Annotated in this window: 47 protein-coding genes, 1 tRNA gene and 3 pseudogenes (1 of these 51 running past the window's edge); 27 read left to right on the forward strand and 24 right to left on the reverse strand. The window is 63.2% G+C overall.

Translation table 11 applies throughout. From position 1 onward, the window contains the following. The 4 genes in view from DL899_RS03605 to DL899_RS03620 are tightly spaced (at most 1 nt apart) and all read left to right on the forward strand, a layout consistent with a single transcriptional unit that may run on beyond the window. Positions 1-214 carry the final stretch of an MFS transporter gene (locus tag DL899_RS03605; protein WP_111732476.1) on the forward strand. The gene continues 983 nt to the left of window position 1, outside the view, so only the last 214 of its 1197 coding nucleotides appear in the window; its start codon lies beyond the left edge, outside the window; it ends in the stop codon at positions 212-214. Beyond that, positions 211-1017: an HpcH/HpaI aldolase/citrate lyase family protein gene (locus tag DL899_RS03610; RefSeq protein WP_111732478.1), complete on the forward strand. Its 807-nt coding sequence runs from the start codon at positions 211-213 to the stop codon at positions 1015-1017. Before DL899_RS03605 ends, DL899_RS03610 begins: the two co-directional genes overlap by 4 nt. A 1-nt stretch (position 1018) precedes the next feature. Continuing rightward, entirely contained in the window at positions 1019-1393 is a 375-nt protein-coding gene (locus tag DL899_RS03615) for a MerR family transcriptional regulator (RefSeq protein ID WP_111732480.1), read from the forward strand. After that, on the forward strand, positions 1386-2084 hold the full coding sequence (locus DL899_RS03620) for a class I SAM-dependent methyltransferase (RefSeq protein ID WP_111732482.1): 699 nt from the start codon (positions 1386-1388) through the stop codon (positions 2082-2084). Before DL899_RS03615 ends, DL899_RS03620 begins: the two co-directional genes overlap by 8 nt. Positions 2085-2095: 11 nt before the next feature. Here DL899_RS03620 and DL899_RS03625 read toward each other — a convergent pair whose 3' ends face one another. From DL899_RS03625 to DL899_RS03635, 3 genes are read right to left on the reverse strand one after another with little or no spacing between them, the layout of a single operon-like run. Next, positions 2096-3304, reverse strand: a complete 1209-nt coding sequence (locus tag DL899_RS03625) for an ABC transporter permease (RefSeq protein WP_111732484.1) — start codon at positions 3302-3304, stop codon at positions 2096-2098. After that, entirely contained in the window at positions 3301-4041 is a 741-nt protein-coding gene (locus tag DL899_RS03630) for an ABC transporter ATP-binding protein (protein ID WP_111732486.1), read from the reverse strand. The genes DL899_RS03625 and DL899_RS03630 overlap by 4 nt, the downstream gene beginning before the upstream one ends. 1 nt (position 4042) lies before the next feature. Continuing rightward, positions 4043-5296: an efflux RND transporter periplasmic adaptor subunit gene (locus DL899_RS03635; RefSeq protein WP_111732488.1), complete on the reverse strand. Its 1254-nt coding sequence runs from the start codon at positions 5294-5296 to the stop codon at positions 4043-4045. Between the two features lie 608 nt (positions 5297-5904). Between DL899_RS03635 and DL899_RS03640 the strand changes: the two genes are divergently transcribed. The 3 genes from DL899_RS03640 to DL899_RS03650 are packed head-to-tail and all read left to right on the forward strand — an operon-like array spanning position 5905 to position 10624. After that, on the forward strand, positions 5905-7698 hold the full coding sequence (locus DL899_RS03640; RefSeq protein WP_111732621.1) for an FAD-dependent oxidoreductase: 1794 nt from the start codon (positions 5905-5907) through the stop codon (positions 7696-7698). Further along, a complete protein-coding gene (locus DL899_RS03645; protein ID WP_111732490.1) occupies positions 7695-9575 on the forward strand; it encodes a 2-oxoacid:acceptor oxidoreductase subunit alpha in 1881 nt (626 codons plus the stop codon). The genes DL899_RS03640 and DL899_RS03645 overlap by 4 nt, the downstream gene beginning before the upstream one ends. After that, the gene (locus tag DL899_RS03650; protein WP_111732492.1) at positions 9575-10624 is read left to right on the forward strand and encodes a 2-oxoacid:ferredoxin oxidoreductase subunit beta; all 1050 of its coding nucleotides are present in this window, start codon (positions 9575-9577) and stop codon (positions 10622-10624) included. The genes DL899_RS03645 and DL899_RS03650 overlap by 1 nt, the downstream gene beginning before the upstream one ends. A gap of 108 nt (positions 10625-10732) precedes the next feature. On the opposite strand, the pseudogene DL899_RS03655 reads toward DL899_RS03650, so the two are convergent. Then, a pseudogene (locus DL899_RS03655) lies at positions 10733-10981 on the reverse strand (transposase); the annotation flags it as partial. Here DL899_RS03655 and DL899_RS03660 point away from each other — a divergent pair. After that, positions 10901-11539, forward strand: a complete 639-nt coding sequence (locus DL899_RS03660; RefSeq protein ID WP_162685492.1) for a tyrosine-type recombinase/integrase — start codon at positions 10901-10903, stop codon at positions 11537-11539. The pseudogene DL899_RS03655 and the gene DL899_RS03660 overlap by 81 nt on opposite strands. A gap of 31 nt (positions 11540-11570) precedes the next feature. Here the strand turns inward: DL899_RS03660 and DL899_RS03665 are convergent. From DL899_RS03665 to DL899_RS03695, 7 genes are all read right to left on the reverse strand, one after another. Further along, positions 11571-11645, reverse strand: a tRNA-Phe gene (locus DL899_RS03665). 83 nt (positions 11646-11728) lie between these two features. Continuing rightward, positions 11729-11911 (reverse strand): DNA gyrase inhibitor YacG, encoded by a 183-nt coding sequence (locus tag DL899_RS03670; RefSeq protein WP_111732494.1) that lies wholly within the window; start codon positions 11909-11911, stop codon positions 11729-11731. Next, positions 11908-12930 (reverse strand): ribonuclease E/G, encoded by a 1023-nt coding sequence (locus tag DL899_RS03675; protein ID WP_111732496.1) that lies wholly within the window; start codon positions 12928-12930, stop codon positions 11908-11910. The genes DL899_RS03670 and DL899_RS03675 overlap by 4 nt, the downstream gene beginning before the upstream one ends. Continuing rightward, positions 12927-13505, reverse strand: coding sequence for a Maf family protein (locus DL899_RS03680; RefSeq protein ID WP_111732498.1), 579 nt, complete (start codon positions 13503-13505; stop codon positions 12927-12929). The genes DL899_RS03675 and DL899_RS03680 overlap by 4 nt, the downstream gene beginning before the upstream one ends. A gap of 15 nt (positions 13506-13520) precedes the next feature. Then, on the reverse strand, positions 13521-13739 hold the full coding sequence (gene infA, locus DL899_RS03685) for a translation initiation factor IF-1 (RefSeq protein ID WP_005978431.1): 219 nt from the start codon (positions 13737-13739) through the stop codon (positions 13521-13523). Between the two features lie 82 nt (positions 13740-13821). After that, positions 13822-14706 carry a carbon-nitrogen hydrolase family protein gene (locus tag DL899_RS03690; protein WP_111732501.1) on the reverse strand — a complete coding sequence of 295 codons (885 nt, stop codon included), beginning with the start codon at positions 14704-14706 and terminating at the stop codon, positions 13822-13824. 24 nt (positions 14707-14730) lie between these two features. Continuing rightward, positions 14731-15024 (reverse strand): ArsR/SmtB family transcription factor, encoded by a 294-nt coding sequence (locus DL899_RS03695; protein ID WP_239494585.1) that lies wholly within the window; start codon positions 15022-15024, stop codon positions 14731-14733. Positions 15025-15319: 295 nt separating this feature from the next. Between DL899_RS03695 and DL899_RS03700 the strand changes: the two genes are divergently transcribed. The 5 genes from DL899_RS03700 (at position 15320) to DL899_RS03720 (ending at position 18709) form a co-directional block, all read left to right on the forward strand. After that, positions 15320-15946 carry an ATP-dependent Clp protease proteolytic subunit gene (locus DL899_RS03700; RefSeq protein WP_111732627.1) on the forward strand — a complete coding sequence of 209 codons (627 nt, stop codon included), beginning with the start codon at positions 15320-15322 and terminating at the stop codon, positions 15944-15946. A gap of 148 nt (positions 15947-16094) precedes the next feature. After that, complete coding sequence (gene clpX / locus DL899_RS03705; RefSeq protein ID WP_111732629.1) at positions 16095-17357, forward strand: ATP-dependent Clp protease ATP-binding subunit ClpX; 1263 nt, start codon at positions 16095-16097, stop codon at positions 17355-17357. A 112-nt stretch (positions 17358-17469) separates the two neighbouring features. After that, positions 17470-17853, forward strand: coding sequence for an NADH:ubiquinone oxidoreductase subunit NDUFA12 (locus tag DL899_RS03710; RefSeq protein ID WP_111732631.1), 384 nt, complete (start codon positions 17470-17472; stop codon positions 17851-17853). Positions 17854-17882: 29 nt separating this feature from the next. After that, a complete protein-coding gene (gene mlaD, locus DL899_RS03715; protein WP_111732503.1) occupies positions 17883-18344 on the forward strand; it encodes an outer membrane lipid asymmetry maintenance protein MlaD in 462 nt (153 codons plus the stop codon). Further along, a complete protein-coding gene (locus tag DL899_RS03720) occupies positions 18341-18709 on the forward strand; it encodes a DUF2155 domain-containing protein (protein WP_111732505.1) in 369 nt (122 codons plus the stop codon). Before mlaD ends, DL899_RS03720 begins: the two co-directional genes overlap by 4 nt. On the opposite strand, the gene aat is transcribed toward DL899_RS03720, so the two are convergent. The 3 genes from aat to accB form a co-directional block, all read right to left on the reverse strand. Further along, positions 18673-19254, reverse strand: a complete 582-nt coding sequence (aat, locus tag DL899_RS03725) for a leucyl/phenylalanyl-tRNA--protein transferase (RefSeq protein ID WP_239494591.1) — start codon at positions 19252-19254, stop codon at positions 18673-18675. The two genes, DL899_RS03720 and aat, sit on opposite strands and share 37 nt — an antisense overlap. A 151-nt stretch (positions 19255-19405) precedes the next feature. Beyond that, positions 19406-20755: an acetyl-CoA carboxylase biotin carboxylase subunit gene (gene accC, locus DL899_RS03730; RefSeq protein WP_111732509.1), complete on the reverse strand. Its 1350-nt coding sequence runs from the start codon at positions 20753-20755 to the stop codon at positions 19406-19408. Between the two features lie 8 nt (positions 20756-20763). Then, positions 20764-21264, reverse strand: coding sequence for an acetyl-CoA carboxylase biotin carboxyl carrier protein (gene accB / locus DL899_RS03735; RefSeq protein WP_111732511.1), 501 nt, complete (start codon positions 21262-21264; stop codon positions 20764-20766). A 206-nt stretch (positions 21265-21470) separates the two neighbouring features. Here accB and queC point away from each other — a divergent pair, with 206 nt between their 5' ends. Genes queC through queF form a run of 4 tightly spaced genes read left to right on the forward strand, consistent with a single transcriptional unit; the run spans position 21471 to position 23717 of the window. After that, positions 21471-22163, forward strand: a complete 693-nt coding sequence (queC, locus tag DL899_RS03740) for a 7-cyano-7-deazaguanine synthase QueC (RefSeq protein ID WP_111732513.1) — start codon at positions 21471-21473, stop codon at positions 22161-22163. Next, a complete protein-coding gene (queD, locus tag DL899_RS03745; protein ID WP_111732515.1) occupies positions 22163-22519 on the forward strand; it encodes a 6-carboxytetrahydropterin synthase QueD in 357 nt (118 codons plus the stop codon). The genes queC and queD overlap by 1 nt, the downstream gene beginning before the upstream one ends. Further along, a complete protein-coding gene (gene queE, locus DL899_RS03750; protein ID WP_111732517.1) occupies positions 22498-23238 on the forward strand; it encodes a 7-carboxy-7-deazaguanine synthase QueE in 741 nt (246 codons plus the stop codon). Before queD ends, queE begins: the two co-directional genes overlap by 22 nt. An 11-nt stretch (positions 23239-23249) precedes the next feature. Continuing rightward, positions 23250-23717 carry a preQ(1) synthase gene (gene queF, locus DL899_RS03755; protein ID WP_111732519.1) on the forward strand — a complete coding sequence of 156 codons (468 nt, stop codon included), beginning with the start codon at positions 23250-23252 and terminating at the stop codon, positions 23715-23717. 21 nt (positions 23718-23738) lie between these two features. Here the strand turns inward: queF and DL899_RS03760 are convergent, their stop codons facing one another. The 8 genes and pseudogenes from DL899_RS03760 to DL899_RS03790 form a co-directional block, all read right to left on the reverse strand. Then, a complete protein-coding gene (locus DL899_RS03760; RefSeq protein ID WP_239494587.1) occupies positions 23739-24011 on the reverse strand; it encodes a YgdI/YgdR family lipoprotein in 273 nt (90 codons plus the stop codon). A 438-nt stretch (positions 24012-24449) separates the two neighbouring features. Next, complete coding sequence (acs, locus tag DL899_RS03765) at positions 24450-26396, reverse strand: acetate--CoA ligase (RefSeq protein ID WP_111732521.1); 1947 nt, start codon at positions 26394-26396, stop codon at positions 24450-24452. 87 nt (positions 26397-26483) lie between these two features. Then, a complete protein-coding gene (locus DL899_RS03770) occupies positions 26484-27239 on the reverse strand; it encodes an ABC transporter ATP-binding protein (protein ID WP_111732523.1) in 756 nt (251 codons plus the stop codon). A 16-nt stretch (positions 27240-27255) separates the two neighbouring features. Continuing rightward, positions 27256-27567, reverse strand: coding sequence for an ABC transporter ATP-binding protein C-terminal domain-containing protein (locus DL899_RS20190; protein ID WP_420820947.1), 312 nt, complete (start codon positions 27565-27567; stop codon positions 27256-27258). After that, a pseudogene (locus tag DL899_RS20195) lies at positions 27541-27909 on the reverse strand (ATP-binding cassette domain-containing protein); the annotation flags it as partial. The gene DL899_RS20190 and the pseudogene DL899_RS20195, both read right to left, overlap by 27 nt. Before the next feature lie 114 nt (positions 27910-28023). Continuing rightward, positions 28024-29229, reverse strand: a complete 1206-nt coding sequence (locus DL899_RS03780) for a branched-chain amino acid ABC transporter permease (RefSeq protein ID WP_111732527.1) — start codon at positions 29227-29229, stop codon at positions 28024-28026. Between the two features lie 3 nt (positions 29230-29232). After that, positions 29233-30264, reverse strand: coding sequence for a branched-chain amino acid ABC transporter permease (locus tag DL899_RS03785; protein WP_111732529.1), 1032 nt, complete (start codon positions 30262-30264; stop codon positions 29233-29235). Between the two features lie 102 nt (positions 30265-30366). After that, a complete protein-coding gene (locus DL899_RS03790) occupies positions 30367-31719 on the reverse strand; it encodes a substrate-binding protein (RefSeq protein WP_111732531.1) in 1353 nt (450 codons plus the stop codon). Between the two features lie 218 nt (positions 31720-31937). On the opposite strand from DL899_RS03790, the gene DL899_RS03795 reads away from it, so the two are divergent. The 5 genes from DL899_RS03795 to DL899_RS03815 all read left to right on the forward strand — a co-directional run bounded on the left by DL899_RS03795 (position 31938) and on the right by DL899_RS03815 (position 37829). Further along, positions 31938-33245, forward strand: a complete 1308-nt coding sequence (locus tag DL899_RS03795; protein WP_111732533.1) for a helix-turn-helix domain-containing protein — start codon at positions 31938-31940, stop codon at positions 33243-33245. A gap of 69 nt (positions 33246-33314) precedes the next feature. After that, positions 33315-33683, forward strand: coding sequence for a response regulator transcription factor (locus DL899_RS03800; protein WP_111732535.1), 369 nt, complete (start codon positions 33315-33317; stop codon positions 33681-33683). Then, positions 33680-33979, forward strand: coding sequence for a hypothetical protein (locus tag DL899_RS03805; RefSeq protein ID WP_111732537.1), 300 nt, complete (start codon positions 33680-33682; stop codon positions 33977-33979). The genes DL899_RS03800 and DL899_RS03805 overlap by 4 nt, the downstream gene beginning before the upstream one ends. Next, positions 33979-36669 carry an ATP-binding protein gene (locus tag DL899_RS03810; protein ID WP_111732538.1) on the forward strand — a complete coding sequence of 897 codons (2691 nt, stop codon included), beginning with the start codon at positions 33979-33981 and terminating at the stop codon, positions 36667-36669. Before DL899_RS03805 ends, DL899_RS03810 begins: the two co-directional genes overlap by 1 nt. Positions 36670-36770: 101 nt before the next feature. Further along, positions 36771-37829 carry a flagellar motor switch protein FliM gene (locus tag DL899_RS03815; RefSeq protein WP_111732540.1) on the forward strand — a complete coding sequence of 353 codons (1059 nt, stop codon included), beginning with the start codon at positions 36771-36773 and terminating at the stop codon, positions 37827-37829. Here the strand turns inward: DL899_RS03815 and DL899_RS03820 are convergent, their stop codons facing one another. Further along, positions 37830-38693: an MBL fold metallo-hydrolase gene (locus DL899_RS03820; protein ID WP_111732542.1), complete on the reverse strand. Its 864-nt coding sequence runs from the start codon at positions 38691-38693 to the stop codon at positions 37830-37832. Positions 38694-38816: 123 nt separating this feature from the next. Between DL899_RS03820 and DL899_RS03825 the strand changes: the two genes are divergently transcribed. Together DL899_RS03825 and DL899_RS03830 are read left to right on the forward strand one after the other, a co-directional pair. Next, positions 38817-39140: a TraR/DksA family transcriptional regulator gene (locus DL899_RS03825; protein WP_111732544.1), complete on the forward strand. Its 324-nt coding sequence runs from the start codon at positions 38817-38819 to the stop codon at positions 39138-39140. A gap of 37 nt (positions 39141-39177) precedes the next feature. Further along, positions 39178-39387 (forward strand): hypothetical protein, encoded by a 210-nt coding sequence (locus tag DL899_RS03830; RefSeq protein ID WP_111732546.1) that lies wholly within the window; start codon positions 39178-39180, stop codon positions 39385-39387. 10 nt (positions 39388-39397) lie between these two features. Here DL899_RS03830 and DL899_RS03835 read toward each other — a convergent pair whose 3' ends face one another. Next, positions 39398-39613 carry a hypothetical protein gene (locus DL899_RS03835; protein WP_111732548.1) on the reverse strand — a complete coding sequence of 72 codons (216 nt, stop codon included), beginning with the start codon at positions 39611-39613 and terminating at the stop codon, positions 39398-39400. Between the two features lie 125 nt (positions 39614-39738). Here DL899_RS03835 and DL899_RS19315 point away from each other — a divergent pair, with 125 nt between their 5' ends. The 3 genes and pseudogenes from DL899_RS19315 to DL899_RS03845 form a co-directional block, all read left to right on the forward strand. Next, positions 39739-39921 carry a hypothetical protein gene (locus tag DL899_RS19315; protein WP_204355239.1) on the forward strand — a complete coding sequence of 61 codons (183 nt, stop codon included), beginning with the start codon at positions 39739-39741 and terminating at the stop codon, positions 39919-39921. Positions 39922-40006: 85 nt separating this feature from the next. Further along, positions 40007-40267: a DUF2312 domain-containing protein gene (locus DL899_RS03840; protein WP_111732550.1), complete on the forward strand. Its 261-nt coding sequence runs from the start codon at positions 40007-40009 to the stop codon at positions 40265-40267. A 156-nt stretch (positions 40268-40423) separates the two neighbouring features. Then, positions 40424-40555 (forward strand): annotated as a pseudogene (locus DL899_RS03845) (IS256 family transposase); the annotation flags it as partial. Positions 40556-40692: the final 137 nt, after the last annotated feature.

The following is a 40692-nucleotide window of genomic DNA, read 5'->3' on the forward strand; positions in this document are numbered from 1 at the left end:
CCCCAAAGAAAGCGTCGGTGCGGCGACAGGCGCCGCGCTTTTCATGACCTATGCCGGTGTCGTCGCGGGCCCCCCTGCCTTTGCCGTGATCGTTTCCCACGCCGGTTTCGCCGTCGCCTTCACCGCAGCCGCCGTCATCATGGCGGCGATGTCCCTCTTCCTCTTCTTCGGCGGTACCGGCCGAGAACGCCAAATCAGCGAGACACCTTCATGAACACTGCACGTTCCTTCCTTTTTGTTCCCGGTGACCGACCGGACCGTTTCGACAAGGCCGTTGCCGCTGGCTCTGACTGCACGATCCTCGATCTCGAGGACGCGGTGAACCCGTCCGATAAGCACGCGGCGCGACAAGCGGTAAAGGCATGGCTCGATACCGGCAACCGCGCTGCGCTGCGCATCAACCCGCCCGGTACCGAGTTTTACCAGGACGACCTCGCCCTTGTCTCGCACCCGAATCTGACGGCGGTCCTGCTTCCCAAGGCCGAAAGCCCTGACGAATGCCGCGCGATCCTGTCCCGAATGAACGATGGCATTTCCCTGCTGCCGCTGATCGAAAGTTCCACGGGCGTTCTTCGCGCAGCCGAGATCGCCGCCGTCCCGGGCGTCGCCCGTCTGCTTTTCGGAAGCGTCGATTTCATGACCGAGTGCGGCATCACCGACGACACATGCGGTCTGCTTCACGCGCGCAGCGTGCTCGTGCTGGCGTCCACCGCCGCCGGGCTTGCCGGTCCGGTGGATGGCGTGACGCTGGCGCTGGACGATGACGACCAACTCGCGGCGGATTGCGCCGCGGCGCGCGGACTGGGCATGGGCGGCAAGCTGTGCATCCACCCCCGGCAGGTCAAGGGCGTCAACGCTGGCTTCTCTCCGTCCGATGGCGAGATCGAACAGGCACGTCGAATCGTGACTGCTGCCGAAGAAGCAGGCGCGAAGGGCGCGATCCGTCTCGACGGCAAGCTTGTGGACATCCCGGTCGTCGTTCGCGCCCGACGCCTGCTGGAACAAGCCGGAGGCTGAAATGGACGTTGACGTCGAAACCATCAACCGTGCGCCGCGGGGTTTTCAAGGGACCTGCAGGCGTCATGGCCTCACGCCCCGCGCATTGCACTCCTACGCGCCGCAAGAGGTCCTGGCGCCGAAGCACGTTACCCACGACCGGGAATTCGACGCGCGCCAACAGGTGCGCATCGAACTCGTCCTCAAGTGGCGCTCCCATCGCTTGAAGCTCGAAGAGAACCGCCAACTTATCAACCCGTGTGACAACAACGGGCCGGAAGCGCAGGCTGCGCGCTGGCTTGAAGTGCTCCGCGGGCAAAGCCACTATCCGCGCGCCGAACGTGAGCGCCGGGATATCAACATCGACCTCATCGGAGACGAAGCCGCCCATGTCTAATCCAGTTCTCGACGCTATCCTTTCCGAACTGAACGGCGCGCGCTGCGTTCTGGATATCGGCTGCGGCGCTGGCGGCCTCGCCCGTGCCCTTACCGCACGCGGATTCGACGTTGAGGGCATCGACCCCCAGTCAGAGGCAATCGACCGCGCTTGTGCGCTGGTTCCAGACGCGACCTTCCACGTGGCTTCCGCCGCCGCACTCCCTCATCGGGAGAACAGCTTCGATGCCACCGTCTTTCTGAATTCGCTACATCATGTGCCGGTACCGGACATGGACGCGGCGCTGTCCGAGGCGGGCCGCGTCACCCGGCCGGGCGGGCTCGTTGTCGTCGTCGAACCGATGGCCCAGGGTCCACTCTTCGAGGTGCTGCGCCCGATCGACGACGAGACCGAGATCCGGGCCGCAGCGCAGGCCGCGATGGATCGCTTCACGTTGACTGCCGCGACCAACCTGCGTTTTGACCGGGTGTCGCACTACGCCGACATGGAGGCATTCACCGCCTCCCTCCTCGCCGGCGACCCTACCCGCGCCGCCGCCATCGAGGCCAACTTGAAAACCCTGAGCGCCAGCGTCGCCCGCCACGGCGAGCACCAAGACGCCGGCTTTACACTTGTTCAGCCCATGCTCCTTCGAAGCTTCAGGCGGCGTCCGCAATTGAAATCAGGTGAGGCAGGGTCGAGGCTGAGATAATCGATGATTTCTCATTGATGGCGCAAGGCTTCGATCGGGTCCAGACGTGCGGCACGACGCGCGGGGAAATATCCAAAGATCACTCCTACGGCGGCCGAAAACAGGAATGCAATCGCCACGATGACCGGGTCCGGACTGAACGGAATGGCCATGTAGTTGGAGGCAACCGCGGCAAGCCCAAGGCCCAGCAGGATGCCTATAATGCCACCAATCATGGAAAGCACGATCGCCTCGACCAGAAATTGCAGCAAAACCTGATTGGCGGTGGCACCAACAGCCAGCCGAATGCCGATTTCGCGGGTGCGTTCGGTCACGGACACGAGCATGATGTTCATGATCCCGATCCCCCCGACCAGAAGGCTGACGGCCGCGACGGCGGATAGCAGGCCGGTCAGCACATCGGTGATCCCCGTCAGCATTGACGCCATCTGCTTCATGTCGCGCACATTGAAATCGTCTTCCTCACCGGTGCCGATGCGGCGGCGTTCGCGCATCAGCGCTTCGATATCGGTCAGGGTGCGATCCGTAGACACGGTGGTGGCGGCGGCCACATAGATCATCGTGATATCCGTTGACCCTGTGATCCGGCGTTGAAACGCCTTGATCGGCATCAGTACGATATCGTCCTGATCCGAGCCGAAACTGGAGGCCCCCTTGGCCTCGAGCAGGCCGATCACTTCGCAGGTTACATTTTTGAGGCGTATTTTCTCGTCAATCGGATCGGTGTTGCCAAACAATTCCTGACGCACCGTTTCGCCGATGATGCACACGGCTTTGCCCGAGCTTTCCTCGGTAGGCAGAAAACTACGCCCCAGCACAACCGGCCAATCGACCACGTCGAGATACCGATTATCGGTGCCGGCAACGGACGTGCGAGTGTCCTCGGTGCCGTAAACCGCGTTCAGGCTGGTCTGATTGTAGGGGGCGGCGGTGCGCACGCTGGAAAGCTGATCAATCAGCGCCTCAACATCCTTGGCATCCAGCGCCGCCGAGACGGAATTGTTGCCCGGCCCCATCTGTCCAGCACCGGGCATGACCATCAGCACGTTTGTGCCCAGCTTGGCCACATCCGCCGTCACCTGGTCCGAGCTGCCTTGCCCGACCGTCACCATGGCGATCACGGCGGCCACGCCGATGACAATGCCCAGCACCGTCAGAATCGAGCGCAAGGTGTTGCGAAAGATGGCCTGGATCGCCAGGCGGATCGTTTCCCAGATCATGCGCTGTGCCTTTCGTGGCCGAAGACTTCGGAGGGCGGTCCGTCGCGTTCGATCTGGCCATCGACCATCCAGATCACCCGCTGGGCGTAAGTGGCCATGTCTTCCTCGTGGGTGACCATGACAATGGTGATGTGGTCGCGTTCGTTGAGCAGCTTCAGCAACTCCATGATTTCCAGCGAGAGTTTCGTGTCCAGATTGCCCGTCGGCTCATCCGCCAGAATGACCTGGGGATTGCCGACCAAAGCCCGGGCAATCGCTGCGCGCTGCTGCTGGCCACCCGACAATTCCGATGGATCGTGGTGTTCGCGCCCCTTCAGCCCGACCTTTGCCAGCGCATCCAGCGCCTGTGCGCGTCGCTCGGCGGCGGGAACGCCCTTGTAAATCAACGGCAATTCCACATTTTCCAACGCAGAGGTGCGAGGCAGCAGATTGAACCCCTGAAACACGAACCCCAGGTAGTTGCGGCGCAGGATTGCGCGCTGGTCCTTGGTCAGATTACCGACATGCACGCCGTTGAACAGGTAATCACCGGTGGTGGGGCTGTCGAGACAGCCGATCATGTTCATCGCCGTCGATTTGCCCGACCCGGACGGCCCCATGATCGCCACGAACTCTCCCTTTGTGATCGACAGACTGACCCCATCCATGGCGCGCACTTCTGCTTCGCCGTGGCCGTAGGTCTTCGTGATGTTGCGCAGTTCGATAACGGGCGCACTCGCATCCTTGCTATCGGCCATCTTAATTGCCTTCGATCATATCGGTGATGACCTGATCTCCGCTTGCCAGATCGCCGCCGGTTACAATGGTTTGCAAGCCGTCGCTGTCGCCCGTTTCAACTGGGATCTCGACAGCCGCCCCATCGCGAGACACCCAAACGGTGCTGTCGGACACCGCCCGCGTGGCGCCGCCCCGGTTGCGCGACGGCATGACCAGCCCCAACAAGCCGCCACCGCCATCCGACGATTCCTCTTCGACCACCTGCGGCGGGGCAAAGCGCAGGGCCGCATTGGGCGCCAGCAGCACGTCGTCATATTGCGCGACGATCACATCCGCCGTGGCCGTCATGCCGGGGCGCAACAACAGATCATCATTCTCGACCGACAAGATCGCTTTGTAGGTGACCAGACCGTCGACGCTTTCCGATGCATAGCGCACCATGGATATCTGGGCCGGAAACAGCATGTCATCATAGGCATCGACGGTGAAACTTGCCTTGTCTCCTACCTTGATGCGGCCGATATCAGCCTCGGCCACATCGACCTGCAACTCCATCTGTGTCAGATCCTCGGCGATGGAAAACAACTCGGGCGCTGACAGGCTGGCGGCGACGATCTGCCCGGCATCAACCGAGCGGTCCAGCACCACACCGTTGATCGGGGAAACGATGGTGGCCTTGCTCAGGATTGCCTGCTGCGATTCCAGCTGGGCCTGCGCCAGATCCACGTTGGCCTGCGCGCTGGCCGCGCTGGCGCGCGCGCGCTCCAAAGCCGCCTTGGAGGCGGTCAGGTTAGTCTGCGACGTCACGCCGCGCTGATCCAGTTGCCGGACAATTTCAAAATCCGCCTCCGCTTCAAGCAGGCTGGCGCGGGCGCTGGCCAGCTGTGCCTCGGCAGCCGCGTGGCTGGCGACCTGGACAGACAATTGGGCATCCAACTGTACTGTGTCCAACCTGGCCAGCACCTGTCCGGCTTTGACGGGATCATTGTAATCCACCAACACTTCGGCGATCGTTCCGGACAGCTCGGATGAAATCTCAACCTTGTTGGTCGGTTCGATCGTGCCCGTCGCCGAAACAGTCACCGTCAAATCTCCCCGGGTGACCGTTTCGGTAAGATAGCTCACTTGGGCGCGCTCTTCGGCGCCTTGCATCCACCAGACCCCCAGCGCCCCAACCAGGACCGCTGCGCCGATCCATCCCAACCATTTCAGGGGATGGCGTGTAGATTTTCCGAGGCCAAGAGAAGCTTCGATTTCGCGTTGCGTTTCATTCATTCGCCGGTCCGATCCGATGGAGCACTTGCACAGACCCTACAGCAACCAAGATCGAGAGCCATGCTTCAAGTGCTTTACGTGGTCGGGGGGATTTTCCGTCGCTGTTTATGAAATGACCTGCCCTCCGCGAAATCCCTCCCCATGATGTAGAGTCTGCGCCAACCGCGAAGGAGCAGACACATGCGAAAGAGCCGTTTCACCGAAGCGCAGATAATCGGGATGATCAAGGAGCAGGAGGCGGGGTATTGTCAGATTGCCCGGACTCGTTCGTTCTTCCCCGGTCCTGAGCCTTGAGACTCTGGCATAATTCCCTTGGTTACTTGGTTGTCGCCAAGTAACGCCCAAACAAGCCAGCCCAAATCCGCACCGAAAACCCTACGACAGGATTTTTCTCTGACAAGGCAGGGTAGGGCGATGCCAACCCCGCCTCAACCTATGTTCCTTTGACACCGCCCCTCGATGGTGTCGTACCAGCGGATCCAGAGCAGATGGGGCTGGTTTCGAATATTTTGAATGGATATTGTTTTGTCACGCCGGCAGGGTAGGGTGGTGCCGGCCCGGGCTCGACCCGAGTTCCCTTGACGGCACCTGTGCGAAAGGTAGTGGAATTGAAACCGACAGATACCACCGATCCAGAGTATTTCCACAAGGTTGTCGACTGCCAGTATGCCTGCCCGGCGCACACTCCGGTGCCTTTCTATATCCGCCTCATCGCGCAACAAAGATACACCGATGCCTACCTCGTCAACTGGGAGAGCAATGTGTTTCCCGGAGTGCTGGGCCGGACCTGTGACCGCCCTTGCGAGCCGGCCTGCCGCCGGGGCCGGGTCGAGGAAGAGCCGGTTGCGATCTGCCGACTGAAACGGGTGGCCGCCGATTTCAAGGATGATGTTGCCGATCGTCTGCCGAAGGCTGGGCCGGCGAATGGCAAGAAGATCGCCCTGATCGGTGGCGGGCCGTCCTCGCTGACCGTGGCGCGCGATCTCGCCCCGCTCGGATTCGAGCTGCATCTTTATGAGGGCGAAGCCAAGGCCGGGGGCTTCATGCGGTCGCAAATCCCGTCATTCCGCCTGCCCGACAGCGTTCTGGACGAGGAAGTGGGGTATGTGCTGGGCATGGGTGTCCTGACCCGCTTCAACACCTATATCGACAGCATGGCCGACATCCTGACCAAGGGCTATGACGCCGTTTATGTCGGCTGTGGCGCCCCGAAAGGGCGTGATCTGCCGAACCTGCCCGGGCGCGTAGAAGCCGATGCCAATATCCATATCGGGATCAACTGGCTGGCAAATGTCGCCTTCAATCACACCGACAAGATCGGCAAGAAGGTGATCGTCCTGGGCGGAGGCAATACCGCGATGGATTGCTGCCGCACCGCGCGCCGTCTGGGTGGCGCGGACGTCAAGGTCATCGTGCGCAGCCCCAACGCCGAGATGAAGGCTTCGCCCTGGGAAAAGGAAGATGCCATTCACGAAGGCATTCCGATCATCGACAACCACGTGCCTCGCGAGTTCGTGCTGAAGAAGGGCAGGCTGGTCGGCATGAATTTCGAAAAGGTCAAAGCCGTTTACCATGACAACGGCCGCCGCGAACTGGTGCCCACCGGCGAAGAGCTTGTGTTCTTTCCCTGCGACGACGTGCTGATCGCGATCGGTCAGGAAAATGCGTTTCCCTGGATCGAAAAGGAGACCGGCATCAGGTTCACCAGCTGGGGAACGCCGATCCTGAATGATGACGAGACGCTGCAATCCACCCGCAAGGAGGTTTTCTTTGGCGGTGACGCGGCGTTTGGCCCCAAGAACATTATCACCGCCGTGGCGCATGGCCACAAGGCGGCGGTGTCGATTGATCTGTTCTGCCGTGGCAAGGATCCGGGTGAACGCCCGGCACCCCATGTCAATCTGTTCAGCCAGAAGATGGGCATCCATGAATGGAGCTATGCCAACACGCCGATAGCCGATAAGCGCGAGGCGGTGCCATTGGTGGAACTGGAACGGGCTCTGAAGGATCGCGCGCTCGAAGTGGAGCTTGGCTTTGATCCCGAGACCGCGTTCATACAGGCCGAACGCTGCCTCAACTGCGATGCTCAGACCGTTTTCAGTCATACTCTTTGCATCGAATGCGATGCCTGCGCCGATATCTGCCCGACCAGTTGCATCAGTTTCGTGGAGAACGGCGCCGAGGACGACCTGCGCGGCCGCCTGACGGTTCCCGCGCTTGACACCGACCAGGACATATACGTTTCCGACACACTCGACACGGGCAGGGTTCTGGTCAAGGACGAAGATGTCTGTCTGCACTGCGGATTATGCGCCGAACGGTGCCCGACAACCGCGTGGGACATGCAGATGTTCTTTTACAACATGGCCAAAGCGTCGCCTGACCTGGTGGAGGTCGAATGAAACAGATCAGTGGCATCAATGATTTCGTGGTGAAGTTCGCAAATGTGAACGGCTCTGGATCGGCCAGCGCCAACCACTTGTTCGCAAAGGCGATTTTTCGCATGGACATCCCTGTCAGTCCGCGCAACATCTTTCCTTCGAACATCCAGGGCCTGCCGACTTGGTACGAGGTGAGGGTCAGTTCCAAAGGGTGTCTGGGTCGGCGTGGCGGTGTTGATCTGATGGTCTGCGTCAACCCGCAAAGCATGGAAAAGGACATCGCCAGCATCGAGCCCGGCGGCTATTTCGTGTATGATTCCACCAAACCCCTCGAAGCGCACCTCAAGCGGGACGACATTACCTATCTCGGTATCCCGATGACCGAAATTTGCATGCGCGAATTCAAGAGCCCGCGCCTGCAGCAACTGCTCAAGAACGTTGTCTATGTCGGGGCGATGGCGGCGTTGCTGAACATCGATTTTCCGATTCTCAAGAACCTGCTGAACGACCAGTTCAAGGGCAAAGAAAAGCTGATCTCGTCAAACGCGCATGCGCTCGATCTGGGGTACAACTTCGCGCTCGAGACCTTCGACTGCCCGCTTCCGATCCGGCTGCAGAAGGGGGGCAATGACGCGCCGCATATCCTGGAAAGCAGGCACATCCTGATGAATGGCAACACGGCCGCCGCGCTTGGTGCGATCTATGGCGGTGCCACGGTTGCGGCCTGGTATCCGATCACGCCGTCAACCTCGGTCGTCGATGCCTTCGCGAAATATGCGGCACGACTGCGGATCGACGCCGGCACCGGCAAGAGGAATTTCGCCATTGTCCAGGCCGAGGACGAGCTTGCCGCCATGGGCATGGTGGTGGGCGCCAGCTGGAACGGTGCGCGGGCTTTCACCGCCACCTCCGGCCCCGGCCTGTCGCTGATGAGCGAGTTTCTGGGTCTGGCCTATTTCGCCGAGGTGCCGGTGGTGCTGATCGACGTGCAGCGGTCGGGCCCGTCAACCGGCATGCCCACCCGTTCGCAGCAATCCGACATTCTGGCGGCCGCCTACGCCAGCCACGGCGATACCAAGCAGGTGCTGCTGTTTCCGGCCACCCCGCGCGAGTGTTTCGACATGACGGTTCAGGCATTCGATCTCGCGGAACGTTTGCAGACCCCGGTGATCATCATGTCGGATCTCGATCTCGGGATGAATGACTGGATGTCGCCACCGCTGGAATGGGACGATAATTACCGGATGGATCGCGGCAAGGTTCTGGATGCCAAGGCTCTGGACAACGTCGAAAGATGGGGGCGCTATCTGGACGTGGACGGCGATGGCATATGCTATCGCACATTGCCGGGCACGCATCCCGACAAGGGCGCGTATTTCACCCGCGGCTCATCGAAGAACGAGATGGCGGTCTATTCCGAAAGCGGCGACGACTACGTTCAGAACATGGATCGCCTGTTGCGCAAGTTCGAGACCGCCAAGAGCTATGTGCCGGCGCCCAAGACCCATCCGCCGATCGCGGTCGAGACCCCGAAGACCACATTGAAACTCGGGGCGCTGTTTTTCGGTACCTCGGCCTCGCCCGCCTATGAGGCGGTCGAAATGCTGGCAGATGAAGGGTTTTCCATCGACACCATGCGCATACGCGCCTTCCCGTTCCATGAAAGCGTGGACCAGTTCGTCCACGACCACGACCTGGTTTTCGTGATCGAGCAGAACCGCGACGGGCAGATGCGCCGGCTGATTATCAATGAATGCGAAATCCCGCCGGGCAAGCTGATCCCGGTCCTGAACTATTCGGGCACGCCGATCACTGCGCGCAAGATCGCCCGCGAGATCCGCGAAGCCCTGAGCGCCAAGAGCGCCGATGTCGTCCCGCTGCACCCGGAGACCGCCTGATGTCTTATATCAAACCGAAATTCCGCCACCCGGGCCTGCCAAGGAACGCGCTGGGCATTACCGTTGCCGAATATGACGGGGCGATTTCAACCCTTTGCGCGGGCTGCGGCCATGACAGCATCTCGGCGGCAATTCGCAACGCGTGTTTCCTGTCCTCAATTCCGCCGCACCGGATCGCCAAACTGTCAGGCATCGGCTGCTCCTCGAAGATGCCGACGTATTTCCTGGGCAAGAGCCACGGCTTCAATTCGGTGCACGGTCGAATGCCGTCGGTGGCCACCGGCGCCAGCCTGGCGAACCGTGACCTTACCTATATCGGCGTCTCGGGTGATGGAGATACAGCCTCGATCGGCATGGGCCAGTTCATTCACCTGATCCGGCGCAACGTGAACATGACCTATATCGTGGCCAACAACGGCTGCTACGGGCTGACCAAGGGCCAGGACAGCGCCACCGCCGATCTGGGCTCTATCAGCAAATCGGGCGCCGCCAATTCCTTCGACGGCATAGACCTTGCCAGCCTCGCGCTGTTGCAGGGGGCAAGCTTTGTCGCCCGCAGCTTTTCCGGCGACAAGGAGCAGCTGGAACCGTTGTTCCGCGCCGCCATGGCGCATAACGGGTTCGCGTTCATAGATGTCGTCTCGCCCTGCGTGACCTTCAACAATCATGTCGGTTCCACCAAGAGCTATGCCCAAACCCGCGAGCATCTCGATGTCATGCCGCTTGATTACGTCCCCATGCGCGATGAGATCCGCACCCAATACGATGCCGGCACCAGCCGGGGGGTAACCTTGCACGACGGTTCGGTCATCCAGTTGCGCAAGGCCAGCGTCGATTATCAGACCGATGACCGCAATGCGGCGATGCTTGCGGTACAGGAGGCACACGACGACGGCCGAATTCTGACCGGGCTGTTGTTCCTTGACCCCAATACTCAGGATCTCAACCAGAACCTCAAGCTCGCCGGCAAGCCGCTGAACGAGCTGAGCACGGATGAGCTCTGCCCTGGCAGCAAGGTTCTGAACAGCATCAACGAAGGCCTGCGATAAGGCTGTTTGTCGGCGGTGTCAGACGGATGCGCACCAGTCTCACCAAGGGCAGGATGTCTTTGTCACGAAGCTTTCGAGCACCTCGCCCTCGTGATCGACCGAGCGCCACAGGTAGTGGGTCTCGCGCTCCAAAGCCTTCAGCTTCTCGGCCATCTCGGTCGTGATGCCGCCGCGATCACCGCGATCCACCTCGGCCTTCTTGACCCACTCGTTCAGCGTCTGCGGCGCGCAACCGATCTTCGCAGAAATCGACAGGATCGCCGACCAGCGGCTCTCATGCTGCCCGGGATTGTCCAAAACCAAGCGAACGGCACGCTCGCGCACTTCGGGGGAATACTTGTTCGTCGTCTTGCTCATGATGCTCCATCCTACTCAGGAGTTGGAGCCTCCGGCAAACCCGGCGCGGTTCAGTCCGACGCCCTACGATTACGGAATGATCAGGTCGATGACGGGACAATTTGGGGCGTGCGCGGCAAGACAGGCGAAGAAGTCGCGATTCCGGTCAGCCCGACCCTTCAAGCAGCGCTCGACCGCATGCCAAGCCACGACGCCGAAACCGTGCTTTCCAATTCGCGCGGTGAGGCGTGGACCTACAACGGCTTTTCGACTGTTTGGCACCGCTTCAAAACCGCCCTTGAGAATGAAGACCTTATCGAAAAAGGCCTGACCCTCAAGGGCTTGCGGCACACGGTTGCCACGACTTTGCACGAGGCGGGGCTGGATGAACGCCGCATCGCGGACCTTCTGGGGCAGAAAACACCGTCCATGGCGCGGCACTATTCACGGTCAGCGAACCTTGCCGACAAGAACCGTGCGACCATGGCGACACTGGAAGAAGAGAACCGAAGGCGGGCCGAAAGTGTCAAACCTTCGCAGAAAAGCGTCAAACCTAACCGAAACGAGGATCAGTCATGAGCAGAAAACACAATTATATCAGCTTTTTAAATGGTGCCCGGGGGCGGAATCGAACCACCGACACGAGGATTTTCAATCCACTGCTCTACCCCTGAGCTACCCGGGCACGGGTTCAACGGTCTGGGCCGTTCGGGTGCAGGCGTTCTAGGCGAGCTTCGTGAGTGTGTCCAGAGGGAATCTGGCCGTTTTTCAGTGTGTTTCGGGGTTGTTTCTGCTCAACTCTTCGGCGGCGCGTTCGCTATCTTCGGGATCGCGCGAAGGCAGCGCGTAATCGCCTCGCAGCCATTTGCCCAGGTCGACGTCGGCGCAGCGTTTGGAGCAGAACGGGCGAAAGCGATGGACTGTCTCCTTGCTGCAGACGGGGCAGGTCATTTCAGCACCTCCCGGATCGGCACGCGCTCGCGCTTGCGCTGCAGCTCAAAGTGGCCCAAGGGCGTCCAGCCCACGGCTGTGGTTTCAATGGAATCGCGGCGCAGGGCGGCCTTGAGGGCGGTTTCGAAACCGCGACGGTCCTTTTTGGCCATCGGCGCGAGGTCGAGCGTGATCTGCCCGCCAAGCCCCCGCAGCCGCAACTGGCGCGGCAGTTCGCGCGCCGCGGCGATATTGGCCTTGAGCCCCGCCGCGGGCGAGGTGTCGCCGCCGGTGTTGATGTCGACCGCGACCAGGGCGCGGGTTGGCTCCACAACGATGCTGCCGCCGCCGGGCAGGGGGCTTTCGGGGTTGCGCAGGGCCTCGATCGCGTCGGTGACGCCGTGATCGGCGAATGCGCCCGGCTCCTGCACCAGCGTGGCGGGCACGGTCCAGTCGCGCCAGGCCAGGGCATGGGGGCCGTCGCCATCAACCAGTTTTTCGGGCGGGCCTTCGGCATCGCCCAGAACCTGTGTCGCCAGTTCCGCCATCGCGCGGATGTCCTCGGCGATGGCGTCCTCGTCGGCGTCGGCGGCGGCCGAGCGCAGGATCAGCCCGGTCTTCACACCATCAAGCGTGGCATGGGCGATTTCCAGCAGCCGGTCACGCATGTCGTCGTCGCGGATCTGGCGCGAGACGTTGATGCCCGGCGCGCCGGGGGTGACGATGGCATAGCGGCTTTTGAACAGCAGCTTTGCCGTCACCGGCAGCGCCTTGCCGGGTTCGGCATGGCCCGTGACCTGCACCAGCAGCGGGGCGCCGGGTGACAGCCCCCTGGTCTGGCGTAGAAAGGCCGTGCCATCGGGGGTGTCGAGGAACATCCCGCCCTGGCCCTTGGCCGGACGGCCGATCCGGGCGCGGTAGATGGTGCCGGGGCGCGGCCCGGCGCAGTCGATCAGCAGATCGTTCAGGCGGCCGTCCTCGATCAGCGCCGCCGCCTCGTGCCCCTGGATCGTATCAAGTGCAATAACCGCGCCCTTCATGTGCTTGCCTTCCACATCGGATAGCCGGCGGCGTGCAACAGTCCGGCGGTTTCGCACAAGGGCAACCCGACCACGGCGGTGAACGACCCCTCGATCCACGGTATCAGCGCGCTGGCCGGACCCTGGATGCCGTAGCCGCCGGCCTTGCCCCGCCAGTCGCCGGTGGCGAGGTAGGCCGCGATTTCGGCATCGGACAGGCGTTTCATCCTGACCGCGGTCATGACGCAGCGCTGCAATATCCGTTCGCCACGGCGAATGGCGACGGCGGTGATGACGCGGTGCCGCCGGCCCGACATCAGGCGCAGAAAAGCCTCGGCCTCGGCCGCGTCGGCGGGTTTGCCCAGGATGCGCCGGCCGACCGCGACGGTGGTATCGGCGCACAGCACGATGTCGTCGGCGTCGGCCTCGACCGCCTCTGCCTTGGCCCTGGCCATGCGGATGCAATAGGGGCGGGGCAGTTCGCCACGTTCGGGGGTTTCGTCGATCTCGGGCGGGCGAACGGCATCGGCCACGACACCGATCTGCGCCAGCAGCTCGCGCCGGCGCGGGCTGGCCGATCCGAGGATCAGTTTCATCCGGGCTGTAATCGCTTACTTGAAGCGATAATTGATCCGACCCTTGGTCAGATCGTAGGGGGTCATCTCGACCTGCACCTTGTCGCCTGCAAGAACACGGATGCGGTTCTTGCGCATCTTGCCTGCCGTGTGCGCGATGATCTCATGGCCGTTTTCAAGCTCGACCCGGAACGTCGCGTTGGGCAGGAGTTCTTTCACGACACCGGGAAATTCGAGCGTATCTTCCTTGGCCATGGTCTCTCCTTCATTGGCTATTCCGCCAGGTTGCGGAACGCAGCTTACATGCTCCCATTCGCCGTGTTTTTCAAGGGCTTTGTCAACGCAGCGGTTCGGCCGTGACATGGCTGTCGCGCCCTTTCTGTTCGCCCCAGTGGGCCTGGCCCAGAACGTGACCATTGGCGCGCACATGGGCAATAGCGGCAAGGTCGGCCTCGCCATACGTCCAGCCGGGTTGCGATAGCTGCCCCTCGGCCAGGATGCCTGTCGGTGCAAAGCCGGTGTCGGGCGGGCCAAAAATGCCGCCGCGGCCGGTGTTTTCGTCCACATGGGGGCACCACGCGGCGGGGCCTGTGATCGAGGACATGACCGTCACGCACTGGCCTTCCAGCGCGCGGGCCATGGCACCGATGCGTACCCTGGAATAGCCGGCCAGCGCCTCGGTGCAGGACGGCACCAGAATGATGTCGGCATCCCGCAACGACCTGCCAAGCAAGGGAAATTCGGAATCGTAGCAGATCAAGATACCGATCTTTCCCAGCGCAGTGTCGAACAGCCGCAGGGGCCCGCCCGGCACCGCGCGCATGGTGTCGCGTTCATAGCGGGTCATGATCTGCTTATCCTGTACGCCCATCGCGCCGGTGGGCGTGAACAGCCGCGCGCGGTTGACGGGCCGGGGGCCGAACGCCGGGTCATAGACCGGGGCCGAGGCGGCGCAGATGTGAACGCCGTGGCGCGCGGCCAGATCGGCATGCAGGGCATCGGCGTCGCCGATCCGGTCGGACACGGCGCGCATGCCGGCCTCGTTGTCGGCGGCGGTATTGGGGCCGGCCAGCATCGCCAGTTCCATCGCGGCATATTCGGGAAAGAGCAGCAGTTGCGCGCCGTTGCCGGCGGCCTCGGCCACCCAGTCGCCGATCTTGCCGGAATAGTCGGCCCAGTTTTTGTGCGCGTCGAGCGGATAGGCGGCGGTGGCGATCTTCATGGCGTTACGCTGCGGCGGAGGGCGTCACCCCTTGCAGCTATTCACGCAGAAAAGATCGTAGAGTAATTCGAGCACCTTACGCGCGCGGTCGTCGGCGAGACTGTAATAGATCGTCTTGCCCTCGCGCCGGGGCACGACGAGCCCCTCGGACCGCAGGCGCGACAACTGTTGCGACACTGCCGCCTGGCGCGCCGAAAGCAGGCGTTCCAGTTCGCCCACCGATTTCTCGCCCGTGACGAGGTGACACAGAATCATCATCCGTCCCTCGTGGCTGATCGCCTTGAGAAAATCGGCGGCTTGCTGCGCGTTTTCAGACATGCTGAGGTGGTCTACGGGACCAGGTTCGGTTTTCAATGCGTAAGGTGACATCTGCGACGGTTCCATCCAATTCCGATAGTATCTAGTACCAAAAGCCTCAGGTTGCAAAAGCTGCAGACGCAAATAGGTACGAAAAATGCAGAATTTGTGGCACTCGGGCTGTGGCAACACGGTTGCGAGGCCGCGCCGCGGCGCCGGATAACCCGGCGGCCCTTGCAGCCCCCCGTACACGACACTAAGACTCTGGCAAGACCTCGAACGTAACGCTCGGACAGATCAATCAGGCAGGCGGATGATGCAGCACCCCTATGACGTTTACATGAACACGCTGGTGCCGATGGTGGTCGAACAGACCAGCCGCGGCGAACGCGCCTACGACATCTTCTCGCGCCTTCTGAAAGAGCGCATCATTTTCCTCAGCGGTCCGGTGCATGACGGCATGTCGAGCCTGGTCGTGGCGCAACTGCTGCATCTTGAGGCGGAAAACCCCAAGAAGGAAATCAGCATGTACATCAACAGCCCCGGTGGCGTCGTCACCTCGGGACTGTCGATCTACGACACCATGCAGTACATCAAGCCCAAGGTCAGCACGCTGGTGATCGGCCAAGCGGCAAGCATGGGCTCGCTGCTGCTGGCGGCCGGGGCCAAGGACATGCGGTTTTCCCTGCCCAACAGCCGAATCATGGTGCACCAGCCCTCGGGCGGGTACCAGGGCCAGGCCACCGACATCATGATTCACGCCGAGGAAACGCTGAAACTCAAGCGGCGGCTGAACGAGATCTACGTCAAGCATACCGGCCAGACGCTGAAAAAGGTCGAAGAGGCGCTGGAGCGTGACTATTTTCTCGATCCGTCCGAGGCCAAGGCTTGGGGCCTGATCGACGAAATCGTCGAGAACCGGGCGCCGGAGCCAGACGAATAAGGCCGGCACAGCGGCAACACGGGTGGGGCATCCGCGGTCAATTTTCACATTGAGGTGCCCGGGATGCTGCCCTAAGCTGACCGGAAAAGCATGAGGACGACAGGCGCCGGCGCACCCCGGCGCGGGGCCAGGGCCCGAAAGGTAAATGATGGCGAACAGCTCAGGCAGCGACAGCAAGAACACCCTCTACTGCAGTTTCTGCGGCAAGAGCCAGCACGAGGTGCGAAAGCTGATCGCGGGACCGACCGTGTTCATCTGCGACGAGTGCGTCGAACTGTGCATGGACATCATCCGCGAGGAAACCAAGAGCGCCGGCATCCGCTCGGGCGAGGGTGTGCCGACCCCGCGCGAAATCTGCGACGTGCTGGACGACTACGTGATCGGCCAGTCGATGGCCAAGCGGGTGCTGTCGGTGGCGGTCCACAACCACTACAAGCGGCTCAACCATTCCGGCAAGGCCGGCGAGATCGAGCTGCAGAAATCGAACATCCTGCTGATCGGCCCCACCGGCTGTGGCAAGACGCTGCTGGCGCAGACGCTGGCGCGCATCCTCGACGTGCCGTTCACCATGGCCGACGCCACCACCCTGACCGAGGCCGGGTATGTCGGCGAGGATGTGGAGAACATCATTCTCAAGCTGCTGCAATCGTCGGAATACAACGTCGAACGCGCGCAGCGCGGCATCGTCTATATCGACGAGGTCGACAAGATCACCCGCAAGTCGGAAAATCCCTCGATCACCCGCGACGTGTCGGGCGAGGGGGTTCAGCAGGCGCTGCTGAAGCTGATGGAGGGCACGGTTGCCTCGGTCCCGCCGCAAGGCGGGCGCAAGCATCCGCAGCAGGAATTCCTGCAGGTTGACACCACGAACATCCTGTTCATCTGCGGCGGCGCCTTTGCCGGGCTCGACAAGATCATTGCGCAGCGTGGCAAGGGCAGCGCGATGGGCTTTGGCGCCGATGTGCGCGACGTAGACGAACGCGGCGTGGGCGAGATCTTTACCGATCTGGAGCCCGAAGACCTGCTGAAATTCGGCCTTATCCCCGAATTCGTCGGTCGTCTGCCGGTAATCGCCACGCTGGAGGACCTGGACGAGGACGCGCTGGTCACCATCCTGACCCAGCCCAAGAACGCGCTGGTCAAGCAGTATCAGCGCCTCTTCGAGCTGGAAAATGTATCGCTGTCCTTTACCGATGATGCGCTCAAGGCCATCGCCAAGCGGGCGATCCAGCGCAAGACCGGTGCGCGTGGGCTGCGTTCGATCCTCGAGGATATCCTGCTCAACACCATGTTCGACCTGCCCGGAATGGAAAACGTCGAAGAGGTTGTGGTCAACGAAGAGGCGGTGACATCGGACGCCGCGCCGCTGATGATCTATGCCGACGCCAAGAAGGAAGGCGCCAGCGCCTGACAGGCCGTGACCGGGTGTGCGGTGGGCGGATACACCCGGATGCGGCGCCGTCGCACTGGACCTTTGCCGCCCGATGCGCCATATCGGGGTCAACGATCACCGGAGGGTTTTCATGGGGCTTCTCAACACGCTGCTGCGCGCCGTGACTTGGTGGAACGGGGCCACGCTCAACACCCAGTTCTATACCTGGCGCAAGGGCGTCCGGGTGGGCGAGGACGCCGAGGGTAACGTCTTTTACCGCGACCGCGACGACAAGCGGCGCTGGGTCATCTTCAACGGTGAGGCCGAGGCGAGCCGCATCAGCCCCGACTGGCACGGATGGCTGCATCACACCTTTGACGAAGTGCCAAGCAAAACCCCGCTGCCGCACAAGCCCTGGGAAAAGCCGCACGAGGAAAACCTTACCGGGACGGCGATGGCCTATGCCCCGGCAGGGTCGATCCGGCGGGTTCAACCGGTGGAGCGGCGCGATTACGAGGCGTGGCAACCGGAATGACGCCGCGCGCCACGAGGATGGCTTAGGCTATGTCCACTGAACAGACGACCGAGGTTCTTGTCGGCACCGCCGTTCTGGCGATCGCGGTCGGGTTCATGGTGTATGCCGGGCAGGTCACCGGCTTTTCCGGCGGGCAAAAGGAATATCCGCTGCACGCCAGTTTCCGCAGCGCCGATGGCGTGACGGTGGGCACCGATGTGCGCATGGCCGGGGTCAAGGTGGGCCGCGTGACCAACATTGAACTCGACCCCCAGACCTATCGCGCGGCAACCAGGTTTTCGGTGCGCGAGGGCATCGACGTGCCGGATGACAGTGCAGTTGCGATCTCGTCAGAGGGGCTGCTGGGCGGCAACTACGTCGAGATACTGCCGGGCGGTTCGCCCTTTTCCCTTTCGTCCGGCGACGAGATCGAATTCACTCAGGGCTCGGTCAGCCTGGTCGGGCTGCTGATGAAATTTGTCACCGGAGACGAAGAGGCGGCAGCGGAATGATCAGGGCGGCTGCCGGGGTGTTGCTGGCCGCGGTGTTGCCGCTGGTCGCCGCCGCGCAGGAGGCCGAGGTCACTCAGGGCACCGGCGCGCTGCTGCGCGGGCTGGACAAGGTCAATGCCAGCGTCACCGATATGGACCTTGCAACCGGGGCGCAGGCCAGTTTCGGCCGCCTGACGGTGCGGCTGGATGAATGCCGTTATCCCGCCGACGACCCGGCAGGCGAGGCGTATGCCTTTCTGACCATTACCGACACCGCCACCGGAGATGAGCTGTTCTCTGGCTGGATGCTGGCCTCGTCCCCGGCGCTGAACGCGATGGAACATCCCCGTTATGACGTCTGGGTTCTGCGCTGCAAGACCGACTGAGCCGACGGGTCGAACGGGCGCGCATTGACCGAGGCGGGTTTTGCCAGCGCCGCGCGCAAGCGCCGGCGATAGATGGCGCGTGAAACCTCTACCGCGCCGAGCGAGGCCAGGTGCGGGGTAATGAACTGGGTGTCGAACAATTCGAAACCGCAGCGCCACAGATGATCGGTAAGATGCGCCAGGGCCAGTTTCGAGGCATCGGTACGGCGTGAAAACATGCTTTCGCCAAAGAATGCCGCCCCTATTGCCACGCCGTAAACCCCGCCCGCCAACGCGCCATCTTGCCAGATTTCCAGCGAATGGGCATGGCCGCTGGTGTGCAACTCGCCATACAGCCGGGCGATTTCGTCGTTGATCCACGTTTCGCGGCGGTCGGCGCAACCAGCGACAACGGCGTCGAAATCGGCGTTCAGAGTCGCCTGATAGCCGCCGCACCGGATGCGGCGGGCCAGCGAGCGCGAAATGTGGAAACCGTCAAGCGGCAGGATGCCCCGGCAGCGCGGATCGACCCAGAAGATCTCTGCCGAATCGCGCGATTCCGCCATGGGAAAGATGCCCGCCGCATAGGCCGACAGCAGCAGTCGGGGCGTAAGGGGGGGCGTGTCGTCTTTCACCGGTGGAGTCCGGTCACTGGCAGGATCGGCCAAGGGAAAACGCCGGCGCGGCGGGACAAAGCACGCCGCCGAAACCCAAAGCTCATCCTTGCAGGTTGGTTTCCAGCCATGTCTCCAGCCAGTGGATGTTGTAGTCGCCCGTCTGGATCGCTTCTTCCTGCAAGAGCGCATGAAAAAGCGGAACCGTGGTATCGACCCCGTCTACGATCAACTCGCCCAGCGCGCGGTTGAGCCGCGACAGCGCCGTTTTCCGGTCGCTGCCGTGCACGATCAGCTTGGCAATCAGAGAATCGTAATAGGGCGGGATCATGTAGCCGTCGTAAAGCGCCGAATCCATCCGCACGCCCAGCCCGCCGGGGGCGTGAAACTGCGTGATCCGCCCCGGCCGGGGCGAGAAATCCGGCAGCTTCTCGGCGTTGATGCGCACCTCGATGGCGTGGCCGTTGATTTTCAGGTCGTCCTGGGTAAACGACATCGGCAGCCCTTCGGCCACGCGGATCTGTTCGCGTACCAGGTCGATGCCGAAAATCGCCTCGGTCACCGGGTGTTCGACCTGCAGGCGGGTGTTCATCTCGATGAAATAGAACTCGCCATCCTCGTACAGGAATTCGACGGTGCCCGCGCCAGCATAGTTTATCCGGGAAACGGCATTGGCACAGATGGCGCCGATACGTTCGCGTTCCTCGTCGGTGATGCAGGGGCCTGGCGCCTCTTCCAGCACCTTCTGGTGGCGACGCTGGAGCGAGCAGTCGCGCTCGCCCAAGTGCACCGCGTTGCCCTTGCCGTCACCGAAAACCTGGATTTCGATATGACGGGGGCGGCCGAGATATTTCTCGATATAGACATCGGGGTTTCCAAAGGCGGCCTTGGCCTCGGAGCGGGCGGTCAGGAAGGCGCGTTCCAGCTCTTCCTCGGAGCGGGCAACCTTCATCCCCCGGCCGCCGCCGCCGGCAGTGGCCTTGACGATGATGGGATAGCCGATCTCGGCGCACAGCGCCTTGGCCTCGGCCAGGTCGGACACACCGCCCTCGGAGCCCGGCACGCAGGGCACGCCGAGGTCGCGCATGGTTTCCTTGGCGGTGATCTTGTCGCCCATGATGCGGATGTGTTCCGCCCGCGGGCCGATGAATGCGATGTCATGATCCTCGACGATCTGCACGAAATTCGCGTTCTCGGACAGAAAACCATAGCCCGGATGGATCGCCTGCGCGCCTGTCACCTCGCAGGCGGCGATGATCGACGGGATCGAAAGATAGCTGTCGGACGACGGGGCAGGGCCGATGCAGACCGATTCGTCGGCCATGCGCACGTGCATCGCGTCGGTGTCGGCGGTGGAATGCACCGCTACTGACCGAATACCCATCTCGCGCGCGGCGCGGATGACACGCAGCGCGATCTCGCCACGGTTGGCCACGAGGATCTTGTCGAACATGGCGCGGCCTACTCGACGATCATCAGCGGGGCGCCGTATTCGACTGCCGCGCCATCCTCGACCAGGATGCGGCGCACGGTGCCGGCGCGCGGGGCGGCGATGTGGTTCATCGTCTTCATCGCCTCGACGATCAGCAGGGTGTCGCCTTCGGCGACCTGGTCGCCCACCGAAACGAATGGGGGCGAGCCCGGCTCGGCCTGCATGTAGACGGTGCCGACCATGGGTGAGGTGACGGCGCCGGGGTGATGGGCTGGATCCTCTGCCGTCTCAGCAGCGGCGGGGGCGGCGCCGGGTGCTGCCGGTGCGGCAGCGGATGCCGTCTGGGCCGCAGCGGGCGCCTGGGCTATGACCTGTGTCGTCACCTCCTGCCGGCGGCTGACGCGGACGTTCAGGCTGTCGTTTTCGCCATAGTCGCGCTTGACCTGCAATTCGGTCAGGTCGTTATCGTTAAGCAGTTCCGCCAGTGCGCGGATAAAGTCTACATCATCGTCGTGGGATTTTTTGGGCATTGCAGTCCTCGACCAGCAGCGAGTGTCGTCGCCTCGCGGTTCGGGCCGCTTATATGCCATGCGGTGAGACAAGAAAAGCGGTGCATTTTCCATCCCGCCACAGATCGTGATCGCGGGCCTGCCCTTGTCATCGCGGGCTCTGGGCGCTAGATGGGCGTTCTTGCGGTCGCAGCCTACCCGCATCAACAAAACAAGGGTTCGAAGTCATGAATACCATTGTCATCTGTTCGGGCGGGCTCGATTCGGTCACGCTTGCACACAAGGTCGCAGCCCAGGGCAGGCTGGGCGGCCTCTTGTCGTTCGACTATGGACAGCGGCATGTGAAAGAGCTGGAAAGCGCCGCTGCATGTGCTGCGCGGCTGGGCGTGGGGCACGAGGTGATCGACATCTCCGGCGTGGGGCGGATGCTGTCCGGCTCGGCCCTGACCGACGAGGTCGCGGTACCTGACGGCCACTATGCCGAAGAGACGATGAAGCTGACGATCGTGCCCAACCGTAACGCCATCATGCTGACGGTGGCGTTCGGTCTGGCGGCTGCACGCAAGGCCCGCGCGGTGGCGGTGGCGGTGCATGGCGGTGATCATTTCATCTATCCCGACTGTCGCCCCGGTTTCATCGACGCGTTCCAAAGGATGCAGGATGAGGCGCTGCAGGGCGTGGCCGAAATCACGCTGGAGGCGCCGTTCGTGCAGCTTTCCAAGGCTGATATCGTCACCGAGGGTGCCCGCAACGGCACCCCCTTTGCCGAAACGTGGTCGTGCTACAAGGGTGGCGTGCGCCATTGCGGGCGCTGTGGCACCTGTGTCGAGCGGCGCGAAGCGTTCGACCTTGCCGGGGTGGACGACCCGACGGACTATGACGACCCGAACTACTGGCTGCAGGCAGTGGGGCGGGGCTGATGTACCGGATTACCAAGGAATTTGCGTTCTCCGCCTCGCACCAGCTCAAGGGGCTGGCCGAGGGGCACCCCTGTGCCCGGCTGCACGGGCACAACTATGTGGTGGTTGTTGAACTTGCGGGTGAGGCGCTCGATCAATACGGGTTTGTGCGCGACTACCACCAGTTGGCGCCGCTCAAGGCCTATATCGACGACCAGCTTGATCACCGGCACCTGAACGACGTGCTTGGCGACGGTTGCGTGACGGCTGAACGTCTGGCACGCCATCTTTACGACTGGTGCGCCGCGCGCTGGCCCGAAACCAGCGCCGTGCGTGTCAGCGAAACCCCCAAGACATGGGCGGAATACCGGCCGTGAGGGATGCGATCCGCATCTCGGAGATTTTCGGGCCGACCATCCAGGGCGAGGGGGCGCTGATCGGCCGGCCGACCGTGTTCGTGCGCACCGGTGGCTGCGATTTCCGCTGTTCGTGGTGCGACAGCCTGCACGCGGTCGATGCGGCCTATCGTGATACATGGGTGCCGATGAGCGTGGGCACGGTGCTGGACGAGGTTGAACGCCTGTCGGGCGGTGTGCCGGTGCTGGTAACGCTGTCGGGCGGCAACCCCGCTATTCAGCCGCTGGGACCGCTGATCGCAGCAGGGCGGGACAGGGGCCACGGCTTCGCGATGGAAACGCAGGGCAGCGTGATGCGGGACTGGTTTCGCGATCTCGACATGCTGGTGCTGTCGCCCAAGCCGCCGTCGAGCGGGATGGAAACCGACTGGGCCACCGTCGCGGCCTGTGTCGATGCGGCCGGGCAGGCGGAGACCGTGCTCAAGATCGTGGTTTTCGACGAGGTCGATTACGGCTGGGCGCGGGATGCGGCGGCGCGGTTTCCCGGTCTGCCGGTCTGTCTGCAACCAGGCAACCACACCCCGCCACCGCCCGACGATGACAGCGCCACGGTCGATCAGGCGGGAATCGACGAACGTATGCGCTGGCTGGTCGACCGGGTGATGCAGGACCGCTGGTTTTCCGTGCGGGTGCTGCCGCAGCTGCATGTCATGCTGTGGGGCAACAAGCGCGGCGTTTGAGGAGAAGCGAGATGAGCGACAAGGACATCTATCAGGGGCTCACGCAGCTGGGCGGCGCGACGCGCCTGCCGCAAGACCCCGACGAGGCAGAGCTGGAAAGGGTGGAAAACCCGCAGGCGGACGTGGCCTATAACGTGCGCTTTACCGCGCCGGAATTCACCTCGCTCTGCCCGATGACGGGGCAGCCGGACTTTGCCCATTTGGTGATCGACTACGTGCCGGGAAAGTGGCTGGTGGAATCCAAGTCGCTCAAGCTGTATCTGGGCAGTTTCCGCAATCACGGCGCCTTTCACGAGGATTGCACCATCTCCATCGCCCGCCGGCTGGCAGATTTCCTGGAGCCGCAATGGCTGCGGATCGGCGGATACTGGTATCCGCGCGGCGGCATTCCCATCGACGTGTTCTGGCAGACGGGACCCATGCCCGAGGGGGTATGGATCCCCGACCAGGGGGTGCCGCCCTATCGCGGGCGGGGCTGAGGTAAGTCCGGCCCGGCCTTACTAGCAGGGGCCGCTGCGATAACGGCCGTCGCCGGTGGCATAGGCACAGGTGTTGTCGGCAGTGTTGCGCGCCACCAGCGTGCCCGCGGCAGCCCCTGCGAGCGTCGAGACCACGACCCAGTTGCTGTTGGCGTCGAATGCCTTGGCGGTCAGGAAACCCAGCCCGCCACCGATCAGCGCACCGCCGGCCTGGCGTTCTTCGTAAGGGGAAAGGCATCCTGCCAGCGTCAACGCGGCGGTACAGGCCAATGCGATTGCGGGTATTTTCATCATGTCCTCCAGATTGTCGCGGGCCGGCTATCGGTCGGCCCGTCGCGTTTTCTGTATCACGGCGCGGGTGTCGCCGCCTTAATCGAGGTCAACCCCGCCCCGCGCCGGCAGAACCTTGCCGCTGTCGCGCGGTAAGGTGCGGTCAGGCGCAAACGTCCTTGCCGTCCTCGACAGGGCGGCAGGGGGTGCCGGGCGCCATCAGCGTGTTGGCCACCATCGCCGGCCGGCCGGTCGGTGTGGCGGGTGGCGGGTGGCGCGCAACAGGATCGTGTCGCCGGGCATACCCAGCACCCCCAGCAACAGCAGCCACGGGAAACCCTGCCCCACGGTGTCGGGCAGGTGCGAATACGCCCGAAACGATCCGCCATGAAAAAGGCCGGTGCACTGCGCACCGGCCAGGGAGGTTGCGACGGGCCGCGCGGGCCCGACACGAAAGAAGCCTCAGCGATTCATGCGGTTGTCGATCAGCTCGTCGACCACGCCGGGATCGGCCAGCGTCGAGGTGTCGCCAAGCGCGCCATAGTCGTTTTCCGCGATCTTGCGCAGGATGCGGCGCATGATCTTGCCCGAACGCGTCTTGGGCAGGCCCGGCGCCCACTGGATCAGGTCGGGGCTGGCGATCGGGCCGATTTCCTGGCGCACCCAGTCGCGCAGTTCCTTGAGCAGTTTCTCTGACGGTTCCTCGCCGGCCATCAGGGTGACATAGCAATAGATGCCCTGGCCCTTGATGTCGTGGGGGTAGCCCACAACCGCGGCCTCAGACACCTTCGGGTGCGCGACCAGCGCCGACTCGACCTCGGCCGTGCCCATGCGGTGACCCGAGACGTTGATCACGTCGTCGACCCGGCCGGTGATCCAGTAATCGCCGTCCTCGTCGCGCCGGCAGCCGTCGCCTGAGAAGTAATAACCCTTGTAGTCGGCAAAATAGGTCTTTTCGAACCGTGCGTGATCGCCCCAGACGCTGCGCATCTGGCCAGGCCAGCTGTCCTTGATGCACAGCACACCCTCGGCCGGGTTGGTGGTGATCTCTTCACCCGTCTGCGGGTCGAGCACGACTGGCTGCACGCCGAAAAACGGCTTCTGGCCGGCGCCGGGCTTCAGCGTGTGGGCGCCGGGCAGCGGGGTGATCATGTGGCCGCCGGTCTCGGTCTGCCACCAGGTATCGACGATCGGCACTTTGCCCTTGCCGACGATGGTATGATACCACTCCCACGCCTCGGGGTTGATCGGTTCGCCGACCGTGCCCAGCAGCTTGATGCTGGAAAGGTCGCATTTCTCGACATAGTCGTTGCCCTGACCCATCAACGCGCGGATCGCGGTGGGCGCGGTGTAGAACTGGTTGACCTTGTGCTTGTCGCACACCTGCCAAAAACGCGAGGCGTCGGGCCAGGTCGGCACGCCCTCGAACATCAGCGTCGTGGCGCCGTTGGCAAGGGGCCCATAGACGATATAGCTGTGCCCGGTGACCCAGCCGACATCGGCCGTACACCAGTAGACGTCGCCGTCATGGTAGTCGAAGACGATTTCGTGCGACATCGCCACGTACAGCAGATAACCGCCGGTGGTGTGCACCACGCCCTTGGGCGCACCGGTGGAACCGGATGTGTAGAGGATGAAAAGCGGGTCCTCGGCGTTCATCGCTTCGGGTTCGCACTTGTCCGATGCGGCCTCCATCAGCGGGCCATAGGCGTGATCGCGTCCGTCCTTCATCGGCACGTCCGCGCCGGTGCGCGCCACCACCAGGGTCTGCACGTCGCCGGAGATCGCCAGCGCCTTGTCGACATTTACCTTGAGCGCGGTGGCGCGGCCGCCGCGGGGGGCCTGGTCGGCGGTGACCAGCAGCTTGGCCTCGCAGCCCTTGACGCGGGCGGCCAGCGCCTCGGGCGAAAAGCCGGCAAAGACGATCGAGTGGATGGCGCCGATGCGGGCGCAGGCCAGCATGGCATAGGCGGCCTCGGGGATCATCGGCATGTACAGGACAACGCGGTCGCCCTTGCCGACGCCCAGCTGCTTGTAGACATTGGCCAGCTTGTTCACCTGCTTCGACAGTTCGGAATAGGTGACGTGCAGGGCCTCGGCGTTGGGGTCGTCGGGTTCCCAGATGATGGCCGTCTGGTCGCCGCGGCTGGCAAGGTGCCGGTCGACGCAGTTGGCGGCGATATTCAGCTGGCCATCCTCGAACCACTTGATCGAGACATTGCCCAACTCGAAACTGACATCCCTGACCTTGGAAAAGGGCTTGATCCAGTCGATCCGCTTGGCCTGTTCCTTCCAGAAGGTTTCCGGCTGGTTCACCGAAGCGGCGTACATCTCTTCGTACTTCGCTGCGTCAACATGGGCATTGGCGGCGAATTCCGGGCTGGGGGGATATGTCTTGTGTTCGGTCATGTCGGACCCTTGCTATGTCGTGTTCCATCAAGTTCCATCGGCCTGTCCTGCAGGCACGATGCGAAGGCATGCCAGCGCCGGCCGGCCTCAGATGGCCAGATACTCGGCGCGCAGCTCGTCGTTTTCCAAAACCTCCTCCGCGGTGCCGTCGAATACGATGCCACCAGTATCAAGGATAACAGCGCGATCAGCTAGTTCCAAGGCGCGCACGGCGTTCTGCTCGACGATGATCGTGGTCATCCCCTGCTCCTTGATCACGCGCAGGGTCTTTTCGATCTCGTCGACGATCACGGGGGCGAGCCCCTCATAGGGTTCGTCCAGCAGCAGCACCTTGATGTCGCGGGCCAGCGCCCGGGCCACCGCCAGCATCTGCTGTTCGCCGCCCGACAGCGTCACGCCCTCCTGCTTGCGCCGTTCGCCGAGGCGGGGAAACAGCTCGTACAGGCGGTCGATGCTCCAGCCGATGGGCGGTGCGATCTGGGCCAGTTCCAGGTTTTCCTCGACCGTCAGGCCGGGAATGATGCGCCGGTCCTCGGGCACCAGGCCGATGCCAGCCTGGGCCGCCTGGTGGCTGCTCATCTTGTGCAGCGGCTGGTGATCCAGCCAGATTTCGCCGTGCAGCACCTGGGGGTCGTTCATCCGCGCGATCGAGCGCAGCGTCGTGGTCTTGCCGGCGCCGTTGCGGCCCAGCAGCGCCAGGATCTCGCCCTCGTGCACATTGAAGCTGATGTTCTGGACGATATAGCTTTCGCCATAATAGGACTGCATTTCCCACACCGACAGGAATGCCGGCGAAGTCTCGGCGTAATTGTGACCCTTCGAGAAGTCGGGTTTGACGTTCATCGGTTCTCTCCTTCTCTCACGCCGATTCGCCAAGATACGCTTCGCGCACCTTGGGGTGACCCTTGATCTTGTCGGGCGTGTCCTCGACCAGCGGCGAACCCTGCGCCAGCACGGTGATGCGCTGGGCCAGGCTGAACACCACGTGCATGTCATGCTCGATGATCGCGATGGTGATATCGCGCTCGTCATGGATCTGCTTGAGCAGGTCGATGGTGTTGTTGGTGTCGGCCCGCGCCATGCCGGCGGTGGGTTCGTCCAAGAGCAGCAGGCGCGGGTTCTGCGCTAGGCACATGCCGATTTCCAGCCGCCGCTTGTCACCGCGCGACATCGAGGCGGAATGGAAATGCCGCTTGTCCGCCATGTTCAGGCTTTCGAGCATCTCTCCGGCCTGTTCGAGAACCTCCTTTTCGTTCACCGAGCTTTCCAGCGCACGCATGCGAAAGGCGCCGTCGCGCTTGGCAAAGATGGGGATCATCATGTTTTCCAGCACCGTCAGATCGCCGAAAATCTCTGGCGTCTGAAAGACGCGGCTGATGCCCATCTGGTTGATCTCGTAGGGCTTGCGCCCCAAGACCGACTGCCCGTCGAACAGGACCGATCCCGTATCGGGGGCCAGCTTGCCGATCAGCACGTTGAGCAGCGTCGACTTGCCCGCGCCGTTGGGGCCGATGATGGCGTGGACGGAGTTTTCCTCCACGCTCAGGTTGACGTCACCCAGCGCCTGCAGACCGCCGAACCGCTTGTTGACGTTCTTGACCTCAAGAATTCCCATGGTCCGGTCTCCTTATTCCGCTGGGGTGGACTGGGTGGCTTTTTCGGCGTCGTCCTTGCCGGACTTGCGGCGGAACAGACGCCCGATGCGTTGGCCACCCTCGACCAAGCCGCCGGGCAGGAAGATCACCACCAGCATGAACAGGATACCCAGCGTCAGGTGCCAGCCCTTGCCGATGAACGGGTGCAGGATAGCGACGATGAAATCCTCCAACCCGTCGGGCAGAAAGGCGAACCAGCCATGCAGCACGTTGTCGTTGATCTTCGAAAAGATGTTCTCGAAGTACTTGATGAACCCCGCACCCAAGATCGGGCCGATCAGCGTGCCGGTGCCGCCGAGGATGGCCATGAGCACCACCTCGCCGCTTGCCGTCCACTGCATCCGTTCGGCCCCGGCCAGCGGATCGACCGCCGCCATCAGCCCGCCGGCCAGCCCGGCATACATGCCCGAGATGACAAAGGCCGCCAGCGCATAGGGGCGCGCGTTGAGCCCGGTATAAGTCATGCGGGTCTGGTTGGATTTGATCGCGCGCAGCATCATGCCGAACGGCGAACGGAAGATCCGCATCGACAGGTAGAACATGATCAGCAGCAGCGCCGCGCAGACATAGTAGCCGGCGTTGAAGTTGAAGTCCCAGGCGCCGACGCTCATCTCGTAGTTGGCTCGCATGGACAGGCCGAAGAGGTGGGGCAGGTTGGGCAGGTGGTCGCCGTGGAACATCTGCGGATCGTCGGCATAGACCTGCAGCCCGGTCTCACCGTTGGTCAGGTTGAACTTGGGGTTCGACAGCACCGAATAGGCCAGCGCAAAGGACATCTGCGCAAAGGCCAGCGTCAGGATCGAAAAATAGATGCCCGAGCGCCGCAGGCTGATAAAGCCGATGGCCAGCGCGAAGATGGCGCCGATCACGACGCTGAACAGGATCGCCGGCACAACGTTGTAGGTGAAGAGCTTGAATATCCACACCGCCGCGTATGAGCCGACCCCGAGAAAGGCGGCGTGACCAAAGCTGAGATACCCGGTCAGGCCAAAGAGGATGTTGAACCCGATCACGAAGATGCCGAAGATCGCAAAGCGCTGCATCAGGTCGGGATAGCCCGCGTTGAATTGCGCCAGCCCGCTGTCGGTCGGAAACGGGTTCAGAATGAACGGCGCCAGGAGTGCCAGCGCGGCGACGATCACGAGAAGGGTGGTGTCTCTGCCGTTAAGTCCCAGCATGGTTCAGTCCTCCATCACGCCTTTGCGTCCCATCAGACCGCGCGGACGCGTCAGCAGGACGATGATGGCGACAAGGTAGATGATGACCTGGTTGATGCCCGGAATGGTCGTGGTGGCCCAGGTTGTCGATGCGAAGCTTTCCAGAATGCCCAGCAGGAAACCCGCCAGGACCGCGCCTGGCAGGCTGCCCATGCCGCCGACGACCACGACGACGAAGCTGAGCACGAGAAAATCCATGCCCATGTGATAGTTGGGCGAATTGATCGGGGCGTACATCACCCCCGCAAGTCCTGCCACCGCGGCGGCGATGCCGAACATGATGGTAAAGCGGCGGTCGATGTTGATACCCAGCAGGCCCACTGTCTCGCGGTCGGCCATGCCGGCGCGCACCACCATCCCGAAGGTGGTGAATTGCAGGAAGGAAAACACACCGCCGATGATCAGCGCGGCAAAGGCGAAATAGATCAGCCGCCAGGACGGATAGATGATTGCGTTGGGATCGAAGCCAAGGGCGACGCCCAGGTCGACGCTGCCTGCAAAGGCTGGCGGCGCCGGGGTGGGGATCGGATTGGCGCCGTAGAAATACTTGATGATTTCCTGCAGCACGATGGCCAGGCCGTAGGTCACCAGGATCTGGTCGGCGTGCGGACGACGATAGAAATACTTGATCAGCCCGCGTTCCACCGCGACCCCGATGGCAAGCATGACCGGAATCGAGAACAGGATCGCCAGCGGCACCGACCAGTTGATGATCGCCTCGCCGATTTCGGGGCCGAACCATTTTTCGACATAGGGCGCCTGGACCTTCAGCGGATTGCCCATGAAATCGGTCTTGGTCTCGTCGATGACCACGTAGCTCAGGCTCAGCAGCTTTTGCAGTGTGACGGCGCAGAACGCGCCGATCATGAACAGTGCCCCGTGGGCGAAGTTCACCACGCCGAGCGTGCCAAAGATCAGCGTCAGCCCCAGCGCGATCAGCGCATAGGCCGAGCCCTTGTCGAGCCCGTTGAGAATTTGCAGGATAATTGCGTCCATTTGCCCCACCCGTGGGTTAGAAGAATACGGATCGATCTGGCAGTGTCGGGAACCGGCAGCCCGGCCGCGCGGGGCGCGGCCGGGCCGGGTTCTTCAGCGCGTTCAGGCGCCGTCGTTGCACTCACCCAGGGAGGCAGCGTCGCCGCCGAACATCGGGTGGTTCGGGGGATACATGACCTGCTCCCGCGGAGTGACCTCGACGATTTCCAGCGTGTCGTATTGCGAGGTCGGGTTCTGGGCCCCGCGCACCACCAGCACGTCCTTGAAGCACTGGTGATCTTCGGCACGATAGAGGGTCGGACCGTTGCCCAGGCCGTCGAACTCGAACCCTTCCAGCGCTTCGCCAACGGCGCAGGGGTTGAAGCTGCCGGCACGTTCAACGGCGTCGGCATACAGCAGAACCTGCGAATAGCAGGTCTGGGCCGAGTTCGAAGGAGGCTTGCCGTACTTTTCACCGAACGACTTGACGAACGCCTTGGAGCCCTCGTTGTCGAGCTGCCAGTTGTAGTTCATCGAGCCGAGCACACCCTTGATGTTCTCGCCGGCGCCTGCGGCCATCAGTTCCGAATAGAGCGGAACGACGATCTTGAAGTCCTTGCCGTTCACCTGCTTGTCCAGCAGGCCGAACTGAACCGCGTTGGTCAGAGAGTTGACCATGTTGCCGCCGTAGTGGTTCAGAACCAGCACGTCGGCGCCCGAGTTCAGGACCGGCGCAATGTAGGACGAGAAGTCGGTCGAGGCGAGTGGGGTCTTGACGGTGTTGACCGTTTCCCACCCGATGGCCTCGGTCGAGGCGACGATCGATTCTTCCTGCGTCCAGCCCCAGGTGTAGTCGGCAGTCAGGTGATAGGCGCGGCGATCCTTACCCATCTCCTTGGCCAGCACCGGCGCCAGCGCGGCGCCCGACATGTAGGCGTTGAAGAAGTGGCGGAAGCCGTTGGCCTTGCGGTCCTTGCCGGTGGTGTCGTTGGAATGCGAGAGGCCGACCATGAACATGATGCCCGCCTCATGGCAGAGGCCCTGAACCGCAACGGCGACGCCCGAGGACGAACCACCGTTGATCATGATGGCGCCGTCCTTTTCGATCATCGACTTGGCCGATGCACGCGCCGCGTCCGACTTGGTCTGGGTGTCGCCGGTCACAAAGGTGACCTTCTTGCCCAGGATGCCGTTGCCTCGCAGCGCCTTGGAGCTGAAGGTGTTCAGGCAGCCGCCGTCGCCTTCGCCGTTCAGGTGCTCGACGGCCAGCTTTTGCGCCAGCAACTCGTCGTTGCCTTCGTCGGCGTAGGGGCCGGTCTGCGGTACGTTGAAGCCGAGCGTGACGGTGCCGCCAGTCGGATCGTTGATAAAGGCAGACGCGGACTGCGCGGTAAAGATCGTCGGCAGCGCGAGGCCGGAGCCGGCCACGGCGCCGGTCTTTAGCAGACCGCGACGCGTAAGATTCGATTTGGACATTGATATCCTCCCGTTAAAGAAACGTTCCGGGGTCGCTCCTCCGCACTCCGGAAACACATGTATGTGCAAAGCAATTATCGCAGCGCACAAGAAAATTTCGCAACAATGAGCTTTGCCGAAACGTTTTTTTTGTAAAAAATTGGACGCAGACCGTCGCTATTTTGTAAATTTTTTTGTATCGGAGGGGGGAACCCCCGCGATTCAATCGGAAATCGGCGATGGCCCAGACCCTGATGATCGGCAGCCGCATCCGCGAACGCCGCGTGATGAACGGCCTCAAGCAGTCCGAGCTGGCGCGCCGCGCCGGCATCTCGGCTTCGTACCTGAACCTGATCGAACACAACCGGCGCAGAATCGGCGGCAGCACCCTGATCCGCCTGGCCGAGATCCTGGGCGTGCCGCCCGCCTTGCTGAGCGAAGGCGCCGAGGCGACGCTGATCGCGGCATTGCGCGAGGCCGCCGCGCGGGCAGAGGCCTATGGGCACGGCGGCGCCGAGGCCGACCGCGCCGAGGAATTCGCCGCCCGCTTTCCCGGCTGGGCGGCGCTGTTGGCCGAGTTGGGCCGCCAGTGTGTCGGGCTGGGGGATACGGTAAAGGCGCTGACCGACCGCCTGGCGCATGATCCCCATCTGGCCGCTTCGCTGCACGAGGTGATCTCGACCGTGACGGCAATCCGTTCGACCGCGTCGATCCTCGCCGACACGCAGGCGCTTGAACCCGAATGGCAGAACCGGTTTCACCGCAACCTGGACGAAGACAGCCGGCGGCTGGCGACCGGGGCCGAGGCGCTGGTGCGTTATCTTGAGGCCGCGCCCGACGCCCGCAACGACATCAAGTCGCCGCAGGACGAATTGCACGCCTTTCTGGAAGATTACGGTTTTCACTTTTCCGAACTCGAGGGCATTGGCGGGGCGGGGCGCATCGAGGCGCTGATCGCCGGTTCGAAGCGGTTGGAAACCGACGCCGCCCGCAGCCTGACCCGCGACCTGTTGTCACGTTACGTGCTCGACGCACGACGCCTGCCGCTGGAGGAAATGACCGAGGCGATATCAAGGCACGGCCTCGAACCTGACGCGATCACCGACGCGACCGGTGCTGACACGGCCATGGTCTTTCGCCGTCTGGCGATGCTGCCGGAATCGGTGGCCGGGCCGGTGGGGCTGGTGGTGTGTGACGGATCGGGCACGCTGATGCTGCGCAAACCGGCACTGGGGTTCGTCATGCCGCGCGCCGCCGGGGCCTGTGCGCTGTGGCCGTTATATCAACTGCTGGCCCAGCCCGGCACGCCCCTGCGTGTGCGGCTGCGGCAGGGCGACGCGCGGGTATTGGCGTTGACGGTCAGCGACATTGTCGTGCCGGCGCGGTTCGACCGCCCGGCGGTGGCGCGTCCGCACATGTTGCTGCTGCCCGACCCCGGGCGCGAGGCCGCGGGCCCCGCCCGGGAGGTCGGCATGACCTGCCGTCTGTGCCCGTTGAACGATTGCGATGCCCGGCGCGAGCCGTCGATTCTCGGCGGCAGCTTTTGACAGGCCACGCGTCTTTGACAATAGTGAGTTGTGCTCGTTCGCGGCGCAATCGGAGGGGAGACCGATGGAATGGGAAAAACCGTGGTCCTTATCGAGGACGAGCGAAACATAATCGAGGCGATTGGTTTCATCCTCAGTCGTGACGGCTGGGATGTGAAAACCCATTCCAACGGCCGCGACGCGGTCGAGGCGGTGCGCGCGCGCCGGCCCGATCTGGTCATCCTCGACGTCATGCTGCCCGACCGGAACGGCTTTGACATCCTCAAGGACATTCGGGCCGATGCCGAACTGGGCGACATCCCGGTGCTGATGCTGACTGCCCGCGGCCAGGACAAGGACCGCGAGATGGCCGAGCGCGCCGGCGCCAGCCTCTACATGACCAAGCCGTTTTCCAACGCCGAGGTCCTGGCCGCGGTGCGTAATCTGGTGGCGTCGTGAGTGCCCCGCGCGAACCCATCTTCGTGCAGCGGCGCACCTATCGGCGCCGCCGTCTGGCTGACGGCGCGCGTCTGCTGCCATTGTTGGGGGCGGTGCTGTTCATGGTGCCGCTGTTGTGGCACGCGGGCGGTGAAACCCCGGCGGGCGGAGTGGAGACGTTGCGCGATGGCAACCGGACCGCCTGGGTGATGACCTACCTGTTTCTTGTCTGGTTGGGGCTGGCGATCCTGTCAGGGGTGCTGTCGCGCTATCTGAGCTCCGATACCGAAGAGGGCGGCGGCGCCGGAGGGGGCTGATGGTCGCGCTCAACCTTCTTGTTGTTGTCTGCCTGCTTTATGTGGCGTTCCTGTTCGCCGTGGCATTCGGCGCTGATCGGGCGGCGCGGCGCGGGCGCGGCGCATGGCTGCGTTCGCCCATCGTCTATACGCTGTCGCTGTCGATCTACTGCACCGCCTGGACATTCTATGGCGCGGTCGGTTTCGCCGCGCGGTCGGGACTGGAATATGTGACCATCTATCTCGGTCCGACGCTGGTGATGATCGGCTGGTGGTGGACCCTGCGCAAGATGGTCCGGGTCGGGCGCAGTCAGCGCATTACCTCCATCGCCGACCTGATTTCGTCGCGCTACGGGAAATCGAACATACTGGCGGTGATCGTCACCCTGGTCGCGGTGATCGGGCTGACACCCTATATCGCGCTGCAACTGCAATCGGTCACAGTGTCGTTCGCCACCTTTGCTGCGGCGGATCAGGCCACCGACGCCTATCCCGGCCAGCAATATACCGCCTTTGTGGTGGCGGCGGGCCTGGCCGTATTCACCATCCTTTTCGGCACCCGCAACCTGGATGCCAACGAACGCCATCATGGCGTGGTCATGGCGATTGCGTTCGAGGCGGTAGTCAAGCTGTTCGCGCTGCTGGCGGTGGGGGTGTTCGTGGTCTGGGGTATTTCTGGCGGGGTCGAACAGACGCTGGCGCGGATCGACGCCTCGCCAATCTCCCGCTGGGAGGTGCCGGGCAGCCGCTGGGTCGGGCTGACGCTCTTGTCGGCGGCGGCTTTCATTTGCCTGCCGCGGATGTTTCAGGTGATGGTGGTTGAAAATGAGAATGAGGACCATCTGCGCCTCGCCGCCTGGGCGTTTCCTACCTACATGATGTTGATGAGCCTCTTCGTGGTGCCGATCGCCGTCGTCGGGCTGGAGATGCTGCCGGCGGGGTCGAACCCTGACCAGTTCGTCCTGACCCTGCCGCTGGCCGAGGGGCAGCGCGGGCTGGCGATCCTGTCGTTCCTGGGCGGGTTCAGTTCGGCCACCTCGATGGTGATCGTGGCCGCGATCGCGCTCTCGACCATGGTCTCGAATCATATCGTGATGCCGATCTGGCTGTGGTTCACCGGCGGTAGCGTGATGGTCTCGGGCGATGTGCGCCACGTGGCGCTGCTGGCGCGGCGGCTGGCGATCGCGTTCATCCTGTTTCTGGGGTACGCCTATTTCCGGCTGTCGGGCGGGGGCGAGGCGCTGGCGGCGATCGGCCTGATCTCGTTCGTCGGCGCGGCGCAGTTTCTGCCGGCGCTGATGGGCGGGCTGATCTGGCGCGGGGCGACGCGGGCGGGCGCGCTGGTGGGGCTCAGCGTGGGGTTTGTGCTGTGGCTTTACTGCCTCTTTCTGCCCAGCTTCGGGCCCAGCGCCCTGTTGCCGCAGGCATTGCTGGAAAACGGGCCCCTGGGCATCGGTTGGTTGCGGCCGCAGGCGCTGTTCGGTGCCGAGGGCATGGACCCGGTGATCCATGCCGTGCTGTGGAGCCTGCTGCTGAATGCCGGGAGTTTCATCCTGGTGTCGCTGCTGACCCTGCCCGAGCCGCTGGAACGGCTGCAAGGCGCGCAGTTCGTCGATGTGTTCCAGCATTCGGCGACGCCTGGCAGCTGGTCGGGGGGGCTGGCGCAGTCCGAGGATCTGTTGATCATGGCGCAGCGGATCATGGGCGGGGCCGAGGCGCAGACGCTTTTTTCCGAAGAGGCGCACCGCCAGGGACTTGCCGGCTATCTGCCCGAACCCACCACCGAATTCCTGCAATTGCTCGAACGCGCGCTTGCGGGCTCGGTGGGGGCGGCGACGGCGCATGCGATGATCAGCCAGATCGTCGGCCGCGCCACCGTATCGGTCGAGGACCTGATGGCGGTGGCCGACGAGGCGGCGCAGATCATGGAATACTCCAGCCGGCTGGAGGCCAAGACCGAGGAACAGGCCCGCACCGCGCGCCAGCTGCGCGAGGCCAATGAAAAGCTGACCCAGCTGTCGCTGCAAAAGGACGCGTTCCTCAGCCAGATCAGCCACGAGCTGCGCACGCCGATGGCCTCGATCCGGGCGTTTTCGGACATCCTGCGCGAAAGCGACGGGCTGGATGACGAGGTGCGCAGCAGATACGCCTCGATCATCCTGGAAGAGGCGATCCGCCTGACGCGGCTGCTGGACGATCTGCTGGATGTCAGCGTGCTGGAAAACGGACAGGTCGCGCTGAGCACCCAGTCAGGCACCCTGGCGGGCGTGCTGAACCGCTCGATTGCGGCGGCGGACGGGTCTGGCCTGCTGGATATCCGCCGTGACCGCGAGGCGGAAAAGGTGGTGCTGAACACCGATTTCGACCGGCTGGCGCAGGTCTTTATCAACCTCATCGCCAATGCTGCCAAGTACTGCGATGCCGAGATCCCGAGGCTGAGCATCATGTCCCAGGTCGAGGGCACCCGGCTGACCGTGGATTTCATCGACAACGGGTCAGGCATCCCGACCGACCAGCACGCGGTGATCTTTGAAAAGTTTTCGCGCATCGGCCAGACCAGAGCCGACGGGGCCGGGCTGGGGCTGGCCATCTGCCGCGAAATCATGGCCCGTCTGGGTGGCGAAATCACCTATCTGCCCGGGCAGGACGGCGCCGCCTTTCGCGTGACGCTGCCGATCAATCAGGACACCGTCGGCCGTGCCGCGCAATAACGGCGTCGGTAAAGGGGTTGGTAACCACGGCCCGCTAGGCTGAGCCCCGGCAGGCCACGGGGCCATCCAGTTTTGGGGCCATCCAGTTTCGGCGGAAAGAAATGTCCGATCAGGAAAGCAGCACCGTCATCCATCGCAAGGCGCGGCAGGGCCGGGCCGATTTCGACGCGCGCGCGATGTCGCCCGCCCGCGCCCTGCGGCTGGCGGTCGAGGCGACAGGCGACCGGCTGTTCGGTCTGGCGCTGACCGTCCGCGCGGTCGAACAGCGCTGCCTTGCCGCCGCCGTACTTGGCGCAGAGGCCGAAACCGCCGGTCTGATCGTGCTGCTGGACGGGCCGGACGGGGCGCGGGGCGCGGCGCTGTTCGACCCGCCGCTGGTGCAGGCCCTGATCGAGGCGCAGACCACTGGCCGCGTCCGCCCTGCGCCGCCGCCCGACCGCGCATTCACAGCCACCGATGCGGCGATGACCGCCCCTTTGATAGACGCGGTGATGCATCGTTTCGCCGATCTTCTGACCGGGGACGCCATTGGGGCAGAGGGCGATGCCTGGACCAGGCCTGATGATCGGTCGGGCCTCTTTCGCTTTGGCGACCGGGTGGCGGATGCCCGCGCGCTGATGCTGGCGGTGGGGGAGGGCGATCTCGACCTGTTCCGCCTGACCATCGATATCGGTGGCGGGGTGTCAGCCGGGACGCTGGCGCTGATGCTGCCGCCACGCGCGGGCCTGCCGCCCGATCCCGGCGGCGACGACGAGGCAGGCGATGCCTTTGACCTGGCCGGCGTGGCGCTGGGCGCGCCGGTCACGCTCGATGCGGTTCTGGCGCGGGTGACGATGCCGCTATCGGATGTCTGTGCGCTCGAACCCGGTTCGATCCTGCCGGTCAGCGCCGCCGTCATCGGCCGGGTCGAACTGGTCGCCACCGGCGGTCACGTCGCGGCGCGGGCACGGCTGGGGCAGATGGACGGGTTTCGGGCGTTGCGGCTGACAGGCTCTTCGCTGGCGGCGGGGCAGGGCACACCAAGCCCCGCGGATGAACCCGGTGCGCCGGCCCCGGCACCACAGCCCGAGACGGATGCGCCCGCCCCCGCCAGCAAAGAGCCCGGCTCAATCCCCAAGGTGGCCGACGTCACCGGCGCGCCAAGGATGGCGGAGGCGTGATCAGAGCCGGTTCACCGGCACCTTCAGGAACACGCCGCCATCGTCATCCGCCGGCGGCATCCGGCCGGCGCGCATGTTCACCTGCAGCGACGGGATGATCAGGCGCGGCATCTCCAGCGTCGCGTCGCGCTCGTCCCGCATCCGCACGAAGCTGTCCTCGTCACGCCCGGCGCCGACATGCACGTTCTTCGCCTTTTCCTCGGCCACGGTGGTTTCCCAGGCGTAGTCGTCACGCCCCGGCGCCTTGTAGTCGTGGCCCACGAAGATGCGTGTTTCGTCGGGCAGGGTCAGGATTTTCTGGATAGAGGCATAAAGCATCTTTGACGAACCGCCCGGAAAATCGCAGCGCGCGGTCCCGAAATCGGGCATGAACAGCGTATCGCCGACAAAGGCCGCATCGCCGATCACATAGGTCAGGCAGGCCGGGGTATGGCCCGGCGTGTGTAGCACTTCGCCGCGCAGCTGGCCGATATGGAAACTGTCGCCCTCGGCGAAGAGCCGGTCAAATTGCGAGCCGTCGCGCTGAAACTCTGTCCCCTCGTTAAAGACCTTGCCGAAGGTGTCCTGCACCAGGCGGATCTTTTCGCCGATGCCGATGCGCCCGCCCAGTCGTTCCTGCAGATAGGGCGCGGCGGACAGGTGGTCGGCATGCACATGGGTTTCCAGCAGCCAGACCACGTCCAGCCCGGCTTCGCGGACATGGGCGATGATCCGGTCGGCCGAGTCGGTGCCGGTTCGCCCCGAGGCATAGTCGAAGTCCAGGACCGAATCGATAATGGCGCAGGCGCTGCCAGCGGGGTCACGCACGACATAAGAGATGGTGTTGGTGCCCTCGTCGAAGAAGGCCGTGACATCAGGTTTCATCGGCTGCACCTTTTGGAGTCGTAATATATGGTTTTTGGCATATCATTCAATCAATGGGTTGATGTTGATCAAGGACGCTCACCCGCCGATGTGAGATTCTTACATCGTCAAAGGAGGAAACAGATGCGCGATTTCGCCGTATATCGCAGGGCGCTGCTTACCCGGCTCAAGGAACTGGACAGCCGCCTGCACCAGATCGAGGCCGAACTGGACGAGCCGCATTCCAAGGATTGGGAAGAGTTGGCCGTCGAGCGCGAAGACGAAGAGGTGCTGGAACGGCTCGGTGAAAGCAGCGCGGCCGAAGTCGCCCGCATCCGCGCCGCCCTGAAGCGCCTGCGCGAGGGAACCTATGGCGTATGCGCGCGCTGTGGCGAAGAAATTTCCGAGGCGCGTCTTGTGACCTTGCCCGATACACCGCTCTGCCGCGATTGTGCGGCGGGGGTCTGACAGCAACCTTGCGTGAACACGATCAGGGAGACAAACCATGACCATGCTCGAACGCGACCTGCAGAACCTGCACGAACGTATTCTTCAGGCAACACCCGACGCGCGGCTGAGCCTGCAGCCTGAACTTGCCGAAATGATCGCGCAGATGGATCTGGCCGGTGAACATGTGCCGGCGGCAATCCGCGACTTGTGCGAGGAACTGACCTGCGCCGCCATCGAGGCGCAGTTCGACAACCTGCCGATCTGATCGCGGCCGCTTACCCCAGGGCGATGCCCAGCACCACCAGCATCAGCCCGATTACCGACAGGAACAGCGCGCCGGTATTGAGCGGCACCACCTTTTGCACCGCCGCGCGCAGTTCTTCGTCGCTCAGCCCCGCCCGGCGGGCCTTCCAAACCTGAACGATGCACCAGACGAGCCCCGCAAGGCCGACCAGCGAAATGCCGGCACCCAGCCAGATCAGAATCTCCATCTGCACACCCCCTGTCCATGTGATCCCTGCCGCCTAGCGCAGCCCGCCTTCGGGCGCAAGCACGGGCTTGCGGGCGCCCGGCCCGGGTTGTAGGGAACGCGTTCCCGGCCAGTGAAGAGGTAGCCATGACCGACACGTCGACCGATGCCAGCTATCGTGTGACCGCAGAGGAACAGCGCCAGTTCATCGAACGTTTCAAGCACCTCGAAGCCGAGAAAAAGAACATCGCCGACCTGCAGCAAAGAGATGATGGCCGACGCCAGGTCGCGCGGCTATACATCACCACCACCGAATTGTTGTGTGAGTGAGTAGACAAAGACTTATCAGGAAACACTGTCATATAGGGTGTTTTCTTGGGAAAATTTCCACCCTGAGAATGCAAGTGAGGGAAACATGGCAGACAGCGAAGAAGCGACCGGCTCCTACAAGGTAGCAGCAAATGAACTGCGTCAGTTCATTGAGCGTATCGAGCGACTTGAGGCTGAGAAGAAAGACATCTCTGAGCAGAGCAAGGAGGTATTCGCGGAACTTAAGGGACGTGGATATGATGTTAAGGCTGTGCGCACCCTGGTAAGGCTCAGAAAGCGCGACAAGGACGATATCGCCGAAGAAGAGGCGGTATTGGAAATGTACAAGGAAGCCTTGGGTATGTGATGCCGATGCGAGTGGGGGCTTTGCCCCCGCCGCCAACTGGGTGCGGTCACATCATCAAAGGGTGACGTCCCCGGACGTTGTGTAGCTTTCGGTGGCCATCGGGTTTCTCGGTAGGGTCGGGTTGTGAACACCAACCTGAACTGAGGACTACACCCGATGACCAAACAGATGATGGACCTGCGCGCGCTCGTGGAAAAGAGCGCTGATGCCGACCTGCTCCGCGAGATGATCGGTTTCGCCGCCGAACGGCTGATGGAGCTGGAGGTCGGCGCCAAGACGGGCGCTGACTAGATTGAGCAACCTGGGGACTGGAAATTCACTGACGCCATGCTCATGCATCCTGGCATTCCCACTTGATGTAGGGCTTGGTTTCAGCGGCCCATTTGTCGTTGATCTCGACCAGCACAGCACTGACGAGGCGCAGG

This window comes from Roseovarius amoyensis (assembly GCF_003260265.1).
In the GTDB taxonomy this organism is placed as follows: domain Bacteria; phylum Pseudomonadota; class Alphaproteobacteria; order Rhodobacterales; family Rhodobacteraceae; genus Roseovarius; species Roseovarius amoyensis.

Coding starts and splice junctions, on each gene's coding strand:
- DL899_RS03610 (WP_111732478.1), top strand. CDS start 211: ATGAACACTGCACGTTCCTTCCTTTTTGTTCCCGGTGACCGACCGGAC.
- DL899_RS03615 (WP_111732480.1), top strand. CDS start 1,019: ATGGACGTTGACGTCGAAACCATCAACCGTGCGCCGCGGGGTTTTCAA.
- DL899_RS03620 (WP_111732482.1), top strand. CDS start 1,386: ATGTCTAATCCAGTTCTCGACGCTATCCTTTCCGAACTGAACGGCGCG.
- DL899_RS03625 (WP_111732484.1), bottom strand. CDS start 3,304: ATGATCTGGGAAACGATCCGCCTGGCGATCCAGGCCATCTTTCGCAAC.
- DL899_RS03630 (WP_111732486.1), bottom strand. CDS start 4,041: ATGGCCGATAGCAAGGATGCGAGTGCGCCCGTTATCGAACTGCGCAAC.
- DL899_RS03635 (WP_111732488.1), bottom strand. CDS start 5,296: ATGAATGAAACGCAACGCGAAATCGAAGCTTCTCTTGGCCTCGGAAAA.
- DL899_RS03645 (WP_111732490.1), top strand. CDS start 7,695: ATGAAACAGATCAGTGGCATCAATGATTTCGTGGTGAAGTTCGCAAAT.
- DL899_RS03650 (WP_111732492.1), top strand. CDS start 9,575: ATGTCTTATATCAAACCGAAATTCCGCCACCCGGGCCTGCCAAGGAAC.
- DL899_RS03660 (WP_162685492.1), top strand. CDS start 10,901: ATGCTGCCCGGGATTGTCCAAAACCAAGCGAACGGCACGCTCGCGCAC.
- DL899_RS03670 (WP_111732494.1), bottom strand. CDS start 11,911: ATGACCTGCCCCGTCTGCAGCAAGGAGACAGTCCATCGCTTTCGCCCG.
- DL899_RS03675 (WP_111732496.1), bottom strand. CDS start 12,930: ATGAAGGGCGCGGTTATTGCACTTGATACGATCCAGGGGCACGAGGCG.
- DL899_RS03680 (WP_111732498.1), bottom strand. CDS start 13,505: ATGAAACTGATCCTCGGATCGGCCAGCCCGCGCCGGCGCGAGCTGCTG.
- infA (WP_005978431.1), bottom strand. CDS start 13,739: ATGGCCAAGGAAGATACGCTCGAATTTCCCGGTGTCGTGAAAGAACTC.
- DL899_RS03690 (WP_111732501.1), bottom strand. CDS start 14,706: ATGAAGATCGCCACCGCCGCCTATCCGCTCGACGCGCACAAAAACTGG.
- DL899_RS03695 (WP_239494585.1), bottom strand. CDS start 15,024: ATGTCTGAAAACGCGCAGCAAGCCGCCGATTTTCTCAAGGCGATCAGC.
- DL899_RS03700 (WP_111732627.1), top strand. CDS start 15,320: ATGCAGCACCCCTATGACGTTTACATGAACACGCTGGTGCCGATGGTG.
- clpX (WP_111732629.1), top strand. CDS start 16,095: ATGGCGAACAGCTCAGGCAGCGACAGCAAGAACACCCTCTACTGCAGT.
- DL899_RS03710 (WP_111732631.1), top strand. CDS start 17,470: ATGGGGCTTCTCAACACGCTGCTGCGCGCCGTGACTTGGTGGAACGGG.
- mlaD (WP_111732503.1), top strand. CDS start 17,883: ATGTCCACTGAACAGACGACCGAGGTTCTTGTCGGCACCGCCGTTCTG.
- DL899_RS03720 (WP_111732505.1), top strand. CDS start 18,341: ATGATCAGGGCGGCTGCCGGGGTGTTGCTGGCCGCGGTGTTGCCGCTG.
- aat (WP_239494591.1), bottom strand. CDS start 19,254: ATGGCGGAATCGCGCGATTCGGCAGAGATCTTCTGGGTCGATCCGCGC.
- accC (WP_111732509.1), bottom strand. CDS start 20,755: ATGTTCGACAAGATCCTCGTGGCCAACCGTGGCGAGATCGCGCTGCGT.
- accB (WP_111732511.1), bottom strand. CDS start 21,264: ATGCCCAAAAAATCCCACGACGATGATGTAGACTTTATCCGCGCACTG.
- queC (WP_111732513.1), top strand. CDS start 21,471: ATGAATACCATTGTCATCTGTTCGGGCGGGCTCGATTCGGTCACGCTT.
- queD (WP_111732515.1), top strand. CDS start 22,163: ATGTACCGGATTACCAAGGAATTTGCGTTCTCCGCCTCGCACCAGCTC.
- queE (WP_111732517.1), top strand. CDS start 22,498: ATGGGCGGAATACCGGCCGTGAGGGATGCGATCCGCATCTCGGAGATT.
- queF (WP_111732519.1), top strand. CDS start 23,250: ATGAGCGACAAGGACATCTATCAGGGGCTCACGCAGCTGGGCGGCGCG.
- DL899_RS03760 (WP_239494587.1), bottom strand. CDS start 24,011: ATGATGAAAATACCCGCAATCGCATTGGCCTGTACCGCCGCGTTGACG.
- acs (WP_111732521.1), bottom strand. CDS start 26,396: ATGACCGAACACAAGACATATCCCCCCAGCCCGGAATTCGCCGCCAAT.
- DL899_RS03770 (WP_111732523.1), bottom strand. CDS start 27,239: ATGAACGTCAAACCCGACTTCTCGAAGGGTCACAATTACGCCGAGACT.
- DL899_RS20190 (WP_420820947.1), bottom strand. CDS start 27,567: ATGTCGCGCGGTGACAAGCGGCGGCTGGAAATCGGCATGTGCCTAGCG.
- DL899_RS03780 (WP_111732527.1), bottom strand. CDS start 29,229: ATGCTGGGACTTAACGGCAGAGACACCACCCTTCTCGTGATCGTCGCC.
- DL899_RS03785 (WP_111732529.1), bottom strand. CDS start 30,264: ATGGACGCAATTATCCTGCAAATTCTCAACGGGCTCGACAAGGGCTCG.
- DL899_RS03790 (WP_111732531.1), bottom strand. CDS start 31,719: ATGTCCAAATCGAATCTTACGCGTCGCGGTCTGCTAAAGACCGGCGCC.
- DL899_RS03795 (WP_111732533.1), top strand. CDS start 31,938: ATGGCCCAGACCCTGATGATCGGCAGCCGCATCCGCGAACGCCGCGTG.
- DL899_RS03800 (WP_111732535.1), top strand. CDS start 33,315: ATGGGAAAAACCGTGGTCCTTATCGAGGACGAGCGAAACATAATCGAG.
- DL899_RS03810 (WP_111732538.1), top strand. CDS start 33,979: ATGGTCGCGCTCAACCTTCTTGTTGTTGTCTGCCTGCTTTATGTGGCG.
- DL899_RS03815 (WP_111732540.1), top strand. CDS start 36,771: ATGTCCGATCAGGAAAGCAGCACCGTCATCCATCGCAAGGCGCGGCAG.
- DL899_RS03820 (WP_111732542.1), bottom strand. CDS start 38,693: ATGAAACCTGATGTCACGGCCTTCTTCGACGAGGGCACCAACACCATC.
- DL899_RS03825 (WP_111732544.1), top strand. CDS start 38,817: ATGCGCGATTTCGCCGTATATCGCAGGGCGCTGCTTACCCGGCTCAAG.
- DL899_RS03830 (WP_111732546.1), top strand. CDS start 39,178: ATGACCATGCTCGAACGCGACCTGCAGAACCTGCACGAACGTATTCTT.
- DL899_RS03835 (WP_111732548.1), bottom strand. CDS start 39,613: ATGGAGATTCTGATCTGGCTGGGTGCCGGCATTTCGCTGGTCGGCCTT.
- DL899_RS19315 (WP_204355239.1), top strand. CDS start 39,739: ATGACCGACACGTCGACCGATGCCAGCTATCGTGTGACCGCAGAGGAA.
- DL899_RS03840 (WP_111732550.1), top strand. CDS start 40,007: ATGGCAGACAGCGAAGAAGCGACCGGCTCCTACAAGGTAGCAGCAAAT.